This window comes from Pseudomonas sp. GW822-FHT06D10 (assembly GCF_058799535.1).
In genome coordinates this window covers 278,356-334,294 of sequence record NZ_JBXALN010000007.1, presented here as the reverse complement: position 1 = coordinate 334,294, position 55,939 = coordinate 278,356, and the positions used below count along the sequence as shown (strand labels likewise).

55 protein-coding genes (1 of these 55 cut by a window edge) are annotated in these 55,939 nt (G+C 60.6%); 39 read left to right on the top strand and 16 right to left on the bottom strand.

Annotated elements, in window-relative coordinates:
- The 35 genes from rpoC to bfr all read left to right on the top strand — a co-directional run.
- A protein-coding gene (gene rpoC, locus AC1RL5_RS24325) for a DNA-directed RNA polymerase subunit beta' (RefSeq protein ID WP_011063778.1) crosses the window boundary here: on the top strand, window positions 1-3,691 show its 3' portion. Its footprint begins 509 nt before the window's first position; the window shows 3,691 of its 4,200 coding nt (coding positions 510-4,200); the start codon falls outside the window, past its left edge; its stop codon occupies window positions 3,689-3,691.
- A gap of 201 nt (window positions 3,692-3,892) precedes the next feature.
- Complete coding sequence (gene rpsL, locus AC1RL5_RS24320; protein ID WP_003186084.1) at window positions 3,893-4,264, top strand: 30S ribosomal protein S12; 372 nt, start codon at window positions 3,893-3,895, stop codon at window positions 4,262-4,264.
- 111 nt (window positions 4,265-4,375) lie between these two features.
- A complete protein-coding gene (gene rpsG, locus AC1RL5_RS24315) occupies window positions 4,376-4,846 on the top strand; it encodes a 30S ribosomal protein S7 (RefSeq protein WP_007925959.1) in 471 nt (156 codons plus the stop codon).
- Window positions 4,847-4,876: 30 nt separating this feature from the next.
- Entirely contained in the window at window positions 4,877-7,024 is a 2,148-nt protein-coding gene (gene fusA, locus AC1RL5_RS24310; RefSeq protein ID WP_011063777.1) for an elongation factor G, read from the top strand.
- Between the two features lie 34 nt (window positions 7,025-7,058).
- Window positions 7,059-8,252: an elongation factor Tu gene (gene tuf / locus AC1RL5_RS24305; protein WP_011063776.1), complete on the top strand. Its 1,194-nt coding sequence runs from the start codon at window positions 7,059-7,061 to the stop codon at window positions 8,250-8,252.
- A 140-nt stretch (window positions 8,253-8,392) separates the two neighbouring features.
- On the top strand, window positions 8,393-8,704 hold the full coding sequence (gene rpsJ, locus AC1RL5_RS24300; RefSeq protein WP_003186070.1) for a 30S ribosomal protein S10: 312 nt from the start codon (window positions 8,393-8,395) through the stop codon (window positions 8,702-8,704).
- 80 nt (window positions 8,705-8,784) lie between these two features.
- Window positions 8,785-9,420 carry a 50S ribosomal protein L3 gene (gene rplC / locus AC1RL5_RS24295; protein ID WP_007924205.1) on the top strand — a complete coding sequence of 212 codons (636 nt, stop codon included), beginning with the start codon at window positions 8,785-8,787 and terminating at the stop codon, window positions 9,418-9,420.
- A 12-nt stretch (window positions 9,421-9,432) separates the two neighbouring features.
- Complete coding sequence (gene rplD, locus AC1RL5_RS24290; protein WP_007924200.1) at window positions 9,433-10,035, top strand: 50S ribosomal protein L4; 603 nt, start codon at window positions 9,433-9,435, stop codon at window positions 10,033-10,035.
- A complete protein-coding gene (gene rplW / locus AC1RL5_RS24285; protein ID WP_002555488.1) occupies window positions 10,032-10,331 on the top strand; it encodes a 50S ribosomal protein L23 in 300 nt (99 codons plus the stop codon). The genes rplD and rplW overlap by 4 nt, the downstream gene beginning before the upstream one ends.
- A gap of 14 nt (window positions 10,332-10,345) precedes the next feature.
- Window positions 10,346-11,170: a 50S ribosomal protein L2 gene (gene rplB, locus AC1RL5_RS24280; RefSeq protein WP_011063775.1), complete on the top strand. Its 825-nt coding sequence runs from the start codon at window positions 10,346-10,348 to the stop codon at window positions 11,168-11,170.
- A 16-nt stretch (window positions 11,171-11,186) separates the two neighbouring features.
- Entirely contained in the window at window positions 11,187-11,462 is a 276-nt protein-coding gene (gene rpsS / locus AC1RL5_RS24275) for a 30S ribosomal protein S19 (RefSeq protein ID WP_002555486.1), read from the top strand.
- Window positions 11,463-11,475: 13 nt separating this feature from the next.
- Window positions 11,476-11,808 (top strand): 50S ribosomal protein L22, encoded by a 333-nt coding sequence (gene rplV, locus AC1RL5_RS24270; protein WP_003103908.1) that lies wholly within the window; start codon window positions 11,476-11,478, stop codon window positions 11,806-11,808.
- Window positions 11,809-11,821: 13 nt separating this feature from the next.
- A complete protein-coding gene (gene rpsC / locus AC1RL5_RS24265) occupies window positions 11,822-12,508 on the top strand; it encodes a 30S ribosomal protein S3 (protein ID WP_007924192.1) in 687 nt (228 codons plus the stop codon).
- Between the two features lie 12 nt (window positions 12,509-12,520).
- Entirely contained in the window at window positions 12,521-12,934 is a 414-nt protein-coding gene (rplP, locus tag AC1RL5_RS24260) for a 50S ribosomal protein L16 (RefSeq protein ID WP_003228729.1), read from the top strand.
- Window positions 12,934-13,125: a 50S ribosomal protein L29 gene (gene rpmC / locus AC1RL5_RS24255; protein ID WP_002555481.1), complete on the top strand. Its 192-nt coding sequence runs from the start codon at window positions 12,934-12,936 to the stop codon at window positions 13,123-13,125. Before rplP ends, rpmC begins: the two co-directional genes overlap by 1 nt.
- 2 nt (window positions 13,126-13,127) lie before the next feature.
- Window positions 13,128-13,394, top strand: coding sequence for a 30S ribosomal protein S17 (rpsQ, locus tag AC1RL5_RS24250; protein WP_003194644.1), 267 nt, complete (start codon window positions 13,128-13,130; stop codon window positions 13,392-13,394).
- Between the two features lie 23 nt (window positions 13,395-13,417).
- Complete coding sequence (rplN, locus tag AC1RL5_RS24245; RefSeq protein WP_011063774.1) at window positions 13,418-13,786, top strand: 50S ribosomal protein L14; 369 nt, start codon at window positions 13,418-13,420, stop codon at window positions 13,784-13,786.
- An 11-nt stretch (window positions 13,787-13,797) separates the two neighbouring features.
- The gene (rplX, locus tag AC1RL5_RS24240) at window positions 13,798-14,112 is read left to right on the top strand and encodes a 50S ribosomal protein L24 (RefSeq protein WP_010443924.1); all 315 of its coding nucleotides are present in this window, start codon (window positions 13,798-13,800) and stop codon (window positions 14,110-14,112) included.
- Window positions 14,113-14,132: 20 nt separating this feature from the next.
- Entirely contained in the window at window positions 14,133-14,672 is a 540-nt protein-coding gene (rplE, locus tag AC1RL5_RS24235; protein WP_003210069.1) for a 50S ribosomal protein L5, read from the top strand.
- Between the two features lie 13 nt (window positions 14,673-14,685).
- Complete coding sequence (gene rpsN / locus AC1RL5_RS24230) at window positions 14,686-14,991, top strand: 30S ribosomal protein S14 (RefSeq protein ID WP_003228726.1); 306 nt, start codon at window positions 14,686-14,688, stop codon at window positions 14,989-14,991.
- A gap of 207 nt (window positions 14,992-15,198) precedes the next feature.
- A complete protein-coding gene (rpsH, locus tag AC1RL5_RS24225) occupies window positions 15,199-15,591 on the top strand; it encodes a 30S ribosomal protein S8 (RefSeq protein WP_011063773.1) in 393 nt (130 codons plus the stop codon).
- 12 nt (window positions 15,592-15,603) lie between these two features.
- The gene (gene rplF, locus AC1RL5_RS24220) at window positions 15,604-16,137 is read left to right on the top strand and encodes a 50S ribosomal protein L6 (RefSeq protein WP_007924185.1); all 534 of its coding nucleotides are present in this window, start codon (window positions 15,604-15,606) and stop codon (window positions 16,135-16,137) included.
- 10 nt (window positions 16,138-16,147) lie between these two features.
- Window positions 16,148-16,498 (top strand): 50S ribosomal protein L18, encoded by a 351-nt coding sequence (gene rplR / locus AC1RL5_RS24215; RefSeq protein WP_003186037.1) that lies wholly within the window; start codon window positions 16,148-16,150, stop codon window positions 16,496-16,498.
- A gap of 3 nt (window positions 16,499-16,501) precedes the next feature.
- Window positions 16,502-17,002, top strand: a complete 501-nt coding sequence (rpsE, locus tag AC1RL5_RS24210; protein WP_007924184.1) for a 30S ribosomal protein S5 — start codon at window positions 16,502-16,504, stop codon at window positions 17,000-17,002.
- Between the two features lie 2 nt (window positions 17,003-17,004).
- Window positions 17,005-17,181 carry a 50S ribosomal protein L30 gene (gene rpmD, locus AC1RL5_RS24205; protein ID WP_003176408.1) on the top strand — a complete coding sequence of 59 codons (177 nt, stop codon included), beginning with the start codon at window positions 17,005-17,007 and terminating at the stop codon, window positions 17,179-17,181.
- 3 nt (window positions 17,182-17,184) lie between these two features.
- Window positions 17,185-17,619 (top strand): 50S ribosomal protein L15, encoded by a 435-nt coding sequence (gene rplO / locus AC1RL5_RS24200; RefSeq protein WP_007924183.1) that lies wholly within the window; start codon window positions 17,185-17,187, stop codon window positions 17,617-17,619.
- Window positions 17,620-18,948 (top strand): preprotein translocase subunit SecY, encoded by a 1,329-nt coding sequence (secY, locus tag AC1RL5_RS24195; protein ID WP_003210064.1) that lies wholly within the window; start codon window positions 17,620-17,622, stop codon window positions 18,946-18,948.
- A 24-nt stretch (window positions 18,949-18,972) separates the two neighbouring features.
- Complete coding sequence (gene rpmJ / locus AC1RL5_RS24190; RefSeq protein WP_002555468.1) at window positions 18,973-19,089, top strand: 50S ribosomal protein L36; 117 nt, start codon at window positions 18,973-18,975, stop codon at window positions 19,087-19,089.
- Window positions 19,090-19,219: 130 nt separating this feature from the next.
- Entirely contained in the window at window positions 19,220-19,576 is a 357-nt protein-coding gene (gene rpsM / locus AC1RL5_RS24185; protein WP_003186020.1) for a 30S ribosomal protein S13, read from the top strand.
- A 30-nt stretch (window positions 19,577-19,606) separates the two neighbouring features.
- Window positions 19,607-19,996, top strand: coding sequence for a 30S ribosomal protein S11 (gene rpsK / locus AC1RL5_RS24180; protein WP_007924177.1), 390 nt, complete (start codon window positions 19,607-19,609; stop codon window positions 19,994-19,996).
- 18 nt (window positions 19,997-20,014) lie between these two features.
- Entirely contained in the window at window positions 20,015-20,635 is a 621-nt protein-coding gene (gene rpsD, locus AC1RL5_RS24175; protein ID WP_011063772.1) for a 30S ribosomal protein S4, read from the top strand.
- Window positions 20,636-20,657: 22 nt separating this feature from the next.
- Window positions 20,658-21,659: a DNA-directed RNA polymerase subunit alpha gene (locus AC1RL5_RS24170; RefSeq protein ID WP_007970428.1), complete on the top strand. Its 1,002-nt coding sequence runs from the start codon at window positions 20,658-20,660 to the stop codon at window positions 21,657-21,659.
- A 42-nt stretch (window positions 21,660-21,701) separates the two neighbouring features.
- Window positions 21,702-22,088, top strand: a complete 387-nt coding sequence (gene rplQ / locus AC1RL5_RS24165; RefSeq protein ID WP_007924175.1) for a 50S ribosomal protein L17 — start codon at window positions 21,702-21,704, stop codon at window positions 22,086-22,088.
- Between the two features lie 176 nt (window positions 22,089-22,264).
- Window positions 22,265-23,713, top strand: a complete 1,449-nt coding sequence (locus tag AC1RL5_RS24160) for a catalase (RefSeq protein WP_019094236.1) — start codon at window positions 22,265-22,267, stop codon at window positions 23,711-23,713.
- Window positions 23,714-23,868: 155 nt separating this feature from the next.
- Entirely contained in the window at window positions 23,869-24,333 is a 465-nt protein-coding gene (gene bfr / locus AC1RL5_RS24155; RefSeq protein ID WP_011063770.1) for a bacterioferritin, read from the top strand.
- Between the two features lie 118 nt (window positions 24,334-24,451).
- Here bfr and uvrA read toward each other — a convergent pair whose 3' ends face one another.
- A complete protein-coding gene (gene uvrA / locus AC1RL5_RS24150; RefSeq protein WP_492590138.1) occupies window positions 24,452-27,286 on the bottom strand; it encodes an excinuclease ABC subunit UvrA in 2,835 nt (944 codons plus the stop codon).
- Between the two features lie 178 nt (window positions 27,287-27,464).
- On the opposite strand from uvrA, the gene AC1RL5_RS24145 reads away from it, so the two are divergent.
- Together AC1RL5_RS24145 and AC1RL5_RS24140 are read left to right on the top strand one after the other, a co-directional pair.
- Window positions 27,465-28,859, top strand: a complete 1,395-nt coding sequence (locus AC1RL5_RS24145; protein ID WP_492590136.1) for an MFS transporter — start codon at window positions 27,465-27,467, stop codon at window positions 28,857-28,859.
- A gap of 9 nt (window positions 28,860-28,868) precedes the next feature.
- Window positions 28,869-29,378 (top strand): single-stranded DNA-binding protein, encoded by a 510-nt coding sequence (locus AC1RL5_RS24140; RefSeq protein WP_011063767.1) that lies wholly within the window; start codon window positions 28,869-28,871, stop codon window positions 29,376-29,378.
- A gap of 97 nt (window positions 29,379-29,475) precedes the next feature.
- Here the strand turns inward: AC1RL5_RS24140 and AC1RL5_RS24135 are convergent, their stop codons facing one another.
- From AC1RL5_RS24135 to AC1RL5_RS24075, 13 genes are all read right to left on the bottom strand, one after another.
- Window positions 29,476-30,528, bottom strand: coding sequence for a hypothetical protein (locus AC1RL5_RS24135; RefSeq protein ID WP_093409609.1), 1,053 nt, complete (start codon window positions 30,526-30,528; stop codon window positions 29,476-29,478).
- Between the two features lie 32 nt (window positions 30,529-30,560).
- A complete protein-coding gene (locus tag AC1RL5_RS24130) occupies window positions 30,561-32,420 on the bottom strand; it encodes a hypothetical protein (RefSeq protein ID WP_145714313.1) in 1,860 nt (619 codons plus the stop codon).
- Between the two features lie 3 nt (window positions 32,421-32,423).
- Window positions 32,424-33,707: a hypothetical protein gene (locus tag AC1RL5_RS24125; RefSeq protein WP_093409618.1), complete on the bottom strand. Its 1,284-nt coding sequence runs from the start codon at window positions 33,705-33,707 to the stop codon at window positions 32,424-32,426.
- A gap of 25 nt (window positions 33,708-33,732) precedes the next feature.
- Window positions 33,733-34,674 carry a hypothetical protein gene (locus AC1RL5_RS24120; RefSeq protein ID WP_093409623.1) on the bottom strand — a complete coding sequence of 314 codons (942 nt, stop codon included), beginning with the start codon at window positions 34,672-34,674 and terminating at the stop codon, window positions 33,733-33,735.
- 66 nt (window positions 34,675-34,740) lie between these two features.
- Window positions 34,741-37,152 carry a hypothetical protein gene (locus tag AC1RL5_RS24115; RefSeq protein WP_072452844.1) on the bottom strand — a complete coding sequence of 804 codons (2,412 nt, stop codon included), beginning with the start codon at window positions 37,150-37,152 and terminating at the stop codon, window positions 34,741-34,743.
- Between the two features lie 10 nt (window positions 37,153-37,162).
- A complete protein-coding gene (locus tag AC1RL5_RS24110) occupies window positions 37,163-38,344 on the bottom strand; it encodes a hypothetical protein (protein WP_072452846.1) in 1,182 nt (393 codons plus the stop codon).
- Window positions 38,323-39,768, bottom strand: a complete 1,446-nt coding sequence (locus AC1RL5_RS24105; protein ID WP_072452847.1) for an alkaline phosphatase family protein — start codon at window positions 39,766-39,768, stop codon at window positions 38,323-38,325. Before AC1RL5_RS24105 ends, AC1RL5_RS24110 begins: the two co-directional genes overlap by 22 nt.
- Window positions 39,758-40,996: a metabolite traffic protein EboE gene (eboE, locus tag AC1RL5_RS24100; protein WP_072452848.1), complete on the bottom strand. Its 1,239-nt coding sequence runs from the start codon at window positions 40,994-40,996 to the stop codon at window positions 39,758-39,760. The genes AC1RL5_RS24105 and eboE overlap by 11 nt, the downstream gene beginning before the upstream one ends.
- Window positions 40,993-41,877, bottom strand: a complete 885-nt coding sequence (locus tag AC1RL5_RS24095) for a TatD family hydrolase (protein WP_011063758.1) — start codon at window positions 41,875-41,877, stop codon at window positions 40,993-40,995. The genes eboE and AC1RL5_RS24095 overlap by 4 nt, the downstream gene beginning before the upstream one ends.
- A 51-nt stretch (window positions 41,878-41,928) precedes the next feature.
- The gene (locus tag AC1RL5_RS24090) at window positions 41,929-42,696 is read right to left on the bottom strand and encodes an EboA domain-containing protein (RefSeq protein ID WP_093409633.1); all 768 of its coding nucleotides are present in this window, start codon (window positions 42,694-42,696) and stop codon (window positions 41,929-41,931) included.
- A complete protein-coding gene (locus AC1RL5_RS24085) occupies window positions 42,693-43,577 on the bottom strand; it encodes a UbiA family prenyltransferase (protein ID WP_072452850.1) in 885 nt (294 codons plus the stop codon). Before AC1RL5_RS24085 ends, AC1RL5_RS24090 begins: the two co-directional genes overlap by 4 nt.
- On the bottom strand, window positions 43,574-45,457 hold the full coding sequence (locus tag AC1RL5_RS24080) for a 3-dehydroquinate synthase (RefSeq protein ID WP_072452851.1): 1,884 nt from the start codon (window positions 45,455-45,457) through the stop codon (window positions 43,574-43,576). The genes AC1RL5_RS24085 and AC1RL5_RS24080 overlap by 4 nt, the downstream gene beginning before the upstream one ends.
- A 731-nt stretch (window positions 45,458-46,188) precedes the next feature.
- On the bottom strand, window positions 46,189-46,755 hold the full coding sequence (locus AC1RL5_RS24075; RefSeq protein ID WP_072452852.1) for a cysteine hydrolase family protein: 567 nt from the start codon (window positions 46,753-46,755) through the stop codon (window positions 46,189-46,191).
- A gap of 159 nt (window positions 46,756-46,914) precedes the next feature.
- Between AC1RL5_RS24075 and AC1RL5_RS24070 the strand changes: the two genes are divergently transcribed.
- Window positions 46,915-47,856 (top strand): GlxA family transcriptional regulator, encoded by a 942-nt coding sequence (locus AC1RL5_RS24070; protein WP_492590144.1) that lies wholly within the window; start codon window positions 46,915-46,917, stop codon window positions 47,854-47,856.
- A 16-nt stretch (window positions 47,857-47,872) separates the two neighbouring features.
- On the opposite strand, the gene AC1RL5_RS24065 is transcribed toward AC1RL5_RS24070, so the two are convergent.
- The gene (locus AC1RL5_RS24065) at window positions 47,873-49,084 is read right to left on the bottom strand and encodes an MFS transporter (protein ID WP_207239565.1); all 1,212 of its coding nucleotides are present in this window, start codon (window positions 49,082-49,084) and stop codon (window positions 47,873-47,875) included.
- A gap of 212 nt (window positions 49,085-49,296) precedes the next feature.
- Between AC1RL5_RS24065 and AC1RL5_RS24060 the strand changes: the two genes are divergently transcribed.
- The gene (locus tag AC1RL5_RS24060) at window positions 49,297-51,402 is read left to right on the top strand and encodes a mechanosensitive ion channel family protein (RefSeq protein WP_072453040.1); all 2,106 of its coding nucleotides are present in this window, start codon (window positions 49,297-49,299) and stop codon (window positions 51,400-51,402) included.
- Between the two features lie 107 nt (window positions 51,403-51,509).
- Here the strand turns inward: AC1RL5_RS24060 and AC1RL5_RS24055 are convergent, their stop codons facing one another.
- Window positions 51,510-55,787 carry a DEAD/DEAH box helicase gene (locus AC1RL5_RS24055; RefSeq protein ID WP_492590133.1) on the bottom strand — a complete coding sequence of 1,426 codons (4,278 nt, stop codon included), beginning with the start codon at window positions 55,785-55,787 and terminating at the stop codon, window positions 51,510-51,512.
- Window positions 55,788-55,939: the final 152 nt, after the last annotated feature.

The window sequence follows — 55,939 nt, the reverse complement described above, 5'->3', positions numbered from 1 at the left end:
AGAGTTCGGCGATGACTTCGACGCCCGCATGGGTGCCGAGGCTGTCCGCGAGCTGCTGCACGCTATCGACCTGGAGCACGAGATTGGCCGTCTGCGTGAAGAGATTCCGCAAACCAACTCGGAAACCAAGATCAAGAAGCTGTCCAAGCGTCTGAAGTTGATGGAAGCCTTCCAGGGTTCCGGCAACCTGCCAGAGTGGATGGTGCTGACCGTTCTGCCGGTTCTGCCGCCAGATCTGCGTCCACTGGTCCCGCTGGATGGCGGTCGTTTCGCGACTTCCGACCTCAACGATCTGTATCGTCGAGTGATCAACCGTAACAACCGTTTGAAGCGCCTGCTGGATCTGTCCGCTCCGGACATCATCGTGCGCAACGAAAAGCGTATGTTGCAGGAAGCTGTCGATGCACTGCTCGACAACGGTCGTCGTGGCCGCGCTATCACCGGTTCCAACAAGCGTCCTCTGAAATCCCTGGCTGACATGATCAAGGGTAAGCAAGGTCGTTTCCGTCAGAACTTGCTCGGTAAGCGTGTTGACTACTCCGGTCGTTCGGTAATTACCGTAGGTCCGACCCTGCGTCTGCACCAGTGCGGTCTGCCGAAGAAGATGGCTCTCGAGCTGTTCAAACCGTTCATCTTCGGCAAGTTGGAAATGCGTGGCCTGGCCACCACCATCAAAGCCGCCAAGAAGATGGTCGAGCGCGAACTGCCAGAGGTTTGGGACGTTCTCGCTGAAGTGATCCGTGAACACCCGGTTCTCCTCAACCGTGCACCGACCCTTCACCGTCTGGGTATCCAGGCGTTTGAACCGGTACTGATCGAAGGTAAGGCTATCCAGCTGCACCCTCTGGTCTGTGCTGCGTACAACGCCGACTTCGACGGCGACCAAATGGCCGTGCACGTACCGCTGACACTGGAAGCCCAGTTGGAAGCGCGTGCGTTGATGATGTCGACCAACAACATTCTGTCGCCAGCCAACGGTGAGCCAATCATCGTTCCGTCGCAGGACGTTGTATTGGGTCTGTACTACATGACCCGTGAAGCGATCAACGCCAAGGGCGAAGGTCGTGTGTTCGCGGACCTGCAGGAAGTCGACCGCGTATTCCGTGCCGGCGAAGCTGCTCTGCACGCCAAGATCAAGGTTCGCATCAGCGAAACCGTCAATGATCGTGATGGCGGCAGCGTGAGCGCCACCCGTATCGTCGACACCACTGTCGGCCGTGCTCTGCTGTTCCAGGTTGTGCCGAAGGGCCTGTCGTTCGACGTCGTCAACCTGCCGATGAAGAAGAAGGCGATCTCCAAGCTGATCAACCAGTGCTACCGCGTGGTTGGTCTGAAAGAGACCGTGATCTTCGCTGACCAGTTGATGTACACCGGTTTCGCTTACTCGACCATTTCCGGCGTTTCCATCGGTGTTAACGACTTCGTTATCCCGGATGAAAAAGCTCGAATCATCGGTGCTGCCACCGACGAAGTGAAAGAAATCGAGAGCCAGTACGCCTCCGGCCTGGTAACCCAGGGCGAGAAGTACAACAAAGTGATCGACCTTTGGTCGAAGGCCAACGACGAAGTATCCAAGGCGATGATGGCCAACCTCTCGAAAGAGAAGGTCATCGACCGCAATGGCGACGAAGTCGAGCAAGAATCGTTCAACTCGATGTACATGATGGCTGACTCGGGTGCGCGGGGTTCCGCAGCACAGATCCGTCAGCTGGCCGGTATGCGTGGTCTGATGGCCAAGCCGGACGGCTCCATCATCGAAACGCCGATTACTGCGAACTTCCGTGAAGGTCTGAGCGTACTCCAGTACTTCATCTCGACTCACGGTGCTCGTAAAGGTCTGGCGGATACCGCGTTGAAAACTGCGAACTCCGGTTACCTGACTCGTCGTCTGGTGGACGTTGCGCAGGATCTGGTTGTAACCGAGATCGATTGCGGCACCGAACACGGCCTGCTGATGACTCCGCACATTGAAGGCGGCGACGTTGTAGAGCCACTGGGTGAGCGCGTATTGGGTCGTGTTATCGCCCGTGACGTATTCAAGCCGGGTACCGAGGACGTCATCGTTCCTGCCGGCACCCTGGTAGACGAAAAGTGGGTTGAATTCATCGAGCTCAACAGCATCGACGAAGTGATCGTGCGTTCGCCGATCAGTTGCGAAACCCGCTATGGCATCTGCGCCAAGTGCTACGGCCGTGACCTGGCTCGTGGTCACCAGGTGAACATTGGTGAGGCGGTCGGCGTTATCGCTGCCCAATCCATCGGTGAGCCGGGTACCCAGCTGACCATGCGTACGTTCCACATTGGTGGTGCGGCAAGCCGTACTTCCGCAGCCGACAGCGTTCAGGTGAAGAATGGCGGTACCGTCCGTCTGCACAACCTGAAGCACGTTGAGCGTGTGGATGGTCACCTGGTTGCTGTGTCCCGTTCCGGTGAGCTGGCAATCGCTGATGACTTCGGTCGTGAGCGCGAGCGTTACAAGCTGCCGTACGGTGCTGTGATTTCGGTTAAAGAAGGTGACAAGGTCGACGCTGGCGCTATCGTGGCCAAGTGGGATCCGCACACTCACCCGATCGTTACCGAAATGAAAGGTACCGTGACCTACGTGGGCATGGAAGAAGGCATCACGATCAAGCGTCAGACTGACGAATTGACCGGTATGACCAACATTGAAGTGCTTGACGTCAAAGACCGTCCAGCTGCCGGCAAGGACATCCGTCCTGCTGTGAAGATGGTGGGTATGGATGGCAAGGATCTGCTGCTGCCAGGTACCGACGTACCGGCACAGTACTTCCTGCCGGCTAACGCCCTGGTCGGTGTTGCCGACGGTGCGCAGATTGCGATCGGTGATGTTATCGCTCGTATTCCGCAAGAAACTTCGAAGACCCGTGACATCACCGGTGGTCTGCCGCGTGTTGCCGACCTGTTCGAAGCTCGTCGTCCGAAGGAAGCGTCGATTCTGGCTGAAGTCAGCGGCACCATCGCATTCGGTAAAGAGACCAAGGGCAAGCGCCGTCTGGTCATTACCCCGAACGACGGTAGCGATCCGTATGAAGAGCTGATTCCGAAGTGGCGTCACCTGAACGTCTTCGAAGGCGAACAAGTGAACCGCGGCGAAGTTATCTCCGACGGTCCGAGCGATCCACACGATATCCTGCGTCTGCTGGGTGTCAGTGCACTGGCCAAGTACATCGTCAACGAGATCCAGGACGTTTACCGTCTGCAAGGCGTGAAGATCAACGACAAGCACATCGAGACCATCCTGCGTCAGATGCTGCGTAAGGTTGAAATCGCCGAGTCCGGCGACTCCAGCTTCATCAAGGGCGACCAGATGGAACTGACTCACGTACTGGTAGAAAACGAGCGTCTGAGCACCGAAGACAAGTTCGTCGCCAAGTTCACCCGCGTACTGCTGGGTATCACCAAGGCGTCCTTGTCCACCGAATCGTTCATCTCGGCGGCCTCTTTCCAAGAGACCACCCGTGTACTGACCGAAGCGGCGGTAACTGGCAAGCGCGACTACCTGCGTGGCCTGAAAGAAAACGTGGTCGTGGGTCGTCTGATCCCGGCCGGTACTGGCCTGGCGTACCACAGCGAGCGTAAGCGTCGTCGTGATGCAGACAAGCCGCTGCGCGTAAGCGCAAGCGAAGTCGAAGCAGCACTGACTGAAGCGCTGAACTCCAGCGGTAATTGAGGTCTGCAGTAGATTGAGACGGGGCCCCGGCTTTTTCGATTGAGAATCAAGACACTTCTTGTCGAGGTTCGCTGATCGGGGAGGCCGGGGCCTTGCCTTGACTGGGGGCAAGATCCTCTTTAGACTCTTGTACCCCTAAATTTGGTGGAGCTCCTGCTCTGCCATTTTGTTTATGTCGAAAGACAACAGTGGAGCTAGTAGATGGCAACTATCAACCAGCTGGTACGTCAGCCGCGTAAGCGTATCGTCGAGAAATCCGACGTGCCTGCGCTGCAGAACTGCCCGCAACGTCGTGGCGTGTGCACTCGCGTGTATACCACTACGCCGAAAAAACCTAACTCGGCACTGCGTAAAGTGTGCCGTGTGCGTCTGACCAACGGTTTCGAGGTTTCCTCGTACATCGGCGGTGAAGGCCACAACCTGCAAGAGCACAGCGTCGTACTGATTCGCGGCGGCCGTGTAAAAGACTTGCCAGGTGTTCGTTACCACACCGTTCGCGGCTCCCTGGATACCTCCGGCGTTAAAGGTCGTAACCAAGGTCGTTCGAAGTACGGTACCAAGCGTCCGAAGTAATCGGTCGTTTTGCAGTTTTTAATTATATTGAGTCGATAAGAGTAAGGTCGGGCACGCGTCCATTGGATCAACTGTCCCGAGCTAACCTGAAGACCGTTTGAGGGCTTATCAATGCCAAGACGTCGCGTAGCAGCCAAACGTGAGATTCTGGACGATCCGAAATACGGAAGCCAGATCCTCGCCAAGTTCATGAACCACGTAATGGAAAGCGGCAAGAAAGCCGTTGCCGAGCGTATCGTTTATGGCGCGCTGGAAAAAGTTAAAGAGCGCAAGAACAGCGATCCCCTGGAAATCTTCGAGAAAGCTCTCGACGCCATCGCTCCGCTGGTCGAAGTGAAGTCGCGCCGTGTAGGCGGTGCTACTTACCAGGTTCCGGTCGAAGTTCGTCCGTCCCGTCGTAACGCTCTGGCAATGCGCTGGTTGGTAGACTTCGCCCGCAAGCGCGGCGAGAAGTCTATGGCTCTGCGTTTGGCTGGCGAACTGCTGGACGCTGCCGAAGGCAAAGGTGCTGCAGTTAAGAAGCGTGAAGACGTTCACCGTATGGCTGAAGCCAACAAGGCTTTCTCGCACTACCGCTTCTAATATCGGCATCATTCATTTTGCGAGGGCTTTATGGCTCGTACTACAGCAATCAACCGCTACCGTAACATCGGTATCTGTGCTCACGTTGACGCGGGCAAGACTACCACTACCGAGCGGATCCTGTTCTACACAGGTCTCAGCCACAAGATGGGTGAGGTGCATGACGGCGCTGCGACCACCGACTGGATGGTGCAGGAGCAGGAGCGCGGTATTACCATTACCTCCGCTGCTGTAACTACCTTCTGGAAAGGTTCGCGCGGCCAATACGATAACTATCGTGTAAACGTTATCGATACCCCTGGCCACGTTGACTTCACCATTGAAGTAGAGCGCTCCCTGCGTGTACTCGACGGCGCGGTCGTTGTGTTCTGCGGTACTTCCGGTGTTGAGCCTCAGTCTGAAACCGTATGGCGTCAAGCCAACAAGTACGGTGTTCCACGTGTTGTTTACGTGAACAAGATGGACCGTGCCGGTGCCAACTTCCTGCGCGTTGTTGGTCAGATCAAGAACCGCCTGGGTCATACCCCGGTTCCGGTCCAGCTGGCTATCGGTGCTGAAGATAACTTCGAAGGTCAGGTTGATCTGATCAAGATGAAGGCTATCTACTGGAACGACGACGACAAGGGTACTACCTATCGCGAGGAAGAAATTCCTGCCGATATGCTGGACCTGGCTAACGAGTGGCGCTCCAACATGGTTGAAGCTGCTGCTGAAGCCAACGAAGAGCTGATGAACAAGTACCTTGAAGAAGGTGACCTGACTGTCGAAGAGATCAAGGCCGGTCTGCGTGCGCGCACCCTGGCTAGCGAGATCGTTCCGGCCGTCTGCGGTTCGTCGTTCAAGAACAAGGGCGTTCCCCTGGTTCTCGATGCCGTTATCGACTTCCTGCCTGCTCCTACCGAGATCCCGGCGATCAAGGGTATCCATCCGGATCTCATCGAGAAGCCGAAGGATGAGCTGGTAGAGGCTGACTACGACGAGCGTCATGCTGACGATGCTGAACCGTTCTCGGCTCTGGCATTCAAGATTGCTACCGACCCGTTCGTTGGTACTCTGACTTTCGTGCGCGTTTACTCGGGCTTCCTGAGCTCGGGCGACTCCGTGATCAACTCGGTCAAGGGCAAGAAAGAGCGCGTTGGTCGTATGGTGCAGATGCACGCCAACCAGCGTGAAGAGATCAAAGAAGTACGTGCAGGCGACATCGCTGCTCTGATCGGCATGAAGGACGTCACCACTGGTGACACTCTGTGCGATCTCGACAAGCAGATCATTCTTGAGCGTATGGACTTCCCTGAGCCTGTAATTTCGGTAGCGGTAGAGCCGAAAACCAAGCAGGACCAGGAAAAGATGGGTATTGCACTGGGCAAGCTGGCTCAGGAAGACCCGTCGTTCCGCGTCAAGACCGACGAAGAGACTGGCCAGACCATCATCTCCGGTATGGGTGAGCTGCACCTGGACATCCTCGTTGACCGTATGAAGCGCGAGTTCAACGTCGAAGCCAACATCGGCAAGCCGCAGGTTTCGTACCGCGAGAAGATCAGCAAGAGCAACGTCGAGATCGAAGGCAAGTTCGTTCGTCAGTCCGGCGGTCGCGGTCAGTTCGGTCACTGCTGGATCCGTTTCTCGGAGCCAGACGTCGATGCGAACGGCAACATCACCGAAGGTCTGGTCTTCACCAACGAAGTTGTTGGTGGTGTGGTTCCTAAGGAATACATCCCGGCTATCCAGAAGGGTATCGAAGAGCAGATGAAGAACGGCGTCGTTGCCGGTTATCCGCTGATCGGCCTGAAGGCTACCGTGTTTGATGGTTCCTACCACGACGTCGACTCCAACGAGATGGCGTTCAAGGTGGCAGCCTCCATGGCGACCAAGCAGCTGGCCCAGAAGGGTGGCGGCGTTGTGCTCGAGCCGATCATGAAGGTTGAAGTTGTAACCCCAGAGGACTACATGGGTGACGTGATGGGTGACCTGAACCGTCGTCGTGGTCTGATTCAGGGTATGGATGACTCGGTGTCCGGCAAGGTTATCCGTGCTGAAGTGCCACTGGGTGAAATGTTCGGTTATGCAACTGACGTTCGTTCCATGTCTCAGGGTCGCGCGAGCTACTCCATGGAATTCTCCAAATACGCCGAAGCTCCGTCGAACATCGTCGAAGCTCTCGTTAAAAAACAAGGCTGATTCAGTCTCCCCTTTAGGCTAGGAGTTAATTGTCGTGGCTAAAGAAAAATTTGAACGTAACAAACCGCACGTCAACGTTGGCACTATCGGTCACGTTGACCACGGTAAAACCACTCTGACCGCTGCTCTGACTCGCGTTTGCTCCGAAGTTTTCGGTTCGGCTCGTGTTGACTTCGACAAGATCGACAGCGCCCCAGAAGAAAAGGCTCGTGGTATCACCATCAACACTGCGCACGTAGAGTACGACTCGAACATTCGTCACTACGCGCACGTTGACTGCCCAGGTCACGCCGACTACGTCAAAAACATGATCACTGGTGCTGCCCAGATGGACGGCGCGATCCTGGTTTGCTCGGCTGCCGATGGTCCGATGCCGCAAACTCGTGAGCACATCCTGCTGTCCCGTCAGGTAGGCGTTCCGTACATCGTTGTCTTCCTGAACAAGGCTGACATGGTTGACGACGCTGAGCTGCTGGAACTGGTTGAGATGGAAGTGCGCGATCTGCTGAGCACTTACGACTTCCCAGGTGACGACACTCCGATCATCATCGGTTCGGCTCTGATGGCTCTGAACGGCCAAGACGACAACGAAATGGGTACCACCGCTGTTAAGCGTCTGGTAGAAACTCTGGATACCTACATCCCAGAGCCAGAGCGTGCAATCGACAAGCCGTTCCTGATGCCAATCGAAGACGTATTCTCGATCTCCGGCCGTGGCACCGTGGTAACTGGCCGTGTTGAGCGTGGTATCGTTCGCATTCAGGAAGAAGTTGAGATCGTTGGTCTGCGCGACACTCAGAAAACTACCTGCACCGGCGTTGAAATGTTCCGCAAGCTGCTCGACGAAGGTCGTGCTGGCGAGAACTGCGGCGTTCTGCTGCGTGGTACCAAGCGTGACGACGTTGAGCGTGGCCAGGTTCTGGTTAAGCCAGGCACCGTTAAGCCGCACACCAAGTTCACCGCTGAAGTTTACGTTCTGAGCAAGGAAGAAGGCGGCCGTCATACTCCGTTCTTCAAAGGCTACCGTCCACAGTTCTACTTCCGTACTACTGACGTGACTGGTAACTGCGAGCTGCCAGAAGGCGTTGAAATGGTAATGCCAGGTGACAACATCCAGATGACTGTCACTCTGATCAAAACCATCGCGATGGAAGATGGTCTGCGTTTCGCTATCCGTGAAGGCGGTCGTACCGTCGGCGCTGGCGTCGTAGCCAAAGTCATCGAGTAATCGACGACTCATGAAGAGGCCCCCGCTTGCGGGGGCTTTTTTATTGGGTTGACACTCTGTGGGGCCGTCTATAGAATTGCGCCTCCTTTTAACGGGCGTATTGCGCCCGGTGGGAATAGCAGCCTGGAGTCTGAAATCCAATGCAAAATCAGCAAATCCGTATCAGGTTGAAGGCTTTCGACCATCGCCTGATCGACCAATCCACCCAGGAAATCGTGGAAACCGCGAAACGTACTGGTGCTCAAGTGCGTGGTCCAATTCCACTGCCTACCCGTAAAGAGCGGTTCACCGTTCTGGTCTCCCCGCACGTCAACAAAGACGCGCGTGACCAGTACGAGATCCGTACTCATAAGCGCGTACTGGACATCGTCCAGCCAACGGATAAAACCGTTGATGCTCTTATGAAGCTTGATCTTGCGGCAGGTGTGGAAGTGCAGATCAGCCTCGGCTAAGACTCGGTCTTAGTCGTGTAACGCTCTGAAATGGGCGGCCATAGCGGGTGAAAGCCCCGTACACTCATGAGGTTTACAACATGACTATTGGTGTAGTCGGTCGTAAATGCGGTATGACCCGTATTTTCACCGAAGAAGGTGTCTCCATTCCGGTCACGGTCATTGAGATCGAGCCGAATCGCGTCACCCAGTTCAAAACTGAAGAAACCGATGGCTATCGTGCAGTGCAGGTCACTGTAGGTGAGCGTCGTGCTTCGCGCGTGACTGCTGCTCAAGCAGGTCACTTCGCTAAAGCGAACGTTGCTGCCGGTCGTGGCGTTTGGGAATTCCGTCTTGAAGAAGGCGAGTACCAAGCTGGCGATCTGATCAATGCAGAAATCTTCGCTGCTGGCCAACTGGTAGACGTTACCGGTCAGTCGAAAGGTAAAGGCTTCGCCGGTACCATCAAGCGTTGGAATTTCCGCGGTCAAGATAACACCCACGGTAACTCCGTTTCCCACCGCGTCCCGGGCTCTATTGGCCAGTGCCAGACTCCTGGTCGTGTATTCAAGGGCAAAAAAATGTCCGGTCATATGGGCGCTGAGCGCGTGACCGTGCAGTCCCTGGAAGTAGTGCGCGTCGACGCTGAACGCAATCTCTTGTTGGTCAAGGGTGCTGTTCCTGGCGCTACTGGCGGCAACCTGGTTGTACGTCCGGCGGCCAAGGCTCGCGGTTAAGGGGAAGCTGACATGCAATTAAATGTAAATGACGCTCAAGCGATCGAAGTTTCCGAACTGACATTTGGCGGCGAATTCAACGAGACGCTGGTTCACCAAGCAGTCGTGGCCTACATGGCCGGCGGCCGTCAAGGTAGCAAGCAGCAAAAGACCCGTTCCGACGTTTCCGGTGGCGGCAAGCGCCCATGGCGTCAGAAAGGTACTGGCCGTGCTCGTGCCGGTACTATCCGTAGCCCAATCTGGCGTGGCGGCGGTACCACTTTCGCAGCTCGTCCTCAGGATCACTCCCAGAAGCTGAACAAGAAGATGTATCGCGCAGCAATGCGTTCCATCCTTGCTGAGCTGGTGCGTACTGATCGTCTGGTCGTGGTTCAGGATTTCGCTGTTGAAACTCCGAAAACCAAAGATCTGCTGGGCAAGCTGAACAACATGAGCCTGACCGACGTTCTGATCGTGTCGGACGCTGTTGATCAGAACCTGTACCTGGCTGCTCGTAACCTGCCACACGTTGATGTTCGTGACGTGCAAGGTTCCGATCCAGTTAGTCTGATCGCATACGACAAAGTGTTGATCACTGTGTCGGCCGTGAAGAAATTCGAGGAGCTGCTGGGATGAACCAGGAACGCGTATTTAAAGTTCTGCTTGGCCCGCACGTTTCCGAGAAGGCTACGGTTCTGGCAGACAAGAAAGGCCAGTTCGTTTTCAAGGTTGCTACTGACGCAACCAAGCTGGAAATCAAGAAGGCCGTCGAAAGCCTGTTCAGCGTGAAAGTGGAACGCGTTACTACCCTGAACGTTCTGGGTAAGAGCAAGCGTACCGCTCGCGGTCTGGGCAAGCGTAATGACTGGAAGAAGGCAGTTATCTCCCTTCAGCCAGGCCAAGATCTCGATTTCAGCAGCAGTGCTGAGTAAGGAAGGGGTGCATCATGGCAATCGTTAAATGCAAACCGACTTCCCCTGGCCGCCGTTTTGTGGTCAAGGTGGTCAACCAGGAGCTGCATAAAGGCGCTCCTCACGCACCGCTGCTCGAGAAGAAATCGAAGTCTGGTGGTCGTAACAACAATGGCCGCATTACCACTCGTCACGTTGGTGGTGGTCATAAGCAGCATTACCGTCTGGTCGACTTCCGTCGCAACGACAAAGATGGCATCGCTGCCACTGTCGAGCGTATCGAATACGATCCAAACCGTACTGCTCACATCGCTCTGCTGCTGTACGCAGATGGCGAGCGTCGCTACATCATCGCCCCTAAAGGCGTGAGCGCTGGCGACCAGCTGATCGCAGGTGCTCTGGCACCGATCAAGCCGGGCAACGCTCTGCAACTGCGCAACATTCCAGTTGGTAGCACCGTACACGGCATCGAACTGAAGCCAGGTAAAGGCGCGCAAATCGCTCGTTCGGCTGGCGCTTCGGCTCAGCTGGTCGCTCGTGAAGGTGTCTACGTGACCCTGCGTCTGCGTTCTGGTGAGATGCGTAAAGTGCTGGCTGAATGCCGCGCGACCCTGGGCGAAGTCTCGAACTCCGAGCACAGTCTGCGTTCGCTGGGTAAAGCTGGTGCCAAACGCTGGCGTGGCGTTCGCCCAACCGTTCGTGGTGTTGCCATGAACCCGGTTGACCACCCACATGGTGGTGGTGAAGGTCGTACCTCTGGTGGTCGTCATCCGGTATCGCCATGGGGCTTCCCGACTAAGGGCGCGAAGACTCGTGGTAATAAGCGTACCGACAAAATGATCGTCCGTCGTCGCAAGTAAATAGAGGGATACGACAGTGCCACGTTCTCTGAAAAAAGGTCCTTTTATTGATCTTCACCTACTGAAGAAGATCGAAGTGGCGGCGGAAAAGAACGATCGCAAACCAGTTAAGACCTGGTCGCGCCGTTCCATGATCCTGCCACAAATGGTCGGTCTGACCATTGCTGTGCATAACGGTCGTCAGCATGTTCCAGTTCTCGTGAACGAAGACATGGTCGGCCACAAACTGGGCGAGTTCGCCGGTACCCGTACATATCGCGGGCACGTGGCTGACAAGAAAGCCAAGCGTTAAGGGGTAAGGAATGATGGAAGTAGCCGCTAAGTTGTCGGGCGCTCGAATCTCCGCCCAGAAAGCCCGCTTGGTCGCCGACCAGATCCGCGGGAAGAAGGTGGGCGAAGCGCTCAACCTGTTGGCTTTCAGCAGTAAGAAAGCCGCCGAGATCATGAAGAAAGTGCTGGAGTCGGCCGTAGCCAACGCCGAGCATAACGAAGGCGCAGACGTTGATGACCTGAAGGTCTCCACCGTTTTCGTCAACGAAGGGCGTTCGCTGAAGCGCATCATGCCACGTGCCAAAGGCCGTGCTGATCGCATCGTCAAGCGGTCTTGCCATATCACTGTCAAGGTTGCTGACAAGTAACGGAGTCGAAGAGATGGGTCAGAAAGTACATCCCATTGGCATTCGCCTGGGAATCGTCAAGGAGCACACCTCCGTCTGGTACGCAGACGGTCGGACTTATGCGGACTATTTGCTCGCAGATCTGAATGTGCGTGAGTATCTCCAAGACAAACTAAAAAGCGCGTCCGTAAGCCGTATCGATATCCATCGTCCGGCTCAAACTGCACGCATCACCATCCACACCGCTCGTCCCGGCATCGTGATCGGCAAGAAAGGTGAAGATGTTGAGAAGCTGCGTCAGGACCTGACCAAGCAAATGGGTGTGCCTGTGCACATCAATATCGAAGAGATCCGCAAGCCGGAGCTCGACGGTATGCTGGTTGCGCAGAGCGTAGCTCAGCAGCTGGAGCGTCGCGTAATGTTCCGTCGTGCTATGAAGCGCGCCGTACAGAACGCCATGCGCATTGGTGCCAAAGGCATCAAAATCCAAGTGAGCGGTCGTCTCGGCGGTGCTGAAATCGCACGTACTGAATGGTATCGCGAAGGTCGTGTGCCACTGCACACCCTGCGTGCCGATATCGACTATGCCACCTACGAAGCTCACACCACTTACGGTGTGATCGGTGTGAAGGTTTGGATCTTCAAAGGCGAAGTAATTGGTGGTCGCCAAGAAGAGCTGAAGCCGCAAGCACCTGCGCCTCGTAAAAAAGCTGCTAAGTAAGGGGTACGCCAAATGTTGCAACCAAAGCGTACGAAGTTCCGCAAGCAAATGACCGGCCACAACCGTGGTCTGGCATTGCGCGGTAGCAAAGTCAGCTTCGGCGAGTTCGCGCTGAAGTCTGTTGCTCGTGGTCGTCTCACCGCTCGTCAGATCGAGTCAGCGCGTCGTGCTCTGACCCGTCACGTAAAACGTGGTGGCAAGATCTGGATCCGTGTATTCCCGGACAAGCCTATTTCCAAAAAGCCTCTCGAAGTTCGGATGGGTAAAGGTAAGGGTAACGTCGAATACTGGGTAGCCCAGATTCAGCCAGGCAAAGTCCTGTATGAAATCGAGGGTGTTTCTGAAGAGCTGGCGCGTGAGGCTTTCGCCCTGGCTGCTGCAAAGCTGCCGCTCGCCACCTCCTTTGTTAAACGGACGGTGATGTGATGAAAGCGAATGAACTTCGTGAAAAATCCGCACAGCAGCTGAACGAGCAACTGCTCGGCCTGCTGCGCGACCAGTTCAATCTGCGTATGCAGAAAGCAACTGGCCAGTTGGGGCAGTCTCATCTGCTCTCGCAAGTTAAGCGTGACATCGCTCGCGTGAAGACTGTGCTCAACCAGCAGGCAGGTAAGTAATCATGGCTGAAGCCGAAAAAACTGTCCGTACGCTGACTGGCCGTGTTGTCAGCGACAAGATGGACAAGACCATCACCGTTCTGATCGAGCGTCGCGTTAAGCACCCTATCTACGGTAAATACGTTAAGCGTTCGACTAAGCTGCACGCGCACGACGAAACCAACCAGTGCCACATCGGCGACAAAGTCACTATTCGTGAAACTCGTCCGATGGCCAAGACCAAGTCTTGGGCCCTGGTTGATGTTCTCGAACGCGCTGTGGAAGTCTAAGGGCTAGGGGTCGGAGAAATTATATGATTCAGACTCAATCCATGCTCGATGTGGCCGATAACAGCGGCGCTCGCCGCGTTATGTGCATCAAGGTGCTGGGTGGCTCCCATCGTCGTTACGCTGGTATCGGTGACATCATCAAAGTTACCGTCAAGGAAGCAATTCCTCGCGGTAAGGTGAAAAAAGGCCAAGTGATGACTGCTGTTGTAGTCCGCACTCGCCATGGTGTTCGTCGTGCAGACGGCTCCATCATCCGCTTTGATGGCAACGCTGCTGTTCTGTTGAACAACAAGCAAGAGCCGATCGGCACCCGTATCTTTGGGCCAGTGACCCGTGAACTTCGCAACGAGAAGTTCATGAAGATCGTCTCGCTCGCCCCAGAAGTGCTGTAAGGAGATCCGACATGCAAAAGATTCGTCGTGACGACGAGATCATCGTGATCGCCGGCAAAGACAAAGGTAAGCGCGGTAAGGTGCTTAAGGTTCTGGCTGACGACCGTCTGGTCGTCGGTGGCCTGAACCTGGTCAAGCGTCATACCAAGCCTAACCCGATGTCGGGCGTACAGGGCGGTATCGTCGAGAAAGAAGCGCCACTGCACGCTTCCAACGTCGCCATTTTCAACAGCGAAACCAACAAGGCTGACCGCGTTGGTTTCAAAGTAGAAGACGGCAAAAAAATTCGTGTCTTCAAGTCGACCCAAAAAGCGGTTGATGCTTGAACACTGCTAGGTAGAAGACCATGGCACGACTAAAAGAGATTTACCGGAAGGAAATCGCTCCGAAACTTAAGGAAGAACTTAAGCTTTCGAACGTGATGGAAGTTCCGCGCGTTACCAAAATCACCCTGAACATGGGTCTGGGCGAAGCAATCGGCGACAAAAAAGTCATCGAGCATGCTGTTGCTGACCTGGAAAAGATCACCGGCCAGAAAGTCGTTGTGACCTACGCTCGTAAATCCATCGCTGGCTTCAAAGTCCGCGAAGGATGGCCGATCGGCGTCAAAGTGACCCTGCGCCGTGAGCGTATGTACGAGTTCCTGGATCGTCTGCTGTCGATCTCCCTGCCTCGGGTTCGCGACTTCCGCGGCCTGAATGCCAAGTCCTTCGACGGTCGTGGCAACTACAGCATGGGCGTTAAAGAGCAGATCATTTTCCCGGAAATCGATTACGACAAGATCGATGCTCTCCGCGGTCTGGACATTACCCTGACCACCACTGCTAAGAACGATGATGAAGGCCGCGCTCTGCTGCGTGCTTTCAAATTCCCGTTCCGCAACTGATTGGAGTAGGAAAATGGCCAAGAAGAGCATGAAGAACCGTGAGCTGAAGCGTCAGCTCACCGTTGCCAAATACGCCACCAAGCGTGCAGCGCTGAAAGCTATCATCGTGGATCTGAACGCAAGTCCAGAAGCTCGTTGGGAAGCTACCGTAGCTCTGCAGAAGCAGCCACGTGATGCAAGCGCTTCGCGCATGCGTAACCGCTGCCGCCTGACTGGTCGTCCGCACGGCGTTTACCGCAAGTTCGGCCTGGGCCGTAACAAGCTGCGTGAAGCCGCAATGCGTGGTGACGTACCGGGTCTGGTTAAAGCCAGCTGGTAATAGCTATCAAAGTCTCGGTGTTCGGGCTCGCAAGATCCCGATCACCGGTGGCCTTGAACGTGAATCAAGCCCCTTTTGGGGCTTGATTCATTTCTGGGGTGTGTCTAGAATGACCGGCTCGCCTGAGCCCGTGTTTTTTGCCCGGAATTTCTCGGCGACAGTTGTAGCCGCAAGGCTAATTCTTTTTGTATCAGGAGCATCTAGCCCATGAGTATGCAGGACCCGTTAGCGGACATGCTAACTCGAATCCGTAATGCCCAGATGGCTGAAAAGTCCGTCGTAAGCATGCCGTCTTCCACGCTGAAGGTGGCTGTAGCAAAAGTCCTGAAGGACGAAGGTTACATCGCGGGTTATCAGATCAGCAGCGAAATCAAACCTCTGCTGTCCATCGAGCTGAAGTACTTCGAAGGCCGTCCGGTCATCGAAGAAGTGAAGCGCGTTAGCCGTCCAGGCCTGCGTCAGTACAAGTCCGTTGAAGAACTGCCGAAAGTACGTGGCGGTCTTGGCGTGTCTATCGTCTCCACCAACAAAGGTGTGATGACTGATCGTGCTGCGCGCGCTGCCGGTGTCGGCGGCGAAGTTCTTTGCACTGTGTTCTAAGGGGGGATAAGCATGTCTCGCGTCGCTAAGAACCCCGTTAAGCTGCCAGCTGGTGTCGAAGTCAAATTCGCCGGCCAACAGCTTTCGGTGAAGGGTGCCAAGGGCACTCTCGAACTGAACGTACACTCGTCCGTTGAAATTGTTCAGGAAGCTGGTGAGCTGCGTTTCGCTGCTCGCAACGGCGACCAACAAACTCGCGCAATGGCCGGTACCACTCGTGCTCTGGTAAACAACATGGTCCAAGGCGTAAGCCAAGGCTTCGAGCGCAAGCTCCAGCTGGTCGGTGTTGGTTACAAGGCACAGGCAAAAGGCACAGTGCTGAACCTGGCCCTCGGCTTCTCGCATCCAGTGGATTACGAACTGCCGGAAGGCATCACCGCTGAGACTCCTAGCCAGACCGATATCCTGATCAAGGGCATCGATAAGCAGCTGGTAGGTCAAGTGGCCGCTGAGATCCGCGACTTCCGTCCACCAGAGCCTTACAAAGGCAAAGGTGTGCGCTACGCGGACGAAGTCGTCCGTCGTAAAGAAGCCAAGAAGAAGTAGGGCATAGCAAATGACCGACAAAAAAGTTACTCGACTGCGTCGCGCTCGCAAAGCACGCCTGAAAATGCACGAACTCGAAGTCGTGCGTCTCTGCGTGTTCCGCTCTTCGCAGCACATCTACGCCCAGGTCATTTCGGCCGACGGCAACAAAGTCCTGGCAAGTGCCTCGACTTTGGATAAAGAACTGCGTGATGGCGCCACTGGCAACATCGACGCGGCCACTAAGGTTGGCCAGCTGGTCGCTACGCGTGCGAAAGCCGCTGGCGTCTCGCAGGTGGCTTTCGACCGCTCTGGCTTCAAGTACCACGGCCGCGTCAAGGCGCTGGCTGATGCTGCTCGTGAAGCTGGGCTGGAGTTCTAAGTTATGTCAAATAACGACCAAAAGCGCGACGAAGGCTACATCGAGAAGCTGGTTCAAGTTAACCGCGTAGCCAAAACCGTAAAAGGCGGCCGTATCTTCACTTTCACCGCGTTGACCGTGGTTGGTGATGGTAAGGGCCGTGTTGGCTTCGGCCGTGGCAAGTCGCGTGAAGTGCCTGCTGCGATCCAGAAGGCAATGGAAGCTGCTCGCCGCAACATGATCCAAGTTGACCTGAACGGCACCACTCTGCAGTACGCAATGAAGTCCGCTCACGGCGCTTCCAAGGTGTACATGCAGCCTGCTTCTGAAGGTACCGGTATCATCGCTGGCGGCGCTATGCGTGCTGTCCTCGAGGTAGCTGGCGTTCAGAACGTTCTGGCCAAGTGCTACGGCTCGACTAACCCAGTAAACGTGGTTCACGCCACTTTCAAGGGTTTGAAAGCAATGCAGTCCCCTGAATCCATTGCCGCCAAGCGTGGCAAAAGCGTCCAGGAGATCATCTGATCATGGCTACCGTAAAAGTAACGCTGATCAAAAGCATGACCGGCCGTATCCCTAACCACAAACTGTGCGTTAAGGGTCTGGGTCTGCGTCGCATCGGTCACACTGTAGAAGTCCAGGATACTCCCGAGAATCGCGGGATGATCAACAAGGCTTACTACATGCTGCGTGTCGAGGGTTAATCGATGAAACTCAATGATCTGAGTCCAGCGCCGGGTTCCCGTCGCGAAAAGCATCGTCCGGGCCGTGGTATCGGTAGTGGTTTGGGTAAGACTGGTGGCCGTGGTCACAAAGGTCAGACTTCCCGCTCCGGTGGCACCATTGCTCCAGGCTTTGAAGGCGGTCAACAGCCGCTGCATCGTCGCCTGCCGAAGTTCGGTTTCGTTTCCCTGAAGGCCATGGATCGCGCAGAAGTGCGTCTGTCCGAGCTGGCTAAAGTAGAAGGCGACATCGTCACCGTGCAGTCCCTGAAAGATGCCAACGTGATTAACCAAAACGTTCAGCGTGTGAAAATCATGCTGTCCGGCGAAGTTACTCGCGCTGTGACCATCAAGGGTATCGCAGCCACCAAAGGTGCGCGTGCGGCTATCGAAGCAGCTGGCGGCAAGTTCGAGGAATAAATGGCTAAGCAAGGTGCTCTCTCTGCGCTCGGCAAAGGCGGTATGTCTGAACTTTGGGCTCGTCTGCGTTTTCTGTTCTTGGCGATTATCGTCTACCGAATAGGCGCACACATCCCGGTTCCAGGTATCAACCCTGACCGACTCGCGGACCTGTTTCGACAGAATGAGGGGACCATTCTTAGCTTGTTCAACATGTTTTCCGGCGGCGCGCTGGAACGGATGAGCATCTTTGCACTGGGGATCATGCCGTATATCTCGGCATCGATCATCATGCAGCTGATGACAGCCGTCAGCCCGCAGTTGGAGCAGTTGAAGAAGGAAGGTGAAGCTGGCCGTCGCAAGATCAGCCAGTACACCCGCTACGGCACTGTCATCCTGGCCCTGGTTCAAGCTATCGGCATGTCCGTTGGCTTGGCGGGTCAGGGTGTTGCGTTCACTGGTGACTTTGGCTTCCATTTCGTCGCGGTATCCACTTTTGTGGCTGGTGCGATGTTCATGATGTGGCTGGGTGAGCAGATTACTGAGCGTGGTGTTGGCAACGGTATCTCGATGTTGATTTTCGCAGGTATCGTCGCCGGTCTTCCGAGAGCGATCGGGCAGTCTTTCGAGTCTGCACGTCAGGGTGATATCAACATTTTTGCCCTGGTTGCGATCGGTTTGCTGGCAGTAGCGATTATCGGTTTTGTGGTGTTCATTGAGCGTGGTCAGCGTCGTATTGCTGTTCATTACGCCAAGCGTCAGCAGGGCCGCAAGGTATTTGCTGCGCAGACCAGCCACTTGCCGCTGAAAGTGAATATGGCCGGTGTTATTCCTGCTATCTTCGCGAGCAGCATTTTGCTGTTTCCGGCTTCGTTGGGTGCCTGGTTCGGTCAGTCTGAAGGTATGGGCTGGTTGCAGGACATCTCGCAGTCGATCGCTCCTGGTCAGCCGTTGAATATTCTGCTGTTTAGTGCAGGGATTATTTTCTTCTGCTTCTTCTATACGGCGTTGATGTTCAATCCGAAAGACGTAGCGGAAAACCTGAAGAAGTCCGGTGCCTTTATTCCGGGCATCCGTCCAGGTGAGCAGTCGGCGCGCTACATTGATGGCGTTCTGACTCGTTTGACCATGTTCGGTGCTCTATATATGACGGCCGTCTGCCTGTTGCCCCAGTTCCTGGTGGTTGCTGCAAACGTTCCGTTCTACCTTGGCGGGACCTCGTTGCTGATCGTGGTCGTGGTTGTTATGGACTTTATGTCGCAAGTACAATCGCACCTCGTTTCCCACCAGTACGAATCCCTGATGAAGAAAGCCAACCTGAAGGGTTACGGCAGCGGCATGCTGCGCTAATCCATAAGGTTCGAGGAGTTGGTGATGAAAGTTCGTGCATCGGTGAAAAAGCTGTGCCGTAACTGCAAGATTATTCGCCGCGAAGGTGTTGTTCGAGTAATTTGCAGCGCGGAACCGCGTCACAAACAGCGCCAAGGCTGAGTGTGATTGTGCTTCAAGCCCGGCAGCTAGTGCGCTGCCGGGTTGATTATTTGTTATTACAGCGATATTATCTCGCGCCCTATTTCTTGGCTTCCGGGGCGTAGGTAGCTGTCAATTGGAGTCCCACTGAATGGCCCGTATTGCAGGCGTTAACATTCCAGATAACAAGCATACTGTTATCTCGCTGACCTACATCTATGGTGTTGGTCGCACTACTGCGCAGAAAATCTGCGCGGTGACTGGGGTCAACCCAGCTGCGAAGATCAAGGATCTGAGCGACGAGCAAATTGAACAGCTGCGTGGCGAAGTGGCGAAGTTCACCACTGAAGGTGACCTGCGTCGCGAAATCAACATGAAAATCAAACGCTTGATGGATCTGGGCTGCTACCGCGGTCTGCGCCATCGTCGTGGTCTTCCAGTGCGCGGTCAGCGTACCAAGACCAACGCGCGTACTCGCAAAGGTCCGCGTAAGCCGATCCGCAAGTAATCGCACCAGCGAATCGACAGGAATTTAGTCATGGCAAAACCTGCTGCTCGTCCTCGTAAAAAGATTAAAAAGACAGTGGTTGATGGCATCGCCCACATCCACGCGTCTTTCAACAACACCATCGTGACCATCACCGACCGTCAAGGTAACGCTCTTTCCTGGGCAACCTCCGGTGGTTCGGGTTTCCGCGGTTCTCGCAAGTCCACCCCGTTCGCTGCTCAAGTAGCTGCTGAGCGTGCTGGTCAAGCTGCGCTGGAATATGGCCTGAAAAACCTCGACGTCAACGTCAAGGGTCCAGGTCCAGGTCGTGAATCCGCAGTCCGCGCTTTGAACGGCTGTGGCTACAAGATCGCCAGCATCACCGACGTGACGCCAATCCCGCACAACGGGTGCCGTCCGCCGAAGAAGCGCCGCGTGTAATCCAGGAGATTGTAAAGAATGGCTCGTTACATTGGTCCAAAATGCAAACTGGCTCGTCGCGAAGGCACCGATCTCTTCCTGAAGAGCGGCGTGCGCGCTATCGAATCCAAGTGCAACATCGAAGCAGCTCCTGGCATCCACGGCCAGCGTCGCGGTCGTCAATCCGACTACGGCACCCAGCTGCGTGAAAAGCAAAAAGTTCGTCGTATCTACGGCGTACTCGAGCGTCAATTCAGCGGCTACTACAAACAAGCAGCTGGCAAGAAGGGCGCAACCGGCGAAAACCTGTTGCAACTGCTCGAATGCCGTCTGGACAACGTTGTGTACCGCATGGGCTTCGGTTCTACTCGTGCCGAATCCCGTCAGCTGGTATCGCACAAGTCGATCAGCGTGAACGGTCAGACCGTTAACGTTCCGTCCTACCAGGTTCGTGCTGGTGACGTGGTCGCTGTTCGCGAGAAAGCAAAAAATCAACTTCGCATTGTCCAAGCTCTCGATCTGTGTGCTCAACGTGGCCGCGTAGAATGGGTAGAAGTAGACACTGAGAAGAAGTCGGGCGTTTTCAAGAACGTTCCAGCTCGCAGTGATCTGTCCGCCGACATCAACGAAAGCCTGATTGTCGAGCTCTACTCCAAGTAAGGGCTAGAAAATAGGTGCATCCATGCAGATTTCGGTAAATGAGTTCCTGACACCCCGCCACATTGATGTGCAGGTTGTCAGTCCAACCCGCGCCAAGATCACCCTCGAGCCTCTCGAGCGTGGTTTTGGCCACACCCTGGGCAACGCGCTGCGCCGCATCCTGTTGTCCTCAATGCCCGGCTGTGCAGTAGTCGAGGCCGAGATTGACGGTGTGCTCCACGAGTACAGCGCCATCGAAGGTGTACAGGAAGACGTAATTGAAATCCTGTTGAACCTTAAAGGTCTGGCTATCAAGCTGCACGGCCGTGACGAAGTTACGCTGACCTTGTCGAAGAAGGGTTCGGGGGTGGTTACCGCTGCCGATATTCAGCTGGATCATGATGTCGAGATCGTTAATCCCGATCACGTAATCGCTAACCTGGCGTCTAACGGCGCCCTGAACATGAAGCTCGTAGTAGCTCGTGGTCGTGGTTATGAACCGGCCGACTCGCGTCAGAGCGATGAAGACGAAAGCCGCAGCATTGGTCGCTTGCAGCTCGACTCTTCGTTCAGCCCGGTTCGCCGTATCGCATACGTGGTGGAAAACGCCCGTGTCGAGCAGCGTACTAACCTGGACAAGCTGGTTATTGATCTGGAAACCAACGGTACTCTGGATCCTGAAGAGGCTATCCGTCGTGCTGCAACCATCCTGCAACAGCAGTTGGCTGCGTTCGTCGACCTCAAGGGTGACAGTGAGCCAGTGGTAGTCGAGCAGGAAGACGAGATCGATCCGATCCTGCTTCGCCCGGTTGACGATCTGGAACTGACTGTACGTTCGGCTAACTGCCTTAAGGCGGAAAACATTTACTACATCGGCGACCTGATTCAGCGTACCGAAGTAGAACTGTTGAAGACTCCGAACCTGGGCAAGAAATCCTTGACTGAAATCAAGGACGTTCTGGCCTCCCGCGGTCTGTCCCTCGGCATGCGCCTCGACAACTGGCCGCCTGCAAGTCTTAAGAAGGACGACAAGGCGACTGCCTGATCGTCGTAATCACCGAACGTTGTGTTTGGTAAGGAATGAACCATGCGTCATCGTAAAAGTGGGCGTCACCTGAGCCGCACCAGCTCGCACCGCAAGGCCATGTTCCAGAACATGGCGGTGTCGCTGTTCGAGCACGAGCTGATCAAAACTACACTGCCGAAAGCTAAAGAACTGCGCCGCGTTGCCGAGCCGCTGATCACTTTGGCCAAGACAGACAGCCTGGCTAACCGCCGTCTGGCTTTCGACCGTACCCGTTCGAAAGCTATCGTTGGTAAGCTCTTCAACGACCTGGGCAAGCGCTACGCTACCCGTGAGGGTGGCTACCTGCGCATCCTCAAGTGCGGTTTCCGCGCTGGCGACAACGCTCCTATGGCGTACGTTGAACTGGTTGATCGTGCTGTCGGCGGTGAAGCTGTATCCGCTGAGTAAGACGTCAGTCTGAAACAAGGAACCGGGCCTAGCGCCCGGTTTTTTGTGTCTGCCTATATTGGATATTTCTATCGTTAACTAATGTGTAATGCATTGGATGTTGTAACACTGGTGGTCAATACTCTTTGTCAGCCGATTAGCCGGCAGTTTCACAGACTGACAGAGGAAGATTGAGCATGAGCCAGACCAAAACTCTTACTACCGCAAGTGGCGCTCCTGTCGCTGATAACCAGAACTCTCGTTCCGCCGGCCCCCGGGGCCCTCTGCTTCTCGACGATTTTCACCTGATCGAAAAGCTCGCCCATTTCAACCGCGAGAATATTCCCGAGCGTCGCGTGCACGCCAAGGGTTCAGGCGCCTATGGCACTTTCACCGTTTCTCGTGATATCACCGAATACACCAGCGCCAAACTGTTTGAGGCGGTAGGCAAGAAGACTCCGACCTTCCTGCGTTTTTCCACGGTAGGCGGCGAGCGTGGTTCGGCAGACACCGAGCGTGACCCACGCGGCTTTGCCCTCAAGTTCTACACCGAAGAAGGCAACTGGGACATCGTAGGCAACAACACCCCGGTTTTCTTCATTCGCGACCCGCTGAAGTTTCCCGACTTTATCCACACCCAGAAGCGCTTGCCCCAGAGCAATCTGAAAAGTGCCCAGATGATGTGGGATTTCTGGTCCCATTCGCCCGAGGCGCTGCACCAGGTAACCATTCTGTTTTCCGATCGGGGTATTCCGGACGGCTACCGCCACATGCATGGCTTTGGCAGCCACACCTACAGCCTGATCAACGCCAAGGGTGAGCGGCACTGGGTCAAGTGGCACTACAAGACCAAGCAGGGCATCAAGAACCTGGCGCCGGCTGACGCAGCGCGCCTGGCCGGTACCGATCCTGATTACGCCCAGCGCGACCTGTTCAATGCGATCGAGCGCGGTGAGTTTCCGAAATGGAGCGTGTGCATTCAGGTCATGACCGAAGCTCAAGCCGCCGCGCATTACGAGAATCCCTTCGATGTGACCAAGACCTGGTCGCAGAAAGAGTTCCCGCTGATCGAAGTGGGTGAGCTGGAACTGAACCGCAACCCGTTGAATTACTTTGCAGAGGTCGAGCAGGCTGCATTCGGCCCTAGCAACATGGTACCTGGGGTAGGTCTTTCGCCGGATCGCATGCTGCAAGGCCGGGTATTCGCATACGCCGACGCGCATCGCTACCGTGTGGGTACCAACCACCAACAGTTGCCGGTGAACGCTCCATTGAGCCCGGTGAACAGCTACCAGCGCGACGGCTCCATGGCTTTCGGTACCAATGGTGGTGCGGCGCCTAACTACGAGCCCAACAGCTATGGCGATGCGCCGAAGCAGGCTCCACGTTATGCCGAGCCGGCCCTGGCACTCAGCGGTGCTGCGGACCGCTACGATCATCGTGAAGACACCGACTACTACAGCCACGCTGGTGCTTTGTTCCGCCTGATGAACGATGAACAGAAGGCGTTGCTGATCAACAACATCGCCGGCGCCATGGCTGGAGTGACGGCTGATGTGGTTGATCGGCAGTTGCAGCATTTCTACAAGGCCGACCCGGCTTACGGCGAAGGCATCGCCAAAGCTTTGGGCGTATCGCTCAAGTAAGTCTAAATAAGAAGCAGAACCGCCCTCATTTGGGCGGTTTTTGCGTTATTTCTACTGGTTTTCTCAGATATTCTTCACTTTTTCAGCTGTTTCTAAGTGACCTGCAAGTCAGCTTGGTTCAAACTATCCACTTTCAAGCAGGGAGATGTAGGGCGATGCAAGGTCACCCGGACGTAATCGATTACCTCAACACGTTGCTGACGGGCGAACTGGCAGCACGCGACCAATATTTCATCCACTCGCGGATGTACGAAGACTGGGGCTTTACCAAGCTCTATGAGCGTATCAACCATGAAATGGAAGAAGAGGCGCAACACGCCGACGCCCTGATGCGCCGCATCCTGATGCTCGAAGGCACTCCGCGCATGCGCCCTGACGATCTCGACACCGGAACCACGGTGCCGGAGATGCTGGCCAGCGACCTGCGCCTGGAATACAAGGTGCGCGCCGCGTTGTGCAAAGGCATCGAGCTGTGCGAGTTGCACAAGGACTATGTCAGCCGCGACATCTTGCGCATCCAGCTGGCGGATACCGAGGAAGATCACACCTACTGGCTGGAGAAGCAGTTGGGCCTGATCAAGTCCATCGGCCTGGAGAACTACCTACAATCGCAGTTCTGATTGCGTTAGGTGTTGCTGCCTGTTCGCGAGTAAAGCTCGCTTCTGCGGGAGGGGCAGCAACCCCTAGAGACAAAAAAGCCCCTGGCACCGTCAAGTGCCAGGGGCTTTTTCATGGGCCTCAGGCGCGGTCGCGGGTCAGCAACGGCTTGAGGTAGTGCCCGGTATGGGACTGCGGCATCTCCGCAACCTGCTCCGGGGTGCCCACGGCAATGATCTGGCCGCCCTTGGAACCGCCTTCCGGCCCCAGGTCCACCAGCCAGTCGGCAGTCTTGATCACATCCAGGTTGTGTTCGATCACCACCACGGTGTTGCCGTGATCGCGCAGGCGGTGCAGTACGTCCAGCAATTGCTGGATATCCGCAAAGTGCAGGCCCGTGGTCGGCTCATCAAGGATATACAGAGTTTTGCCGGTGTCGCGCTTGGACAGCTCGCGAGACAACTTGACCCGCTGCGCTTCGCCACCGGACAGGGTCGTCGCCGACTGCCCCAACTTGATGTAGGACAGGCCCACATCCATCAGGGTCTGCAGCTTGCGCGCCAGGGCAGGCACCGGGTCGAAGAACTCCCTGGCTTCCTCGATGGTCATTTCCAGCACCTCGTGGATGTTCTTGCCCTTGTACTTGATTTCCAGGGTTTCGCGGTTGTAGCGCTTGCTCTTGCACACGTCGCAGGGCACGTAGATGTCCGGCAGGAAGTGCATTTCCACCTTGATCAGGCCATCGCCCTGGCAAGCCTCGCAGCGCCCACCCTTGACGTTGAAGGAGAAGCGACCGGGCCCGTAGCCCCGGGAGCGCGACTCGGGTACCCCGGCGAACAGCTCGCGGATCGGGGTGAACAGCCCGGTGTAGGTCGCCGGGTTGGAACGCGGAGTCCGGCCGATCGGGCTCTGGTCGATATCCACTACCTTGTCCAGGTGCTGCAGGCCGTTGATGCTGTCGTGTGGTGCGGCTTCCAGGGTGGTGGCGCCATTCAGTGCGGTGGCGCTCAAGGGGAACAGGGTGTTGTTGATCAGGGTCGACTTGCCCGAGCCCGATACCCCAGTGACGCAGGTCAGCAGGCCGATGGGGATCTCCAGGTCGACATTGCGCAGGTTGTTGCCGCGAGCGCCCTTGAGGGTCAGGGAGAGCTTCTTGTTGCGCGGCGTGCGCTTGGCCGGCACCACGATCTTCACCCGGCCCGAGAGGTATTTGCCGGTCAGGGAGTCCGGATGGGCCATGACCTCTGCGGCGGTGCCTTCGGCAACGATTCGCCCGCCGTGCACACCGGCCCCCGGGCCGATATCGACGACATAGTCGGCCAGGCGAATGGCGTCTTCATCGTGTTCAACCACTATCACGGTGTTGCCGATGTCGCGCAGGTGTTTCAGGGTTCCCAGCAGGCGATCGTTGTCCCGCTGGTGCAGGCCGATGGACGGCTCGTCGAGGATGTACATCACCCCCACCAGGCCGGCGCCGATCTGGCTGGCCAGGCGGATACGCTGGGCTTCGCCGCCGGACAGGGTGTCCGCGCTGCGGTCCAGGGTCAGGTAGTCGAGCCCGACGTTGACCAGGAACTGCAGACGCTCGCGGATTTCCTTGAGGATCTTGTCGGCGATTTCGCCACGGCGCCCGGTGAGTTTCAGGGTGCCGAAATAATCGGTGGCGTCACCGATGGGCAGGCTGGTGACTGCCGGCAGGGTTTTCTCGCCCACCCAGACGTGCCGCGCTTCGCGACGCAGGCGGGTGCCACGGCAATCCGGGCAGGGCTGGGTGCTGAGGAACTTGGCCAGCTCTTCACGCACGGTGGCCGACTCGGTTTCCCGGTAGCGGCGCTCCAGATTCGGCACTATCCCTTCGAACGGGTGGGAGCGCTTGACGATGTCGCCCCGGTCGTTGAGGTATTTGAAGTCGACGTTCTGGGTGCCGCTGCCGTGCAGGATGACCTTCTGCTGATCCGCCGGCAGTTGGTTGAACGGTACTTCCAGGCTGAAGCCGTAATGAGAGGCCAGTGAACCGAGCATCTGGAAGTAATAGACGTTGCGCCGGTCCCAGCCGCGTATCGCCCCTTCGGCCAGGGTCAGCTCGCCATTGACCAGGCGCTTGATGTCGAAGAACTGCTTGACCCCCAGCCCGTCGCAGGTCGGGCAGGCACCGGCCGGGTTGTTGAAGGAGAACAGCTTGGGTTCCAGTTCGCTGATGGCATGGCCGCAGATCGGGCAGGCGAAACGCGCGGAGAAGATCATCTCCTCTCCCGGCTCGTCGTCCATCGGCGCCACCAGGGCAATCCCGTCCGCCAGTTTCAAGGCGGTTTCAAAGGATTCGGCCAGGCGCTGCTGCAGGTCGGCGCGGACCTTGAAGCGGTCGACCACCACATCGATGGAGTGCTTCTTCTGTTTATCCAGCTTCGGCAGCTCGTCCAGCTCGAACAGCTTGCCGTTGACCCGGGCGCGAACGAAGCCCTGGGCTCGCAACTCTTCGAAGACCGACAGATGTTCGCCCTTGCGCTCGCGGATCACCGGGGCCAGCAGCATCAGCTTGCTGCCTTCGGGCTGGGCCAGCACCAGGTCGACCATCTGGCTGACGGTCTGGGCTTCCAGCGGGATGTCGTGGTCCGGGCAGCGTGGAGTACCGACGCGGGCATAGAGCAGGCGCAGGTAGTCGTAGATCTCGGTGATGGTGCCGACGGTGGAGCGCGGGTTGTGGGAGGTGGATTTCTGTTCGATGGAAATCGCCGGCGAGAGGCCTTCGATGGTGTCGACATCGGGCTTTTCCATCATCGACAGGAACTGTCGGGCATAGGCCGAGAGCGACTCGACATAGCGGCGCTGGCCTTCGGCATACAGCGTGTCGAAAGCCAGGGACGACTTGCCGGACCCAGACAGCCCGGTGATGACGATCAACTTGTCCCGCGGCAGGGTCAGGTCGATGTTCTTCAGGTTGTGGGTGCGGGCCCCACGAATCAGAATCTTGTCCAAAAGTGGCCTCGATCGGCGGGCGTAAAGGCAGGAGTATAAAACCAAACACTGGATGGATGCACACTATCGTTCGGCGCTTTTTTGATCGCTGGCATGGGCTGCGCGGCAAAGCGTCGCCATATACCCCCTCAATCGATCCGACTGGTAGAATCGCCGCCGGTTCACATGAGGTTTATCCATGCACGATCCCCACAACGAACGCATGAGTGGCAGCGAGACCCGCGCGGCAAGCGGGCTGGCCCTGGTGTTCGCCTTCCGTATGCTTGGCATGTTCATGGTACTGCCGGTCCTGGCGACCTATGGAATGGATCTCGCAGGAGCGACCCCGACCCTGATCGGGCTGGCGATTGGTGCCTATGGCCTGACCCAGGCAGTGTTCCAGATTCCCTTCGGGATCATTTCCGACCGTATCGGTCGTCGTCCGGTTATCTACCTGGGGTTGATCGTGTTCGCCCTGGGCAGTGTGCTGGCGGCCAACGCCGATTCGATCTGGGGGGTGATCGCCGGGCGTATCCTGCAGGGCGCCGGCGCAATTTCCGCGGCGGTGATGGCGCTGCTTTCCGACCTGACCCGCGAACAGCACCGGACCAAGGCCATGGCCATGATTGGCATGACCATCGGTCTGTCCTTTGCCGTGGCCATGGTGGTTGGCCCGCTGCTGACCCGCAGTTTCGGACTTTCGGGGCTGTTCCTGGCCACCGGGGCCATGGCCCTGGTGGGCATTCTGATCATCGCCTTCATGGTGCCGCGCTCAACCGGGCCGCTGCAGCACCGGGAATCCGGAGTGGCGCGCCAGGCGCTGATCCCGACCCTCAAGCACCCCGATCTGCTGCGCCTGGATCTTGGTATCTTCGTGTTGCACGCGATGCTCATGTCGAGCTTCGTGGCCTTGCCCCTGGCGCTGGTGGAAAAAGCCGGCCTGCCCAAGGAGCAGCACTGGTGGGTCTACCTCACCGCACTGCTGATTTCGTTCTTCGCCATGATCCCGTTCATCATCTACGGCGAGAAGAAACGCAAAATGAAACGAGTTCTGTTGGGCGCGGTCAGTACGCTGCTGCTCACCGAGCTATTCTTCTGGGAGTTCGGCGACAGCCTGCGGGCGTTGGTGATTGGTACCGTGGTGTTCTTCACCGCGTTCAACCTGCTGGAAGCGTCCTTGCCGTCGCTGATCAGCAAGGTTTCGCCGGCGGGTGGTAAAGGAACGGCAATGGGGGTGTATTCCACCAGCCAGTTCCTCGGTTCGGCACTGGGCGGCATCCTCGGCGGCTGGTTGTTCCAGCATGGCGGTTTGTCGGCTGTGTTCCTTGGATGCGCAGTCCTGGCTGCACTCTGGCTGGCCTTTGCTGTTACCATGCGCGAGCTCCCGTATGTGACGAGCCTGCGCTTGCCGTTATCGCCCGAAGCGATCCGCGAAGCCGGCCTGGTCGAGCGCCTGAAGGCCGTTGTTGGGGTAACAGATGCCGTAGTGGTGGCCGAAGAGGCCGCCATTTACATCAAATTGGATACCGAATTATTGGATCGCACGACCCTCGAGCAGCTGGTCAATCCAGCGCCGTCGGCGAGCGAAGCCTAGGAGAACGTTATGGCCCGTGGGGTTAACAAAGTCATATTGGTCGGCACTTGCGGCCAGGATCCTGAAGTTCGCTACCTGCCTAACGGTAACGCCGTGACCAACCTGAGTCTGGCCACCAGCGAGCAGTGGACCGACAAGCAGACCGGTCAGAAGGTCGAGCGCACCGAGTGGCACCGCGTGTCGATGTTCGGCAAGGTCGCGGAGATCGCCGGTGAATACCTGCGCAAGGGTTCGCAGGTCTACATCGAGGGCAAGCTGCAGACCCGCGAGTGGGAAAAAGACGGTATCAAGCGCTACACCACCGAAATCATCGTCGACATGCAGGGCACCATGCAGCTGCTGGGTGGCCGTCCACAGGGCGACCAGCAAGGCCAGGGCGGCATGTCCAACTCGGCACCGCGTCCACAGCAGTCCCGTCCTGCTCCGCAGCCTCAGCGTGAGTCGCGTCCAGCGCCACAGCAGGCCGCTCCGCAGCCGGCTCCGGACTTCGACAGCTTCGATGACGATATTCCGTTCTGATCGCTGTTTTCAGCGTTCAGCATCGATAAAAACGGGGCCATGTAGATGGCCCCGTTTTTTTATGCCCGGGTTTAACCGGTGTGCCGCATCACTCAGCTCAAAGCGCCACTCGCCGCAGTCGGCCGCTCAGTGCGACCACCTGCTGCTCCGGCGTCGGAATCGGCCGCCCACTCAGGCCCATGCCTTCACTCACCAGCACCGCGTCTCCGACGCAGCACAGGTTGGAAGGCGTATCCAGGCCCTTGGCGAGTACTTGCACGCTGCGTTGCTGCAAATCGCAGCGCAGCAGGCGGCCGCTGAAGCGGGCGAAGCCGCCGTGCAGGACTTCGCCGGCCCAGTCCGGCGGCAACGGTTGCAGCAGCCGGTCGCACAGTTCCAGCACCAGGATCCGCTCCTGCGGGTCCAGCGCCAGCCCGGTGGGCAGTTGCAGTCCGCGAATCAGCACCTCGATCCTGCCGCTCTCGGGCCAGACCCGGATCACCTGGCCCGCCTTGTCGGCGAAGTCGATACCCATCCGCGCCGGGTCCCGGCGCAGCTCGCCGGAGAACAGGCTGATCAGCACGGCATCCGTCTGCGGCTCGTGCACCAGGGTCACTGGCACGGCTTCCTGGCCCTGATCCAGATCGGGCAGTTGCGCCAGGACTTGTTCACCGCCCTCGCTGAACTCCACCAGTTGGTTGCTATCGGGCTTGACCGCCAGCCAGCTGCGGCGCGACGGGTGATAGCACAGCGAGTTGAGGTTGCCGCGACTATGGAACAGCGGCTCGGGCGGGTTGTATTGCAGGTCCAGCAGCTTGGAGCCGGCGACGTAGTCGGTTTGGCTGGCCAGGCAGCGCCCGTCGCCCAGGGCGATGTCCGACAGGCTCATGATTTCGTCGCGCAGCATGCGCGATTGCATGTTCATCGAACGAAAACCCTGAGCCACGACCTGGGGCGGCAGGTAGGCGCCCGGCTGGTCCGGATCCGGACGCAGGCGGCTGATGCGCCCGCTGAACGGCTGGTCCGGCAGGCCTGAGCCGGCTTCCGCCAGCAGCAGGCTGCCATCGCCTTGCAGGCAGGCACCGCGAGGGTTTGACAACCCTTCGGCGACCACGCGGGTGGGTTGCAGGTTCTCCTGCGGTTGGCCGGGGATGAGCAAAGCTATCGGCATATGGATTCTCCCTCGCAATTGGAGCGGCACCATCACTGCAGTGGTTGCCAGGGTTCACTGGTGAGCCAACACTTGAGCAGGGCTCGCTGGCTGGCGGACATCGAGCGCACCACCGGCATGTACAAGGTGGTGCCCAGGTACTCCTGTGAGGTGCGCAGCAGGATCATCTGGCGCGATCCCCAGACCGCGTCCTGCTGATTGAGCGCGATGTAGCGGGACATGGCGGGGAAGGCCAGGTAGTGGAAACGCAGCACGTTCTTGTACACCTGGTCCCAGGTGACGGCGCTGCCCGGCGCAATCCCGAAATCGGTGGTAGCGAATTTGCGCAGATTGATGAAGAAACCATTGGATTTCCCGTCTTCGACTTTGCAAGTCAGGGCGGCAAAGCCGGCCAGGGCTTCGCAGCCTGGCTTGAGAGTGACCTTGAAAGTCACGCCGGATTGGCCGGCCTTGACCGTTTGCCGGGGTTCGAAATCCAGGAAGTCCCAGTACTGGCTGGCCTTGTAGGGGGCCTTCACAAAGGTGTTCGCTGGGCCAGCGGTGATGCTGATAACAGTGTCCTTGTTCACTGGCTGGCCCAGTTGACTCAGTTGCAGCGTGATCTCGACTCCCTTGGGGTAATCCTCCAGATAGAGGTTGCGTTGATTGGAGCTCAGGCGATAAGGCTGCTCCAGCGCGTTTACGTTGATCGCCACGGGCGTGCCGTCCGAGGTGTCATAGTGCGTCAGCGGGGCCTTGATACTGAGCAGTTCCAGACTCGCTGCCTGACGCTGTTCTGCCGTCAGCGGCAGGTCGACGATGCCGCCATACACGTAGTAGTCGAACAGCGGCGAACGGAGTGGGTCCAGGGTGCTCAGGAGCGTCGAGCCTGCGGAGATGGAAACTTGCCCGAAATTCGCATTGGGGCCGATGGGAGAGGTGTTGTCGGTTCGATCGCTGCGAAATGCCTGTTTGGGAATGATGTTGAGCATGTCGAGGCTCAGAAGGTTGTTGTCGAGCACGCTCGCGTAGCCCACGCTGCGGGTCGAGGGGTTGGACAGCTGACGCCCGGGGGTAACGATCAGCGGCTCTCCCGCAAAGGCGGGGGCCAGGGTCCCGACCACGCGTCCGATGCTCGGGTTGGAGGTGTAGCGGTGGGCGGCGTAGTCGGCATCCAGTTGCGGCGTGGTCATTCTCGGGCACATTTCGAACATCACGAACCGCACGACGATGCCGGTCGCGCCGGGGGCCTCGATGATCGCGCGCAGCAGTGGGTTGTCCCTGTTGTAGCTGATGATCTGATCGCGCGAAAAGGTGACCTGGAAACTGCCGCTGATGGTGTTGGAGCCCGGAGCGTCCTGCTCCGGGTCGATGATCCGCTGCGCCAGGTCATAGCTGCTGCATACCGTGTTGCCCTTGACCAGCAGTTGGGGGGGCGTGCTGTTGCCGATCTGCAGGCCGCCGAGGTAGATCTGGCTGGTGCTGGTGCCGGTGGGGTCCAGGTCGACCATCATCGGGCCGGTCACCGGCGCAGCGCCGGTGACCGGATCCACCGAGCCCAGCAGGTAGAACGGCTCGCCTACGAGATCACCCTGGGTACTGATGTTGCCCGGTGTCCCCTGGGAGCTGATGGCGACCTGGTCCAGGGTGACGACATGCTGGCCATAGTGATTCCAGCCCCCCGCAGTGTAGTAATCGCCTGTCGGCGCATTGATCATCTCGGTCAGTTGGTCGTCGCTGTAGACCTCGGCCTCGGGGTACAGGGTCGAAGTGGTCAGGTTGAAGAGTGACAGTGTTTCCTGGCTGTCGGGATTGCTGGGTTCGCTGGGAATGGTGGGCGAGTTGTTGGGCAGGCTGACGTTGGCCTCGATCCCGCCCCAGAAGTTCAGCCGTGGGCCGTTGAGAATACTCATGATTCACTCCTTGTGCTGAATGGCGGGGGCAGTGGGTGACTTGGCGAATTTGAACAGGTAGGAAAAGTCGGACTTGTGCAGGTTGTTGTTCGGCATCGCCATGGAGTGGCAGTTGTTACAGCTGCTGCTGGGCTGGATGTAGCTTTCCATGGTCACGTTGGCCGAGATCTCGGGCGTCAGCTGGCCACTCGGTGAGCCCGGATTGGGCGGGGTGCTCCATTGGGTGGTGATCAACTGGTAGTACTTGAATTCCGAGGCCTGCACCTGGGGCGCGGCCTGGTATTGGCTGTTGAGCCTGATCGTGGCGTCGGTCAAAGGGGTAAAGCGGTCCAGCGGGTTGGGGGTGGTGAAGCTCATCCCGGGCTTGGGCACGCAGATCATGTGGCCATCTTTCAGGGCCCAGTCGCAGGGGGACTGGTTGAGGCTGCCGGCCGGAGCGCTGGCGTTGAAGTAGGAGTAGCTGTGCCCCGCCTCCGGCTGGTTGACCCACTGGTCCCCGACCCTGACCTTGGGCGGTACGTTGTCGACCTGTTCGAAGGTCGACCAGATCCACTGAGGGTTGCCCTCGACCTTGTTGATGATATGCAGCCCCACCAGGCCCAGGGTTGCCTGGGCCGTGCCGTTGGGCACGCCCTGGGCATCGAAGGTGACGATTTCAGCCTGCATTTTCAGGTAGCGGGTTCCATCGTCCTGGGGGGTGAGAATCCGCCAACTGGATTTGATCTCGCCGGTGGCGTTGGGGAAGTTGATGGAGTTGGCCTTGGCCACGACATCGGCGTTGTAGAACTGGTTGGCCACGATGTAGTCGTAGGAGACCTGATTGGCGGCAATCTCGTAATACGTGGGGTTGCCGCTCTGGTCGATCAGCCAGCCGCCAACGGCCTGGCTGTCGTTGGCCGTCGCGTTGTTCTTGCGTCCGGCGATGTTAATCAGGTTCAGTGTCTTGGCCATCAGCTTGGTGTTCCACGGGCCGGGGTTCTGCCCCTGGGGCAGGAAGATTTCGTTCACGTTCTTGTAGGTTTGCCAGACCGTCTGACGCGCGCTGCCCAGGGCCGCGGAACAGTCGGGCTGACCGCGCTCGCCCGCCTGAGCCGGCCAGTTCAGGGCGACGAACATCTGCCAACTGTAGCGATCGAAGGCCTCCTGGGCGGCAGCGGGGTCACCACCGACCACCGGGGCGGCGCTGGGTGGATGACAGCTCAGGTCGCTACCCTGGGCTGCCTGTGCCAAGGCCGGCAGGCTCGTCGCGCCGAGAAGCATCAGGGTGAAGCTCAGTAGTCTGTTCATGGTGATCCTTCATCATGGCTAGGGTTCAGGGCTGCTGTTGCTGAAGCTGGTTCCACTGCGGCCGCGCACCGTTCTTCAGCGATGGCGGGGGCGTGAAGAGCTGGCAGTCCGGCGGGTTGGCCGGGCACATCTTCGCCACCTGGTCCCAGGTCGTGGCCGGATTTGGTTTCTCGGTGCGCCAGTTGAGGTAGTTCTGGCTGACGATTGGCGCGTTGGCGACGCTCTCGTCACCGGAGAAATAGAACGATTGCGGATGCTGATAGGCCGGCTGGCCCGGGCCGTCGCTGCTGGCTTTTTTGTAGAACGCATAGCCGAACAGAATCGGGCTCGGCTGGACCGGGATCTCCAGCGCGTAGGCCTGCACGCTGCCATCCAGATGCTGGCTGCGGGCGGCGCTGTAGGGCAGGTGCTTGATGAAGTCCCGGCGCGGCGGATGGTTCATGGGCGAGAACATGCAGCAGGCCGGCATGTCCTTTGGCCGGTCCTCGGGGTAGGTGAGGAAGTAGGCCTTGTTGCCCAGGGAAACGAAGGAGCAGGTGTAGTTGTTGTCCTTGATCGGGAAGATCGGCAGGCAGTACTTCTCGTAGTGCTCCATCATCGCCCCGGTGCCGTCCTTGTCGGCCGGCACATAATCGTTGTCGTAGTAGCTGGTGCCCCGGGACACGGTGTAGTCGGCCGGTTTCAGGGTGCTGGGCGGGCTGCTGTAGGGCGGTGGGTTCTTCACGTAGTTGGCGGTGACCCGGTACATGATCCAGTCACTGACCCAGGTTGCCGGGTAGAGTGGATCGGCCGGCTCGCCGGGTTTGCGCTTGGCGATGCAGTTGTTGGTCTTGGCGTCGCACCCCCGGTCGTTGTGCACGCCCATGTTGAAGTAGACGTTGTCGGGGTAGGTCTCGGCCCATAGCGTTTGGCTGGCGCTCAGCAGGCTGGCGGCCAACAGCAGTTGCTTGAAGAGACTGGCGTTCATCTGACACTCCTTTGAAAGCGCCGGGCGACGGGGTCGCCCGGCATTCCATGGGCTGGCCTTTGCGGCTCAGCCGTGGGGGTAGTCGCTGAGTTTCAGCGGGATCGGTGGGTAGCCCTTGCTCACCAGGTCCTGGGCCCAGATTTCCAGCACCCTGCGCCGGCTTTGCGGCAGGTCCCGGGTGATCGGCATGGCCAGGGTGCTTTCCTCCTGATAGTCCTTGCTGATCAGTACGATGAACTGGTTGATCGCGCCCTCGATGCGTTGCAGGGAGTTGAGCGGCATGAACTTGTTCATGATCGGGTAGAGGTAATAGAACGGCTGGAGGATTCTGGGGAAGATGAACTCCTTCCAGATCCGCACGCTGGCGTCGTCCTGGGTGCACACCCGGTTCCAGCAGTCGATGAAGTCCTTGAGCATCTCCGGCTCCTGGGGCAGGACCCGCAGGGGCGCAAGGAAGTCGGTGTAGGCGTCGGTGTAGTTGAAGCTGAAGGGCACCGTCGGTTGCTGCTGGCCGTCCTGGATGAAGAAGCGCAAGGTCGGGAAGCCGGCCGCCACGGCCTTGACCGATACCTGGGCGATGCCATTGGCGTCGGTCAGGATCTGCGCCAGGCTGTACTGCACGGTAGCGTTCAGCGGGTCTGCCAGGGTGCCGCTGCGTGCCTGCCCATTGGTGAACTGCAGGCGGGGGCTCAGGGCCACGGCCGAGGGCGTGGTCAGGAAGCTCTGGTAGAGCATGGGTTCGGATGGCTCGTTGTCCTCGACGTTCAGCACCGCGCTGAGCCGGCGGCCGCTGCCCACGTGCAACAGGCTTTCAGCGGTCTGGGTGCCGACGAACTGCGGTCGGTTCGACGTGTTGCTCCCGGGGTCCTTCGGGTAGTTGTTGAACAAGGTGAAGTTGGCCGCGTTACTGAAGGCCAGGTAATAGTCGCTGGTGGTCAGCATGTAGGCGTTGTTGTACTCCGCCACCCACAGCGCGGTGCCCGCGGGCGCGGGCTGGCCGTCGTACTGCACCATGATGCTCAGGACCCGGGTGTCGCCCACATCGATGAAGCAGCCGCTGTCGAGGACCTCGGCGGTCCACATATTCTGGGCGGCGGCGACCAGTTCCTGGCTGCCCTGCAACTGCAGCTCCAGGGCGCCCTGTTGCAACGCGGCCTGGTCGGCGGGGCTGATGGGCAGGTCCAGCAGGCCGGCGCGCTTGTCGAAGGCGGTCTGGCGATACTGTTCGAAGCCAAAACTGGCGACTTTGTGGAAAGCGCCGCCAGTGGGCCGTACCCCGATGTCGTAATCACCGGCCAGGTATTTCCCGGGCACCGGAATTCCCTGGCTCAGGTCAGTGTCGGTGGGCGGCAGTGCGGCGCTGTCTCCGGCGGGATAGAACGGAAAGGTATTGCCCAGGTCTAGGGACAGGGTGTTGTCGTGCACTTGGGCGCTGATCACCCCCAGGGTCATGGCCGCAGGCTTGGTGTCTCTGGGAACCGCCTTGCACACCGGCACCGGGGCCTTGGGTTCCAGGCGCCGGCCGGCCGGAGCGGTGGGGTATTCATTGTCGAACCACAGGCCCAGAGTACCGGCGGTGCGGCTGTAGGCCGGGTTGAAGAAGATGTCGGCGACGTTATCCAGGCCCTTCTGGTACATCGCCTGCAGTGCGGCCATGGCTTCGGGCGTCTTGGAGTGGCTGTCCACCACCGGGAAGTCGTTGAAGATGCCGTTCTTGTCGTAGAAGGTCAGGTAGGTGGTGAACCGGAACATCAGGCCCTTGGCGTTCTGGTTGATCATCTCCTGTTGCAGGGTCTTCAGCAGTTGCGAGTCGCCGACGATCCACTGCAGCTGGTCTTTCGGGAAGCAGGTCTGCCAGGTGGTAGTCACGTAGCTCAAGCCGCCGAAGGCCCCCCAGTTGAAGTTGAGGAAGCGGTCGAGCATGCGGTACCGGCGCTTCAAGGTCAGGCCGCAGGTGGCGTCCCCCAGTACCAGTTTGTCGAAGTACAGGGCGGTGAAGGTGTTCTGCCAGGGGCTGATATCGACGAAGCGCGCGGCTGTGGGCGCGGCGCTGCCGAACGGGTTGCCCTGCAACTGGTAACACTTGTTCACCAGCGGGTCGTTGTCGATGTAGGTGTTGGCCTGGAACTCGCCACCGACGATCACCGAGCGGGTCTGCTCGTAGTCGACCAAGCCGCAGGCGTTGTCGCCGAACAGGTCCCATTCGGCGGGAATCATCGGGTAGCCACTGGGCGAGCCATTGGTGGGCACCTGTAGCACGTAGTCCGGCACGTTCTCGTAGGCCAGCGGGGCGATGGTCCAGGGCATCAGCTGTTGCGGGGCGTTCTGGTCGTTGATCCCGTAGTAGGACAGGAACGGCCAGTTCATGCGCATCTTCACCGCGTCATATAGCGGGAAAACGTCGTTGTTGTTGGCCGTCGGTGGGTTCCAGAACATGTGGCCATTGAAGTAGATCCGGGGAAAGTTCAAGACGCTCATGAGCTGCTCCTTAGCGCTGCCACTGGGCGCGTTTGAGCGACCAGACGTAGTCCAGTTTCTGGTAGCCGACGAAGTCGGAGTCCGGTAGTACGGTGGTGGGGTAGACGATCCCGCCATCCTCTTTCAAGGCGAAGTTGAAGTAGGTGTTGTTGCTCGAGTAGGCCGCGGTGTTGTGGCAGGCCAGGCACGAGGAGTGGCTCTGGAAGGCTGATTCCAGCTGGGAGTTGGCCAGCAGCTTGGGCTCGGCCTGGGCCTGGTCGTACTGCACGCCGATCAACTCGTACTGGGCCAGCGTGGGGTTCTGCTGCTGGAAGGTGGCATTCACCGGCTGGGCCGCGTCAGTGGGCCCGGTGATGTTGGTCATGGGCTTGGCCGGCGTGCCGTTGGTCACGGTGTACTTGCTGTTGTTGCGGTTCTCGAAGGTGGTCCAGACCCAGTCGTGGGTCAGTTTGTTGATGACGTGCATGCCGCTGAGGCCGGCGTAGCCGGTGTGGTATTGGCCCTGCTTGTCGACGTAGTAGGCCTGGGCGATGAAGTAGCCATCCTTTGCCAGTTGCGCCTGGAAGGTGCTATCGCTGCCGATCCACAACCAGGAGGTCTTCAGCTCCCAGGCCGTGGCGGGAAAGTTCAGGCTGCTGGTCAGGGCGGCAATGCCGTTCCGGTTGTAGATCTTCTGCTGGACGATGTAGTTGAAGGTGTCCTGGCCCATCAACATGTGAAAACGCACCGACTGGCCCCGTTGCGCTTCCGGCACCTGGTTGCCCATTTCCAGGGCCAGGCCATCGACCTGCTGGGTGCCGTTGTCGGTGCTGCCGTCGGTGTCGTTGCCCAGGTTGAGGAACAGCCCGCTGGTGTTCATGCCCGGGATCTTCTGCGCCTGGGTCTGCACCTGGCTCGGCAGGTTGGCCTGGGTGCTGTAGGGCTGGGGAGCCTGCCCCTTGCTCAGGTAGACCTCATCGGATGGTTTGAACGTCTCCCAGAGCCGCTCCGGGTTCCCGGAGCCGGCCGGCTGGTTGAGGCACACAAACCAGTTCCACGCCATGGTTTCCGGGCTCTGCTTGAAGGTGCTCAGGGTGCCGGCCTGGTCACCATTGAACGTCAGGAAGTTGCTGCAATTGAAGGCGGGCGTGGTCTGTGCGTGAGCGAGGCCGCTCAACACACCGAGCACGACTATAGGGATGGTTCGCCGCATGGAATCTCCTTGGCCTGAGCCGTATCGTCATAGGGGCGCCCTAGGAAATGCTCTAGGAGCAGGTGCTTTACCGCGGTGGCCGGCAGGTGCGCCGGCAGGGGTAAATCGCAATCGGTGATGAGCAGGGGCCCTACCTCGGCACTGCTGGGCAAGCGTCCGTGGCTGCCGCGAATCAGTGAGGTGTCCAGGGGAATCAGGTCCATGTAGTAGCGAAAGCCGAGCTTCTTCTGCAGCAGCCGGCGACCGACCCGCAGCTTGGGAAAGCGGATCGCCGGGTCGATGAACAGCTCCAGTGGGTCGTAGCCCGGCTTGCGGTGGATATCCACAGTGCGGGCGAAATCCGGGGCCAGGCGGTCGTCGAACCAGTAGTAGTAATCGAACCAGAAGCCCGGGGCGGCCACCGCCACCAGCTCGCCGCTGCGTGGGTGATCGAGCTGGCAGGCCTGCTGCTCGCTCCTGTCCAGCACCTGCTCGATACCGGGCTGGCGCAGCAGCAGGGCCTTGACCCGGGCAATGTCCTCGGGCTGGCGCACATAGACGTGGGCGATCTGGTGGTCGACCACGGCGAAGGCCGCGCTGGCGCCGGGGTCCAGCAGCTCCCAGCTCAGTGAACGACGTACCTGCAGCAGACCTTGCTCGCGCAGCACGCGGTTGATCGAGATGGACTGCTGCACCGCCTCGATGCCGTATTCGGAGACCAGCATCACGGCCGCGCCTTGCTGCTGGGCAAAATCCAGCAGGCGCCCGACTTCATGGTCGATGGCCCGCACTTCGTCGCTGATGGACGGATGCTCCGGCCCCAGGCGTTGCAGGCTGTAGTCCAGGTGCGGCAGGTAGATCAGTTGCAGGTCGGGGCGGCTGATCTGGAACTCGGCGATGGCGCAGTCGACGATCCAGCGGCTGGAGGCAATCCCCGCGGCCGGGCCCCAGAAGCTCGGAAAGGGGAACTCGCCGATCTGCTGTTCGATGCGTTCGTGCAGCCCCGGCGGCGACGAATAGAGGCCGAACATCTTGCGCCCGTCGGCCGGGTAGTGGGGGCGCGGGGTGATGGCTGCCTCCACCTGGGCATACATGTTGAACCACCAGAACAGCTGGCTGCAGCGCAGGCCGGGGATCTCCCGTTGCAGCGCCTGCCAGACCTTTTCACCCTGGATCAGCGCGTTGGGCTGCAGCCAGAAACGCACCTCGGCCTGATCGCGGAAATACCAGCCGTTGCCGACGATGCCGTGTTCCGAAGGCGGCAGCCCGGTGAGGATCGAGGCCTGCACAGTGGAGGTCACGGCGGGGAACACCGGGCGCAGCCGGGCCATCCGCGCCCGTTGCAGCAGGTTGTTGATCCGCGGCGTGGCCGGTCCCAGCAGGCTGGGTGTCAGGCCCACCACATTGATCAGCAGCAAGGGCTGGCGCGGGCGTTCAGAAGGCATGGGCCGGAGCCTCCAGGGCAGACGAGTGGGTACGCAGCAGATGCCGCTGGCGCAGTTGGCCCTCGACCCATTGCAGCTCGGCGGCGATGCCTTGCAGCAAGGCCTGCTCGCTGTCCGGGCGCAGCGCACCGGGCAGTACGTTCCAGCTGTAGGTTTCCACCTCCAGCACCGGCTGGAAGTTCGGGTGCGCGGCGAGAAAGTCGAAGGTGCGCAGCAAGGCCTGCTGGCTGCCGCTGAGCTCGGCCAGTAGAAACTGTTCGCTGAACAGCGGCACATGAAAGTGAATGCGCAACTCGGGGCATTGCCCCTGGGCAGGTTCGGCGGCGTCCAGGGCCCCGGGCAGGTCGGCCCAGGCCAGTAGCTGCCCGGCCAGATCCCGGGCCTTGACCTGATGCAGGTAGGTGGCTTCGGCGAAGTTGCCCAGGGCCTGCAGTACCTGCTGGCGGCGTGGGCGATCGGCAAACGGCAACTGGCAGATCAGGGCGTTGGACAGCTGGATCTTGCCCACCGGAACCCGCGCATCCAGCAGCCGTTGCAGGGATTGGTAGCAGTCTTCGAAGACCACCGCCTGATGGCAGACGTCGAAGCACAGCGCCAGGTAGCCATGATGGGGGTCGGTGGCCTGCCAGTGCCTGAAAAAGGCCAGGGCCTGATCGGTGTTTTCCAGCACGCAATCCGGCTCCATCTCCAGGCACACCAGGATCTTCCTGCCGCTGCTGCGATGCAGGCTGGCCAGCTCGGCGGTCAGTTGCCGCAGGTGGGTTTCGGCCTGTTGCTGCTGGGCCTCGTCCCAGGTGGCGGCATAACCGAAGGGCACGCTGGAAATCACCCCCTGCTGGCAATCCAGGGGCAGAGCGGCGGCCAGCAGATGCGCCAGTTGCAGGCTGTATTCCAGGCGCTGGGGTTCGGCCCAGGTGGGCCGGTAGACCTCGGCCTTCACCGCGCCTTCATGGAACTGGCCATAGGGGAAACCGTTGAGCGAGGTCAGGCGCAGGCCACAATCGTGCAGCAGTTCGATGAAGGCCTCGCGCACCTCGGGCACCTGTAGTTCGGCGGCGGCCTGGGCGCTGATCCACAGGCCGCTGTCCTGCACCGCCAGCCCACGCTGACGCCGCACGCCCTGGAAATGTTCCTGGATCGACGCCCGCAGGCCTGCCACGTCACGGGCCGGGTGCACGTTGCTGCAGTAGCCGATCTGCGCGGCGTTCCAGCCGGCCCGGGCACTCATTTGACCACCGGTTCCTGGCCCCTCAGGGCCGAGTTGTCCTGCCACTGGCGGCGCTGGTCGATCGGCAGCGGGGTGCTCACCAGTTGCTTGTCCAACTGCCCGCTCTGGGCGAAGAAATCCACCGGGTTGTGGAACAGCACCTGCTCCACCTGGGCCTCGCTGAAGCCGGCGGCGAGCATGGCCTGGCCGGTCTTGGGCACTTTGAGCGGGTCGCTGATGCCCCAATCGGCAGCGCTGTTGACCACCATTTTTTCGCTGCCGTATTCCTGCAGCAGGGCCACCATGCGCTGTTCCGACATCTTGGTGTTGGGGTAGATCGAGTGCCCGCGCCAGCAGTCGCTGTCCAGCACCAGGGGCAGGGTCAGTTCGTTGAGGTGGTCGATGATCACCAGGTTTTCGGCGATGCCCACCTCGCGGATCACCGCCAGGGTGCGCTTGGTGCCGCCGATCTTGTCGCGGTGCGGGGTGTGCACCAGCACTGGCAGGTTGAACTGTCTGGCCAGTTCCAGTTGCGCGGCGAGAAAGCGATCTTCTTCCGGGGTGATGTCGTCGTAGCCGATTTCCCCTACCGCTACCACGCCGTCCTTGACCAGGTAGCGCGGCAGGATCTCCAGCACCTCGTTAGCCACCGACAGGTCGTTGGCTTCCTTGGGGTTGAGGCCGATGGTGCAGAAATGGTGGATGCCGAACATGCTGGCGCGAAAGCGCTCCCAGCCCAGCAGGGTGTCGAAGTAGTCGATGAAGCTGCCGACGCTGGTGCGCGCCTGGCCTTGCCAGAACGCAGGCTCGATGACCCCGGTGATGCCGGCGGCGGCCATGTTCTGGTAGTCGTCGGTGGTGCGGCTGACCATATGAATGTGCGGGTCGAAGTACTTCGCCATGGTGGCTCCTTGCTTGAGTGCGGGAAAAATCGTGGGCTCAGCTGGCGGGGGTCAACCGCCTGCCGGGAAGTGGTCGCGCCAGTGCGCAGGCAATCGTCCCTGGTGGTACAGGCCTCGCAGGCGCTGCAACTGGGCCTGGCTCAACAGCTCGAAGGCAATGGCCTGGGGCAGGCCGTCGGCGACCTCGCGTTCGGCGGCCAGCTGTTCTTCCATCAGGTCCAGGGCCAACTGGTTGAGGTCGACGCTGCGCCGTTCTGCCAGGCCGTGGATGTGGCGGCTGTCCAGGCCCATGCCCAGGGTCTTGAGCACCAACTGGTGGAAGGCCCGTTCCGGGTAGTGGCGCGCGGCAAAGGGGTTGTCCAGGGCGATGGCGGCGAACACCTCGCGGTTGTTGGTGCGCCCGGCCTGGAGCGCCAGGTCGAGGCTGGCCCCCTGGCTGTCGAGGTCATCCAGGGCCTTGAGCAGGGCAGCCTTTTCCTGGTCGTCGCCCCAGAGAAACAGCTGGCGCAACAGGGCCAGTTGCCCGGCGCCGGCCTGCTGCTCCAGCAACTGGGCCAGCAGCAGCGCCCGGGCCAGTTGAGTGCGGTTGCAGTCCGGGCTGGGGGCCAGCGGTGCGTTGGCCAAGCGGCGCCGACACTGACTGCTGAGCAGCATCAGGGTGTTGGCCGAGGGCTGCCGGGCCAGTTGTTCCCGGGCTTGCTGCCACCAGCTTCGGCTGTCGTCGTCCAGATGCCGTTCCAGCAATTGCTGGCGCTCGGCGAAGGCACCATGGCGAATGGCAAGCGCCGGCGGCGCAGGGGCGATGGGGTCCATGTTCATGTCGGCTTGATCCAGCGTTGAAGGTGGGGAAGCAGAAAGAACACCAGCACACACAGCAGGCTGCCCAAGGGCTGGTTGGCCACCGCCAGCACCAGGGCGTCGAACAGCGGCAGGGCGGCCAGCCCGGCACCGATGAAGGCGCGGACCTGCCGTTGTTGCGGGTTGGCCAGGTGGCGCTGGTAGTGCCAGCCCAACCAGCCCAGCCACAGCAGCAGGACCAGCCAGAACACGCTGTTGCCGGCATAGGCGGCCAGGAGCAGAGGGCTGAGCATGAGCAGCAGCGGCAGGCGGCTGAGCAACTGGTTGCGATGCTCCAGGCGGGCCAGGTAGGTCAAGCCGGCGATGTAGGTGCCCAGCAGCGCGGCGCACAGCCACAATGGCTGGGGCGGCATGGCCAGGCTGGCGGCGGCGGTCAGGTACAGCGCCGAGCGGCAGCCGCCCATCAGCCAGACGCTGTGGGGATATTTCTTGTGCAGAAGGTTGTAGCCAAGGATAAACAGCAGCAGCAATCCGGCGCTGGCCAGCAGCCAGTGGGGCTGGGCAATCGTCCGGCTCAGGCCGAGGACCGCCAGCGCCGCCAGCAGCAGCAGCGCGGCAGTGGCCAGGCGGACCTGGGCGCGGCTGACCAGGCCGAGAACGATCGGGCGCGGGTTGTGGTGCTGCTGGTCCCAGTCGGCGTCCATCAGGTCGTTGAGCAGCATGCCCGCCAGGTACAGCGCCGAGAGCGCCACCAGCAGCAGGGTCCAGACCAGCGGCGAGGGCGGCGCCAGGGTGGTAGCGCTGCTGGCCAGCAGCGCGGCGGCCAGGGCATTGGTCCATACCGTTGGCAGGTTGGAGACCCGGCCCAGGGTCAGCCAGGTGGTCAGCGACGATTGGGTCATTGCGCGCACCCCGGGCCCCAGGCGAAATCCGGCCCGCCGAAACCCGCCAGGCGCAGCAGGGCCTGTTCCATCAGCGGCATGTCGATCTGGTGCACATCCACCGACTGGCCCAGGCGGTTGAGCATCGGGATCGACAGCTGGCCCCCCAGGTGCTGGCGGAACTCTTCCAGGCCCACCAGGATCGGCGAACGCCCCTGACTGTCCCGCAGGCTCAGTTCCGGCGGGCAGAGGTTGAAGCCGAGCCTGTCCAGCAGTCGCAGCAGGCGCTGGCAGTCGGCGTCGGACAGCAGGCCGCTGGCGTGGGCATACAGCGCATCCAGGGCCATGCCCACGGCCACCGCTTCACCGTGGCGCAAGCGATGCTGGCTGAGGTTCTCCAGCTTGTGGGCGGCCCAGTGCCCGTAGTCCAGGGGGCGGCCATTGCCCCGTTCGAACGGATCGCCGGCACCGGTGATATGGCCCAGGTGCAGTTCGGCGCAGCGGCGAATGGCGTAGCGGCTGGCGTTGTGCTCGAAACCGGCCAGGGCTTCGGCCTGCTGCTCCATCCACTGGAAGAACGCGGCATCCTTGATCACCGCGACCTTGACCGCTTCGGCCAGGCCGGCAATCTGGTCCCGGTGGGAAAGGCTGAGCAGCAGTTGGAAGTCGTTGATCACCGCTGTGGCCGGGTAGAAGGCCCCCAGCAGGTTTTTCTGGGCGAAGGCGTTGATGCCATTCTTCACCCCGATGCCGGCATCGTTCTGCGCCAGCACGGTGGACGGGATGCGGATCAGGCGCATGCCCCGATGGAAGGTGGCGCAGGCATAGCCCACTGCGTCCAGCACTGCGCCGCCGCCCAGGGCCAGCACATAGCAGTGGCGATCCAGGCCGTGTTCCAGCATTTGCGCGTACAGCTGCTGGAGCACGTCCGGGGTCTTGCTCAATTCGCCGGCCGGCACCGCGATCGGTGCGGCCTGCAGATGCAGGTCGGCGGCGTGGGCGCTGAAGTAGTGGTCGATCTGCTGCGGCAACTGGGGCGAGCACAGCAGCAGTTGTTCATCGACAAACACCAGCACCGTGGTGCGCCCCGGGTTCTGCCGGGTCAGTTGCTGATGCAGGCAGGGGTTGTCGGCCTGGAAGATGTGATCGGTAAACAGCACCGGGTAGTGGTAGCTCACCTGGAAGCGGCCCTCCAGAGGCTGCGCCTGATCGTATCGGGGCTGGGCCAGGCGGCTCTTGAACAGGCTGCGGGTGCCGAGGAACAGCCCGGGCAGCACCATGCTGGCGAGAATGGTTGCCAGCAGGGCGTTCTGTTCCACCAGCAGGCTGCCGATGGCGGCATAGGCCAGGGCCAGCCCGGCGTTGGCCAGGGTGGTGACCAGGAGAAACTGGCGCAGCGGATAACGTTGCATGCCGGCGGCCAGCACCGAGGTTTCTGCCAGCACCGGCACGCCACGCAGGCACACCAGGGACAGGGTGCTGAGGCGATAGGCCAGTTGCCCGGGTTGCCAGGTCCTGAGCCCCAGCCAATTGGACAGCAGGCGGAAGTAGCCGGCCCCCAGCCAGTAGCCGAGGCTGGCCCCCAGGCACAGGCCGATGAAGATCACCAGGTAGCCGCCAATGGCGCCCAGGGCCGCCACGGCCAGCAGTGCCACCAGGCTGGAGGGCACGGGCAGCAGCACGTCCAGGGCCAGCAGGGTTACCAGCAACAGGGCCAGGCTCAGGCGCTGTACGGGATCGGTGGGAAGGAAGGTGCCCAGGTGACTCAGCAGCTGTTGGATCTGCTGTTCAAACAACAGGAAACTGGCGATAACCAGGATCGAGAATAGTAATAACGAGAGCCAATAATTTTCGGCCGCACCCTTGAGTGAGAAGGCACGAGACAACGAGCTGCGCTTCATCAAGCATCCCTCTTGATTGATATGACTGGATTCCGTGTCAGTGTCAGCTGGGTAGGGCGGGAGGGCGTCTGGTTATTGAATTCCTCGACGGTTTTTATTGATCTTCTGGCGCCTGAAGAACACTTCAGTGGCGAGTAGCTATCAACTTAGTCAAGACCGAGGGTTTTGCAAGTAAGTTGAATGAAGTGGCCTGCAAGGCATTTTTATGGCCTCAGGGGAAAGTGCGTGTTTAGTCCGGGACGGCTCCGCTGAACGTCTTGCAAGAAGTCTGGTGGAGCCTGTTCTTGCTCAATGAATGCTGGGGATGGTATAGGCAGCGGGGCTGTTTTTTACTTTGCTATAAAGGTTATGAAAATTGGATATATAGAAAAAATCGTTTCATGAAAGCGCACTAAGTAATGTGCGAGGGCAGCTCTTGATGGATTTTTAAAAATGTTTCAAATCAGGTTTTGAAATAACGGATTAACCCTTGATTACTATTAGTCAGCTATTTAATGGCTTGCTTATTAATGGGGGAGTTATTTAGTTGTTCCATAGAGCTGTCCGAGCGGGTTGTTGGGGGAGTGTTTTTTGTTAATAGGAATCATTCGTGCCATTGTGGTTAACTTGTAGCTCCTGCAACTATCGGCATTTACCGCTATTAACCTCTCGGTAAACAGCGGCGAATTTAATCCGGGAAATGCCTTGTGCCATGAAGTTGCGGTGAGCCACGGCTCACCGCTTGCGGGTGATCAAGCCGCAGGGGCCTGTCCGGCCGCCAGAAACTGCTCGGTGGACAGCACGCTGGCATAGGCGAACGCCAGTGCCGCCATCACCGCACTTTGTACCTGGGCGGCGGGCACGCGCTGGCCAGCGAACTCCAGGTCGAGAGTGGCACAGGCGTCATGGATCACCTTGACCGGGTAGCCCAGGTCGGCAGCGGCCCGGGCAGTGCCTTCCACACACATGTGGCTCATGTTGCCGACGATCACCAGTTCCTCGATGCCCTGCTGCGTGAGCAGCGATTGCAGCTCGGTGTCGCGGAACGCGTTGACGAAATGTTTGAGCACCACCGGCTCATCGGCGTGGTTCTGTACCTTGGGGTGCAACTGCGCACCGGGGGAACCGGGAGTGAAGAAGGGAGCGTCGTCGGAGGTGAATTCGTGGCGGATGTGCACCACAGGTTCAGCGTTCTGGCGAAATGCCTGGATCAGCCGGGCGGCGTTGTCCGCTGCAGCGTCGACGCCGATCAGGGGCCACTTGCCGTCGGCGAAGTAGTCGTTCTGGATATCGATTACGATGAGTGCCTGTCTGGCCATGGGTAATACCTGCGGGTGAGTGATTGACGTGGGAGCCAGTATCGTCACCGGTCGTTCCTTCGAGGATTGGCCGCACCGACATTAACCGGGGGAAAACTGACAGTGGGTATTCAAGGCACGCACGCCGAATTGGGGGTACTGCTCTATCCCGGTGTGCAGATGGCGGCGGTACATGGCCTGAGCGACTTGTTCGAGGTGGCCAACCGGATTGCCGGCGAACAGCCGCAGGCGCAGTTGCCGCGGTTGCGCGTCAGCCACTGGCAGGCCAGCGGCGAACGGCCTCCGGTGCGGGTCCACGACAGCCTGGCCGAAGCCCCCGGGGCCTTGCTGGCGGTGTTGATCCCGCCTTCGCTGGCGGGCTTCTCAAGCCATCAGTCATCTGCCGCCCTGATGGACTGGCTGCGCCAGCAACACGCCGCTGGAGCCACCCTGGGCGGGGTCTGTGTGGGCTCGATCCTGCTGGCCGAAAGCGGCCTGCTCGATGGCCGCAGCGCCACCACCCACTGGACCTCGGCCCAGGCCTTCGCCGAGCGTTACCCACAGGTGCGCCTGGAAGCGGACAAACCCATTGTCGATGACGGCGACCTGATCACCAGCGCCGGGCTGATGGCCTGGGCCGAGCTTGGTCTGCGCCTGGTGAACCGCTTGCTGGGGCCGAGCATCGCCAGTGCCACGGCGCGCTTTCTGGTGATGGAACACAGTGCCAGCGCGAGCCAGTGCGGCAGCAATTTCGCGCCGATCCTCAGCCACGGCGACGGGGCGATTCTCAAGCTCCAGCACTGGCTGCAGGCCAATGGCGCGGTGGATGTTTCGCTGCCGGTGATGGCGCAGCAGGCGGGGCTTGAGCCGCGCACCTTGCTGCGGCGCTTCCGGGCGGCCACCGGCCTCAAGCCGACCCAGTACTGTCAGCACCTGCGGGTGGGCAAGGCCCGGGAACTGCTGGAGTTCACCAACGGCAGCATCGATCACATCGCCTGGACCGTGGGTTATCAGGACCCTGCCACCTTTCGCAGCCTGTTCCGGAAAATCACCGGGCTGGCGCCCAGCGAATACCGCAATCGCTTCGGTGCCACCTCTACGGCTGCAAGCCGGGTACCGTAACCCGGCTGCGGCCTGTTCAGTGGCCGGCCACTGCCCGGGCGCTGCCGCCGGTCGGCGCGAACGCTAGCGGGTTGCGGCGATCCAGGTGGCCGCTCAAGACGGTCAGGGCCAGGGCCACCAGCACCACCAGCGCGCCGATCCAGGCGGTGTGGATCAGCCCCAGGTGAGCGACGATCAAGCCCCCCAGCCAGGCTCCACCGGCAATCCCCAGGTTGAAGGCGGCAATGTTCAGGCCGGACGCCACGTCCACCGCCTGGGGTGTGTAGTGCTCGGCCTGACGTACCACATAGACCTGCAGCCCCGGTACGTTGCCAAACGCCACCGCGCCCCACAGCAGCACGGTCAGCAGCGCCAGCCATGGGTTGCCGGCGGTGAGACTGAGCATCAGCAGCACCGCGGCGAGCAGGGCGAAGATGATCTTCAGCGCGCCGATCGGTCCGCGTCGGTCCGCCAATTTGCCGCCCCAGATATTGCCCACCGCCACCGACACGCCGTACACCAGCAACACCAGGCTCACGGTGCCGGCGTTGAAGCCGGAAATGTCCTGGAGGATCGGCGCCAGGAAGGTGAAGGCGATGAACGAGCCGCCGTAGCCCACCGCGGTCATGGCGTACACCAGCAGCAGGCGCGGCTGCTTGAGCACCTGCAGTTGTTGCAGCAGCGACGCCGGCGGGCGGTGGGTAATGTTCTTCGGCACGAACAGCAGGCTGCCGATAAAGGCGATCACCCCCAGGGCGGACACTGCGAGGAAGGTTTCGCGCCAGCCCAGATGCTGGCCGATAAAGGTGCCCAGGGGTACGCCTGTGACCAGGGCCACGGTGAGCCCGGTGAACATGATGGCGATCGCGCTGGCGGCTTTTTCCTTGGGCACCAGGCTGGTGGCGATGGTCGAGCCGATGGAGAAGAACACCCCGTGGGCCAGGCCCGTGACAATCCGTGCCAGCACCAGGGATTCATACCCGGGTGCCTTCCAGGCCAGCAGGTTGCCAAGGGTGAACAGCACCATCAGCGACAGCAGCAACAGCTTGCGCGGCACCTTGCCGCTGAGGGCGGTGAGCACCGGGGCGCCAATCGCCACGCCCAGAGCGTAGAGGCTGACCAGCAGCCCGGCGGACGGCAGGCTGACCCCGAGGTCGGTACCTATGGTGGGTAGCAGGCCAACGATAACGAACTCGGTCGTGCCGATGGCGAATGCGCTGAGGGTTAGCGCGAGCAGGGCAATGGGCATCACTGCAACTCCGGTGAAAGTGGGATTGGCGCGCAGTGTCCGGGTTTGACTCGTGCGGAAAAATAGCCCTATCGGCACAAGATATTTGCCTGTGGGTCAAGGATCCCGGAGCCCGTCGTTCACCGGCGCGCCGGCCCCGGGGCAACTGAAGCGAACTTGCCGGGCGTTTGCTGATCAGTTCCTTACAGACCCTGCTGAAGGAGCCCTGCGTTGTGTTGAATTTCAAGACCGCGATCTTGCTCGGGATGCTGCTCGTTCTGGGCAGCAGCGAGCTCTGCGCCGCCACTGCCGCAACAGCCCCGGCGGCGGCCCCGGCCAAGCCGGAACTGCTGGTGGAAGGGGGGCTGCTGGGCGCCATCAGTTCAAGCATCGACGATGTCCAGGACAAGCTCGACCTCAATGAAAACCTGATCGACGCCTGGCGCCTGCGGGCCGACCGCGCGGCGGACGAAGTGGGGCGCCTGGTGAACCAACCCTCGGACCGTTCGGGCTGGAGCGTGGCCGGGGATTTCCTCACCTTGTCCGGCACCTGGCTGGGCGGCTTCGCCCTGCTCACGGTGCTGGCCGGGCTGCTGGTACGGCGGCTGAGCCAGCGGCCCTGGCTGCAAGCCCGGCCCCGAGGCCAGGGCCTGTTGGAATACCTGCTGCCTTACACCTTGCCGGCCTTGGTCTGCCTGCCGCTGACGCTTTACGTCAGCCATTCCCTGAACGGTTCGGTGGGGCGGGCGCTGGCCCTGTGCCTGGCCTATGCCACCAGCAGCGGCATCGTCTCGACCTCGGTGCTGTTGTGCCTGATCGTGATGTTCAACGTCGGGCACAAGCGGCCCGCGGTGCGGATCATCCGTGGCTACTGCCCGAAACCGCTGTTTCTGATCGGTTTCCTTGCGGCTCTCAGCGATGCCCTCACCAGCCCGCAGATCGCCCGCCAGTTGGGGGGCAATATCACCAGCAGCGTGGCGGTGTTCACCGGCCTGCTGGCCTCGCTGATCTTCGCGGTGCTGGTGATCCGCCTGCGCCGGCCGGTGGCGCACCTGATCCGCAACCGCTCCCTGGCCCAGCGTCTGAAACAGCCGGCGTTGCAGGAGTCGCTGCGGATCTTTTCCGGGCTCTGGTACTGGCCGATCCTGCTGATGGTGCTGGTCTCGGCGGTGAGCCTGATCGGTGCCGGCGAGGACAGCCAGCAGGCCCTGCGCTGCGCCTTGCTGACCACGGTGCTGCTGATCGCCACGGTGTTCCTCAGCACCGTGCTGCAGCACCTGTTCAAGTCCCGTAGCGCCCAGACGATTCAGCGCAGCAGCGCCTACAAGGAGCGTTTCCTGAGCCTGTTGCACGCCCTGCTGCGGATCGTCATGGCCATCGCCTTCATCGAGATCCTCGGGCGCATCTGGGGGATCTCGCTGTTCGAGTTCGCCCAGCGCAATACCGTGGGCCGGGCCATCAGCGACTCCCTGAGCAGCATCGGCCTGATCTTCCTGGTGACCTGGCTGCTGTGGGTGGTGCTCGACACGGCGATCCAGGAGGCCCTCAAGCCACCGGCCAACAAGCGTTCGGCGCGTCAGCCCAGTACCCGGGTCAAGACCATCCTGCCGCTGCTGCGCAATGCGATCAAAATCATCCTGGTGGTGATCTGCGCGATCACCACCATGGCCAACCTGGGGATCAACGTCGCGCCGCTGCTGGCCGGTGCCGGGGTGGTAGGCCTGGCCATCGGCTTCGGTTCCCAGCAACTGGTGCAGGACGTGATCACCGGCCTGTTCATCATCATCGAAGACACCCTGTCCATTGGTGACTGGGTGGTGCTCGACTCCGGGCATGCCGGCACCGTCGAGGGCCTGACCATCCGCACCCTGCGCCTGCGCGACGGCAAGGGTTTCGTGCATTCGGTGCCGTTCGGCCAGATCAAGGCGGTCACCAACCAGTCGCGGCAGTTCGCCTATGCCTTCTTCTCGGTGCAGTTCACCTACGACACCGACGTCGACAAGGCCATCGAACTGATCCGCGAAGCCGGGCGCTCCATCAGCGAGGACAGCTTCCTGCGTTACAACCTGCAAGGCGGCCTGGACGTGTTCGGGGTGGACAAGATGGACCTCAACGGTGTGGTGCTGACGGCCCAGTTCCGCACGGTGTCCGGCGGCCAGTACGCGGTGAGCCGGGCCTTCAACCAGCGTCTGAAAAAGCTTGTGGATAACTGCCCCTGGGTGCATTTCGCCCAGACTTATCCACAGCCGGTGGTGTTACCGGCGCGGCGGGTGCATGAAGACGAACCGGAACAGGACGACTCGGCGCTGCTACTCCCCGAATCCCCCCGCCCGCAATGATTGCGCAACGACGGCCATGCAGGAGCTGGCTTGCCAGCGTAAAGGCAGCTGGATGTGGCTCAGGGCTTCGGGCCCTTTCGCCGGCAGCCGGCTCCTTCGGGGGGAGGTCAGTGCCGGATGAGCTTGTTGCGCAGGGCCTGGGGTTCCAGCTCCAGCCACAGGTGCTGGGTGCCGCCGATGTCGGCGGCCGCCGGCAGGCCGTCGCGGAACACCAGGCGGTTGCCGCTCAGGGCCGGGACCTTGGGCCCGGGCAGCAGGGTCCCGGCAAGGTTCAGCGGGTCGACGCCGCACACCGCGATCAGGCTGCCGTCATGGGGCCGGCGGCGCACTTCGCGCAGTAGCGGGATGGCTTCCGGCAGGGCGAACTGCTCGCCGGCCAGGCCGCTGACGAAGCGCCCGCCGCGAATTTCTCCGCGGGCTTCGAGGCGATGGAAGGTACGCAGCAAATCACGCCAGTTGGGCAGCCAGTCGGCCTCGCGCTCCAGCAGGCGCCAGAACACCACGCCATAGCGGCGTAGCAGGGTCATGGCCACGTGCTCCAGGGTGGCGGCGCTATCCTCGCTGGCGGCGCGGCGCAACAAGGCCCAGCGCCCCGCGTCGTCCATTCCTCCGACGAAGGCGCCGCGACCCCGTCGGCTGCTGCGGTTCTGGCGCTTGCTGGCCGGGGTGATCAGGGCCCGCAGCCCGGCGAAGCTGTCGGCGTTCACCCATCCGGCGCCTACCAGTTCCTGCAGCACGGTTTCCAGTTCGCTGCGCAGCAGGTGGGCTTCCTGCAGCAGTTCATCGAAAAACAGTGCGCCCAGCTGGCTCAGTACGGCGTGAACCTTCCGGGCCTTGGGTGACAAGTCACTGCTGTCGATGGGGCAGGTCAGGGCGTTCCAGAGCGCCACGCGGGCCCGGGGCAGCAACACGATGGGGGTGCTGCGCAGGGCGCTGCCGGCGATCTTGCCGCTGCTGTTGATCCGGCTCCAGGCCACCTTGCCGCTGCGGCACAGGTCATCCAGCCAACTGGCGGAGTAATCCTTCAGGCGCGCCGGCAGCAGGTCGCTGTCCCAGGCCGAGGCCGCTGCGGGGTAGCCTTCGAACTGCGCGACCACCTCGGCCAGCATGGCACTGCCCTGGCCCTGGGTACCCGGGGAGAGGTGCTGCCAGTCGAACAGAAAGCGCATGAAATCCTGCAAGGCCACCGGTTCGATTTCCCGGCGCAGGCGCTTCACCGTGTAGCGGTGGATCCGCGCCAGCAGGTGACGTTCGCACCATTGTTCTTCATCGCCGCCAGGGCTGAAGCGCCCCCGCAGCACATAACCTTCGCTCTCCAGCTGGATCAGCGCCTGGTGGATGCTGGTAGCGGGCAGGCCCAGGGGGGCGGCGATCTGCGCCAGGGTCAGGGGAGCGAAGCCGCTGAGGCGGGCGCGAATCAGCTCCACCAGGGCCGGCTGTTCCTCCCAGGCCTGGTCGAAACCGGGCACCGGTTGCAGCGCGGGTTGCGAGGCGGCCTGAGGGTACAGCGCCCGCAGACAGCAGATGCGCTCCAGGGCCAGCCACAAGCCGCCGCCCGGGCCGGCCTGCAAGCGGCAGGCGCGGCCCTGGCTGGAAAGGGCTTGCAGCCACTCGGGCCAGTGGAGGTTGGCCTGTGCCTCGGCTTCGCTGATACAGGCCAGGCTCATCAGCGCTTCGTGCATTTCATCGGCACTGGCCGGGGCTGGCCAGGCTTCGGCGGCCACCGCGGCAATCGCTTCGGCATCCAGGGCGCCCAGGTCGTCGGTGGCTTGCGGGTCGCTCCAGCGCCGGGCCAGCACCGCCTGGGTACGGCGTTCCTCCAGGGGCGCGTCATCGAGAAAGGTGTAGGGCTTGGCGCTGAGGATTTCCGCCGCCAGGGGCGAGGGCGCCGGCAGTTCGCGGCTGAGCAGGCGCACCTGGCCCTGTTCCATGCGCCGCAGCAGGTTCAACCAGCCTTCGCTGTCCATGGCTTCGTGCAGGCAGTCGTCGAGGGTCTGCTCCACCAGCGGATGGTCGGGAATCTCGCGCTCGCCGGCCAGGTTTTCCAGGCAGGCGATCTGGTCGGGAAACACGCTGGCGATCAGGTCTTCGCTTTTCATCCGCTGGATCTGCGGCGGCACTTTGCGCCCGCCGCTGTAGCGCGGCAGGGCCAGCGCCACTCCGGCGTTCCAGCGCCAGCGCACGCCGAACAGCGGTGCGTCCAGCAGCGCCTGGACCAGGATGTGTTCGGCGCTGTTGCTGTGCAGGTAACGCCAGACCTCGTCCAGGGCGAAGCTGTGGCTGGTGGACAGGGAAAGGACGATCGCGTCCTCGCTGGCGGCCGCCTGCAATTCGAAATTGAAGGTGCGGCAGAAACGCTTGCGCAGGGCCAGGCCCCAGGCGCGGTTGATGCGGCTGCCGAAGGGGCTGTGGATCACCAGTTGGGTGCCGCCGGACTCGTCGAAGAAGCGCTCCATGATCAGCGTGTCCTGGGACGGCAGCGCGCCCAGGGCCAGGCGCGCCGGTGCCAGGTAATCCACCAGTTGCTCGGCGCTGGCCAGGTTCAGGCCCAGTTCGTGGTGCAACCAGTGGATGGCCGCTTGCAACTGGCCGGGCGTGGCGCCGAGCAACTCGTCGAGTTGGGCCAGCAGGCGCGCCACGGCACCGGAGAGTTCGGCGCTGCGCCCGGGGGCTTCGCCGAGCCAGAAGGGAATGTTCGGCGGCTGGCCCTGGGCATCCTCGACCCGCACCTTGCCGGTTTCCACCCGCAGGATGCGATAGGAGGTGTTGCCCAGCTGGAACACGTCGCCGGCAATGCTTTCCACGGCGAAGTCTTCGTTGACGCTGCCAATGTTCAGCCCCTGGGGCTCCAGCAGCACGCTGTAGTCGGCGTTGTCGGGGATGGTCCCGCCGCTGGTCAGAGCGGTCAGTTGGGCGCCTCGGCGCCCGCGCAGGGTGCGGGCCAGGGCGTCGCGGTGCAGGTAGGCGCTGCGCAGGCCCTGGCGCCCGTTGAAGCCCTCGGCGAGCATCTGCAACAGCGCCTGGTAGTGGGCCTGATCCAGGTCGGCGTAGGGCGCGGCCTGGCGCAGCATGTCCAGCAGCGCGGCTTCCGACCACTCCTGGCAGCTGACTTCAGCGACGATCTGCTGGGCCAGCACATCCAGGGGGGCATGGGGGATCAGTAGAGTGTCCAGTTCGCCCCGGCGCACGCAGTCGAGCAGGGCGGCGCATTCGATCAGGTCGTCGCGGGTCAGGGCGAACAACCGGCCCTTGGGCGTGCCGCCCACCTGGTGGCCGGAGCGGCCGACCCGCTGCAGAAAGGCCGAGATCGAGCGTGGCGAGCCGATCTGGCACACCAGGTCGACATCACCGATATCGATCCCCAGCTCCAGGGAAGCGGTAGCGATCAGCACTTGCAGGTCGCCGGCCTTGAGCCGCTGCTCGGCTTCCAGGCGCTGCTCCTTGGCCAGGCTGCCGTGGTGCGCGGCCACCGCCTGCTTGCCCAGGCGCTCGCTGAGGTGGCGGGCCAGGCGCTCGGCCTGGCGCCGGGTGTTGACGAATATCAGCGTGGTGCGGTGTTCCCTGGCCAGGTTGGCGAGGCGCTCGTACACCAGCTCCCAGACGTCATTGGCCATGACCGCCGACAGCGGCACCGGCGGCACTTCGATGTCCAGGTCCCGGGGGCGGGCGTGGCCGATATCGACGATTTCGCAAGGGCGGCCGTGGCCCACCAGAAAGCGCGACACGGCTTCGATGGGCTTCTGCGTGGCGGACAGGCCGATGCGCAGCAAGGGGGCGGCGCACAAGGCCTGCAAGCGTTCCAGGCTCAGGGCCAGGTGGCTGCCGCGCTTGCTGCCGGCCAGGGCGTGGATTTCGTCGATGATCACACTGCGGGTGCTGGCCAGCATCCTGCGGCCGGAATCCGAGCCCAGCAGCACGTAGAGGGATTCCGGGGTGGTGACGAGGATCTGCGGCGCGCTCTTGCGCATGGCGTTGCGGTCTTTCTGCGGGGTATCGCCGGTGCGCACCGCGGTGCTGATGGACAGTTCCGGCAGGCCCATGCGGCGCAGTTGCTCGGTGATGCCCGCCAGTGGCTGCTGCAGGTTGATCTGAATGTCATTGCTCAAGGCCTTGAGTGGCGACACATACACCACCAGGGTGGCGTCCGGCAGCTGGCCACCGCCGGCCAGCCCCTGGCGCACCAGGTCATCGATCACCGCGAGAAAGGCGGTCAGGGTCTTGCCGGAGCCGGTGGGCGCGGCGATCAGGGTCGAGCGGCGCTGGGCGATCAGCGGCCAGGCGCGGGCCTGGGCCGGGGTCACAGCGGCAAAGGTATGCTTGAACCAGGCGCTGACAGCGGGGTGGAAGCCGTCCAGCACCGGATTCACGGATTGGGCAAGGTTCATGGATGGATTTATGCGGCCGCACCCGGCAACTTGCAAGCGCCGTTGATTCCATGGGGGCCTCGACACTTTCTGAGTGACGCTTGCGCCACAAACCCGCAAAATGCAACGATTCCGGCAATTATCGACGGCCAGCCCCACGAGACTGGCCGACT

What these genes read in the sequence shown, in the direction of transcription:
- rplR (WP_003186037.1), top strand. Translation starts at nt 16,148, where the DNA reads ATGACCGACAAAAAAGTTACTCGACTGCGTCGCGCTCGCAAAGCACGC.
- AC1RL5_RS24095 (WP_011063758.1), bottom strand. Translation starts at nt 41,877, where the DNA reads ATGGCGAAGTACTTCGACCCGCACATTCATATGGTCAGCCGCACCACC.
- rplF (WP_007924185.1), top strand. Translation starts at nt 15,604, where the DNA reads ATGTCTCGCGTCGCTAAGAACCCCGTTAAGCTGCCAGCTGGTGTCGAA.
- AC1RL5_RS24115 (WP_072452844.1), bottom strand. Translation starts at nt 37,152, where the DNA reads ATGAGCGTCTTGAACTTTCCCCGGATCTACTTCAATGGCCACATGTTC.
- rpsJ (WP_003186070.1), top strand. Translation starts at nt 8,393, where the DNA reads ATGCAAAATCAGCAAATCCGTATCAGGTTGAAGGCTTTCGACCATCGC.
- AC1RL5_RS24080 (WP_072452851.1), bottom strand. Translation starts at nt 45,457, where the DNA reads ATGAAGCGCAGCTCGTTGTCTCGTGCCTTCTCACTCAAGGGTGCGGCC.
- AC1RL5_RS24085 (WP_072452850.1), bottom strand. Translation starts at nt 43,577, where the DNA reads ATGACCCAATCGTCGCTGACCACCTGGCTGACCCTGGGCCGGGTCTCC.
- rpsM (WP_003186020.1), top strand. Translation starts at nt 19,220, where the DNA reads ATGGCCCGTATTGCAGGCGTTAACATTCCAGATAACAAGCATACTGTT.
- rpsD (WP_011063772.1), top strand. Translation starts at nt 20,015, where the DNA reads ATGGCTCGTTACATTGGTCCAAAATGCAAACTGGCTCGTCGCGAAGGC.
- AC1RL5_RS24090 (WP_093409633.1), bottom strand. Translation starts at nt 42,696, where the DNA reads ATGAACATGGACCCCATCGCCCCTGCGCCGCCGGCGCTTGCCATTCGC.
- bfr (WP_011063770.1), top strand. Translation starts at nt 23,869, where the DNA reads ATGCAAGGTCACCCGGACGTAATCGATTACCTCAACACGTTGCTGACG.
- eboE (WP_072452848.1), bottom strand. Translation starts at nt 40,996, where the DNA reads ATGAGTGCCCGGGCCGGCTGGAACGCCGCGCAGATCGGCTACTGCAGC.
- rpsK (WP_007924177.1), top strand. Translation starts at nt 19,607, where the DNA reads ATGGCAAAACCTGCTGCTCGTCCTCGTAAAAAGATTAAAAAGACAGTG.
- rplN (WP_011063774.1), top strand. Translation starts at nt 13,418, where the DNA reads ATGATTCAGACTCAATCCATGCTCGATGTGGCCGATAACAGCGGCGCT.
- AC1RL5_RS24160 (WP_019094236.1), top strand. Translation starts at nt 22,265, where the DNA reads ATGAGCCAGACCAAAACTCTTACTACCGCAAGTGGCGCTCCTGTCGCT.
- rpsC (WP_007924192.1), top strand. Translation starts at nt 11,822, where the DNA reads ATGGGTCAGAAAGTACATCCCATTGGCATTCGCCTGGGAATCGTCAAG.
- rplQ (WP_007924175.1), top strand. Translation starts at nt 21,702, where the DNA reads ATGCGTCATCGTAAAAGTGGGCGTCACCTGAGCCGCACCAGCTCGCAC.
- rplO (WP_007924183.1), top strand. Translation starts at nt 17,185, where the DNA reads ATGAAACTCAATGATCTGAGTCCAGCGCCGGGTTCCCGTCGCGAAAAG.
- rpsN (WP_003228726.1), top strand. Translation starts at nt 14,686, where the DNA reads ATGGCCAAGAAGAGCATGAAGAACCGTGAGCTGAAGCGTCAGCTCACC.
- AC1RL5_RS24130 (WP_145714313.1), bottom strand. Translation starts at nt 32,420, where the DNA reads ATGAGTATTCTCAACGGCCCACGGCTGAACTTCTGGGGCGGGATCGAG.
- AC1RL5_RS24110 (WP_072452846.1), bottom strand. Translation starts at nt 38,344, where the DNA reads ATGCGGCGAACCATCCCTATAGTCGTGCTCGGTGTGTTGAGCGGCCTC.
- AC1RL5_RS24140 (WP_011063767.1), top strand. Translation starts at nt 28,869, where the DNA reads ATGGCCCGTGGGGTTAACAAAGTCATATTGGTCGGCACTTGCGGCCAG.
- rplX (WP_010443924.1), top strand. Translation starts at nt 13,798, where the DNA reads ATGCAAAAGATTCGTCGTGACGACGAGATCATCGTGATCGCCGGCAAA.
- fusA (WP_011063777.1), top strand. Translation starts at nt 4,877, where the DNA reads ATGGCTCGTACTACAGCAATCAACCGCTACCGTAACATCGGTATCTGT.
- AC1RL5_RS24075 (WP_072452852.1), bottom strand. Translation starts at nt 46,755, where the DNA reads ATGGCCAGACAGGCACTCATCGTAATCGATATCCAGAACGACTACTTC.
- AC1RL5_RS24145 (WP_492590136.1), top strand. Translation starts at nt 27,465, where the DNA reads ATGCACGATCCCCACAACGAACGCATGAGTGGCAGCGAGACCCGCGCG.
- rpsE (WP_007924184.1), top strand. Translation starts at nt 16,502, where the DNA reads ATGTCAAATAACGACCAAAAGCGCGACGAAGGCTACATCGAGAAGCTG.
- AC1RL5_RS24170 (WP_007970428.1), top strand. Translation starts at nt 20,658, where the DNA reads ATGCAGATTTCGGTAAATGAGTTCCTGACACCCCGCCACATTGATGTG.
- rplB (WP_011063775.1), top strand. Translation starts at nt 10,346, where the DNA reads ATGGCAATCGTTAAATGCAAACCGACTTCCCCTGGCCGCCGTTTTGTG.
- AC1RL5_RS24135 (WP_093409609.1), bottom strand. Translation starts at nt 30,528, where the DNA reads ATGCCGATAGCTTTGCTCATCCCCGGCCAACCGCAGGAGAACCTGCAA.
- rplW (WP_002555488.1), top strand. Translation starts at nt 10,032, where the DNA reads ATGAACCAGGAACGCGTATTTAAAGTTCTGCTTGGCCCGCACGTTTCC.
- rpsL (WP_003186084.1), top strand. Translation starts at nt 3,893, where the DNA reads ATGGCAACTATCAACCAGCTGGTACGTCAGCCGCGTAAGCGTATCGTC.
- rplC (WP_007924205.1), top strand. Translation starts at nt 8,785, where the DNA reads ATGACTATTGGTGTAGTCGGTCGTAAATGCGGTATGACCCGTATTTTC.
- secY (WP_003210064.1), top strand. Translation starts at nt 17,620, where the DNA reads ATGGCTAAGCAAGGTGCTCTCTCTGCGCTCGGCAAAGGCGGTATGTCT.
- AC1RL5_RS24065 (WP_207239565.1), bottom strand. Translation starts at nt 49,084, where the DNA reads ATGCCCATTGCCCTGCTCGCGCTAACCCTCAGCGCATTCGCCATCGGC.
- rpmJ (WP_002555468.1), top strand. Translation starts at nt 18,973, where the DNA reads ATGAAAGTTCGTGCATCGGTGAAAAAGCTGTGCCGTAACTGCAAGATT.
- rpsQ (WP_003194644.1), top strand. Translation starts at nt 13,128, where the DNA reads ATGGCTGAAGCCGAAAAAACTGTCCGTACGCTGACTGGCCGTGTTGTC.
- rpmD (WP_003176408.1), top strand. Translation starts at nt 17,005, where the DNA reads ATGGCTACCGTAAAAGTAACGCTGATCAAAAGCATGACCGGCCGTATC.
- AC1RL5_RS24120 (WP_093409623.1), bottom strand. Translation starts at nt 34,674, where the DNA reads ATGAACGCCAGTCTCTTCAAGCAACTGCTGTTGGCCGCCAGCCTGCTG.
- rplP (WP_003228729.1), top strand. Translation starts at nt 12,521, where the DNA reads ATGTTGCAACCAAAGCGTACGAAGTTCCGCAAGCAAATGACCGGCCAC.
- rpmC (WP_002555481.1), top strand. Translation starts at nt 12,934, where the DNA reads ATGAAAGCGAATGAACTTCGTGAAAAATCCGCACAGCAGCTGAACGAG.
- AC1RL5_RS24125 (WP_093409618.1), bottom strand. Translation starts at nt 33,707, where the DNA reads ATGAACAGACTACTGAGCTTCACCCTGATGCTTCTCGGCGCGACGAGC.
- rplE (WP_003210069.1), top strand. Translation starts at nt 14,133, where the DNA reads ATGGCACGACTAAAAGAGATTTACCGGAAGGAAATCGCTCCGAAACTT.
- AC1RL5_RS24070 (WP_492590144.1), top strand. Translation starts at nt 46,915, where the DNA reads ATGGCGGCGGTACATGGCCTGAGCGACTTGTTCGAGGTGGCCAACCGG.
- AC1RL5_RS24055 (WP_492590133.1), bottom strand. Translation starts at nt 55,787, where the DNA reads ATGAACCTTGCCCAATCCGTGAATCCGGTGCTGGACGGCTTCCACCCC.
- rplV (WP_003103908.1), top strand. Translation starts at nt 11,476, where the DNA reads ATGGAAGTAGCCGCTAAGTTGTCGGGCGCTCGAATCTCCGCCCAGAAA.
- rplD (WP_007924200.1), top strand. Translation starts at nt 9,433, where the DNA reads ATGCAATTAAATGTAAATGACGCTCAAGCGATCGAAGTTTCCGAACTG.
- rpsG (WP_007925959.1), top strand. Translation starts at nt 4,376, where the DNA reads ATGCCAAGACGTCGCGTAGCAGCCAAACGTGAGATTCTGGACGATCCG.
- AC1RL5_RS24105 (WP_072452847.1), bottom strand. Translation starts at nt 39,768, where the DNA reads ATGCCTTCTGAACGCCCGCGCCAGCCCTTGCTGCTGATCAATGTGGTG.
- rpsH (WP_011063773.1), top strand. Translation starts at nt 15,199, where the DNA reads ATGAGTATGCAGGACCCGTTAGCGGACATGCTAACTCGAATCCGTAAT.